The organism is Chlorogloeopsis sp. ULAP01, assembly GCF_030381805.1.
Lineage (GTDB): Bacteria > Cyanobacteriota > Cyanobacteriia > Cyanobacteriales > Nostocaceae > Chlorogloeopsis.
In genome coordinates, this window is sequence record NZ_JAUDRH010000011.1 from 230,685 (window position 1) to 280,812 (window position 50,128).

Below are 50,128 nucleotides of genomic sequence, written 5' to 3' on the forward strand. Positions count from 1 at the left end.
ATTTAGGCTTTGTTGTGGTGTTCAGACCGTTTGCCAACTTGATAGGAGGATATTAACGTGACTGATGAACAACATTCTCTGCTAAAAGCAGCAGACATTAATTCAATGGATGCGTTTGAGTTTCATCATCCGCTCAATCCCAATTCAGAAATTTATTTACGGTTCCTTGGGCGTGCTGTCGGTCTTAAACGCATTGGTGTGACGATTGCTCGTGTACCTCCGGGTAAGGAATCTTTCATTTATCACGCTCATCAAAATGAAGAAGAATGGGTTTATATATTGTCAGGTCGAGGTATTGCGGAAATTGGAGATAGGTCATACGAAGTTGAACCAGGAGACTTCATGGGATTTGGGCTACCCCAACAACCCCATCATCTTCGTAATCCATTTAATGAAGACCTTATATACTTGATAGGTGGAGAAGCAGGACGCTTAGATGTTGGCGTTTTTCCTCGGCTTGGCAAACGGGTGATTAGGGATAGTGAGTCAGCTTACATATTTGATGAGTCAGCACTTCAACTTTTTTGGAGCAGTAAGCAATCTGCTGAGGATTGATGCTTACTGGAGTTTTGTAGTTTTGTAGGGTGTGTTGTCGCGTAGTGCAACGCACCATCCTAGATTTTCGGTGCGTTAGGACTGAAAGGGCTAGGTAGGGTAAGTAGGCAGATGGCAGAAGACAGTTGCTACTAAATTGCTTAAAGTCAGCGCCTGTCCAAATCCTGAAACGGTATGTTAGGAGGAAAGGGAGCAATGGGGAAACTAGGAGGAGCTACTTTGATCAGGCGAGAAACGGTGATGTCAATTAGCTTGTCTTCATCGGACTTACTATGTACTTCTGGGTTTTGTCCAGGAGTACACAAATCATTTGTGTTGGGTACAAATGCCCAGTTAGCAGGAGAACAATTCGTCCAAAAGTGTCTGATCATTTGAACCCGCGCCGTTGCCACAAATTCTCCTAGATTGTAATAGGTGATGGGGCCACTGGAAATCAAGTATTGAGCAGAAGTTGGCGAAGGAGGATCATCCGTGACTCCTGCGTGTGCGAATTCTTTTGTGACTTGCTGTGGATTAAATGAGTCACCAGAGTTAAATGTAACTTTGTTATTTGTATAAATAGGTCTTGACGAACCAGGATATAGGAGTGGCCACATCTTACCTGCGCCGACATGAGGGACATATTTTACTCTTTTCTCTTGACCTTGTTCATCGGTGACAAGTAGTTCATAGGATGCAGGTAAAAAGTATTGAGGGCTAATAAAAAAGTAGACCGAGTCCCCTGGATAAATAACTAGTGGGTTGGGAGGAGAGGAATTTCCATTGTAGGAAGCTCTAAGTGCTGGCTCGATTAACAGTCTATCTTCTCTTGGGATGATGTTTAAAGCTTCGTAAACATCAATATCCAAACACCTTTTATTTGAATCAGCAGGACAAGCGCTAGTTTTTTGAGCTACAGCTATTGAAGTTTTTGTATGTACCCAAGAATCCCAAGTCACAACTGCTGCTGTGATACTGGCAATGGAAATACAAGCAATAATTGCTGTTGTAATAAATGCAAGAAACTTTTTCACCAGTTTCGACTCCAAGTCAAAAATTAAATGTAATTTTTGCTTCGTATATCACCAAAGCAAAAATTTCCAATCCCTATTGTTTTTCTGGTTTAGTTCCCAACTTTACGCAATTATTCATAAAAATTTATTTTTAGGTAGTTAACTTTACATCTTCTGGGCAACGGTTTTTGCCTACAAGTGCAAGATTCAGATAACTTCCTTATTACACCCAATCTCTAGCTGTGAGACGGCACTCATTCAGAAGTGCATGGAGTTCCCCTACAACTTGAAACGGATTTCTTCCTCGCATTACAGAAGCGATCGCAGCTTCATAGGGATTTCTGCCCGTTCTCCTCACAGCAGCGATCGCAGCTTTGTTAGACAATCCTCTACCACTAACCAACCAAGCAGCTAGCACGTGTCCAGTTCGTCCGATGCCACCAGAGCAATGTACAACAACTTTCTCACCTTGCTTATCTGCTGCTGCTAAAAAGGGAAGTATTTTCTGGGTGAGTGTTTCTCGATCACATAAATGGAAATCTTCAATCGGTGTCCAGCAAACATGATTGCTCCCGAATTCCTGTTGATATCTGCCTAGAAGATCCGAGTAACGAGCTAGTTGCTGCTCACTCAAAAGACAGCAAACTCTCTTGATGCCAGAGCGCTTCATGAATTCAATCCAATCATGTACCTCCGTGCTGGAATATCCGGGTTTGGCAGCACCAAATACAATTGGCTCATTTTCCCAAGCAGCGGCAAATTTGTACATAGCAGTACGATTTGTAAATAAAAAAGCTCTCTTGCTATTTACTCAACTTGATTGATGAGGGCATTACCTTTACTAACCAAGCCATCATAGTATTTAATGCCAGTTTTGCCGAAATCAGATAATGTAGTAATGTAGATTATTATTGTACTACATCAGGGAGGAAGAATGATGACTGAATTACTAGCCGTCCGGGTTCCCTTCAAAAAATTAACCAAAACAAGGCGCAGAGATTTTCGTTCAGTTCTCTATTTACAGGAATGATGCTCGAATTTACAGACACTAGAGAAATTCATCTACAAAAGTGTCCGCCTCTGTGCGCCTTGTTCATAACAAGCAGCACACATCGAGGAAATATCAATGAATTTGGATTTTTTAGGCTGGAGTGACTTTTTTACTCACAGTTTTGCACCCTATAGTCAACAAGGTTTTAGTGTTGGTAGGGTTGCGATTGAATACAGAAAAACTTACATCGTTTATAGCGAGCAGGGCGAACTAACAGCAGAAGTTACAGGTAAATTGCGACATCAAGCTACTCAACCGCAAGACTTTCCCGCTGTTGGGGACTGGGCGATCGTGCAGGCGCGAGAGTCAGAAGGACGCGCTACCATTCACGGAATTTTGCCGAGAAAAAGCAAGTTTTCACGAAAAACCGTTGGTAGTAAAACCGAAGAACAAATTGTTGCAGCTAACATTGACACCGTGTTCTTGGTTTGTGGACTTGATGGCGATTTTAGCCCCAGAAGAATTGAACGCTATCTGATTCTGGCTTGGGAAAGTGGCGCAAATCCAGTCATAGTTTTAAATAAAGCCGACCTGTGCAACTCTTTAGAAGAGAGTGTCTCAGAAGTTGAAGCCGTTGCCCTGGGAGTACCAATTCTAGTATTGAGTGCCACCAATCATCAAGGGCTGGATGCCTTGCAATCATACCTGCAACCAGGACAAACAGTTGCTTTATTAGGATCTTCTGGTGTGGGTAAATCTACAATTACCAACCAACTCAAAGGTGCATCAGTGCAAGCTGTGCAACCAGTACGTCGAGGTGACGATCAAGGTAGACACACGACTACAAATCGAGAATTGATATTACTGCCGACAGGCGGCTTAATTATCGATACTCCAGGAATGCGAGAAATTCAAATTTGGGCAGGTGATGAAAGCTTGCAAGGAACCTTTGCAGACATTGAAAGCTTAGCCGCAGAATGCCGTTTTCGTAATTGCCAGCACAACCATGAACCCGGTTGTGCAGTGCAACAAGCATTACTTGAGGGAGAACTTGATTTTTCAAGATTTCTCAGCTACCAAAAATTGCAAAAAGAACTTAACTATCTTGTTCGCAAACAAGACAAACGGGCGCAATTAGCCGAGAAAGAACGCTGGAAGAAAATCAATAAAGCTATGCGAAACCATCACAAATATTGATGACGTTGCGATAAATAACTGATTTTCTTGTGGGGCGGGGATATCACCCGTCCTTCTTTGCCCAATAGCGATCGCTCTTCGAGAAAAAGCGATCGCCCTACACAAACTCATGAAGTTAATTAACTTACAACCGCAACCGACTTTTTACGGCTAGGACGTTTGCGATCGGATTTTTTCTTAAGTCCAACTGCCTGGGCTTGATCGCTGTCCGATCCATATTGCCCGCGCACGACTTCTTTCATCGCTAATATAGCATTGTGAAATTCCCATTCTGCTAATCGAGCGGCATCAGCAGCAGCACGGTATAAAGCTAATTTCTCGGTTTCGGCTTGTTGCTGAGTTAACATAGCCTGATAAGCTACCTGTAAATTTGCTTCAGAAGCATCAGCACGAGTTGTGTTGTAGGTGCTGATAGTTTGTAAACCGTGGAACGAGTCAATATCTTGATTAATAATTTGAGGGCGCAAACGGTTTGTTGTATTTTGTAAAGGCATATATGTATACGTGTTAAGGTATATATTTAACGTACCCATTACAACAAAAAATTTATCAGTAAAGTAAAATAGTTAACTTGAATAAGGTCAGAGAGTCCAAGTTAATATTTGCAAGTCGATGTTTTGACATCACAGACCGATGTATCAATATCACAGATTGATGTATTAAGATGACAAACCACCGCATTAACATCACAGACTGATGTCATAAAATAGCATGGCAATGTAAAGGCAAAACAGCAAGACGACACTAATAATCAAGTAGGGCGTATAAACAAACGGCTAGAAAATATAGTGTAGGATGCGTTACGCTAGCGTAACGCATCCTACGACATCTGCTTGGTGAAGAAAACGTAGGGTGTGTTACTGCTATGTAAAGATTTGGGAGTTTGAGAGAGTGATAATTAGCCGTAAGCACCGCTTTAAGATTTCAATTTTGATTGAAAAACTGCAACAGTCTTTTAGAGAAAAGAATCCGCTTCTGTATAACTGAAGATAAAAACTGCTCAGATACAGAAGCAAAGCAAGGGATTGTTACTGGCACAATATGTAGAAAAGCCGGGAGAAATACAACCAAAAATTATCTGTTTTTTTAAAATATTTTCCACAGGTTCATATTAAGCTCACTATATAGCCCGCAACTGCAAGCTAGAAAATGCAATATTGGCAACCCAACCAAAGTCTAAAAAACGGTAGATTCACTATCCAAAAAATTCTTGGTGGTGGTGGCTATGGTGTCACCTACAGCGCCATAGATAACAACACAAGTAAAATAATTGCGATTAAAACTCTCAAACCCATCCAGCAAAACCAACCTGACTTTGAAGAACAACAAGAAAAATTTGTAAATGAAGCGTTGCGGTTGCGAGGCTGTAGTCATCCCCACATTGTTCAAGTTTACGAAATGATCCGAGAGGCTGGGTTGTGGGGGATGGTGATGGAATATATTGAAGGGCAAGATTTAGCCGTTTATGTGAGTAAACGCGGGCAGTTACCGGAAGATGAAGCCCTACGCTACATTAACCAAATTGGACAAGCTTTAGAATATGTCCATCAACAGGGGTTTTTACACCGGGATGTGAAGCCGAACAATATTATTTTGCGGCAAAGCACGCAATCAGTAGTATTAATTGATTTTGGTCTTACCCGCGAATTTATTATAGGAAGAACAGGAAGCATGACCAATGCGAAGACAGAAGGTTATGCACCTATTGAACAGTACGAACGACGCGGTAATTTTGCTCCCTGCACAGATGTTTATGCTTTAGCAGCAACACTGTATACTTTGCTAACTGCGGAAGTACCTATTCCTGCTAATTTTCGCAAGTACGCGCAGTTACCACCACCAAAACAATTTAACTCCCAGATTAGCGATCGGGTAAATGAGGCGATTCTCAAAGGGATGGCTTTGGAACCGCAAGATAGAGTGCAGACAGTGCGGGAGTGGTTAGGATTAGTGTTGCCCAGAAAGGTCAATACTCCAACTCCTCAAGCATCAATCCCTAATTCAAAATCAAAAATCCAAAATCAACCATCACAAAATATTGCAACCCCACCAAAATCTGATGATGGTATTAAGCTAAAAACCGCGAAGACGGACTATACTCGACTGCGTGACTTACTTGCCGCAGAAAAGTGGAGAGCCGCTGATGAAGAAACGACACGAGTCATGCTAGCAGTAGCAAGGAGAGAAAGGGAAGGCTGCCTTGATAATGAAAGCATTGATAACTTTCCCTGTGAAGACCTCCGCACAATTGACCAACTTTGGGTAAAATACAGCAATGGGCGCTTTGGCTTCTCTGTGCAGAAGCGCATTTATCAAAGTCTGGGTGGAACTAAAGAGTACAACCAAGAAATTTGGGAAGCTTTCGGCGACGCAATTGGTTGGAGAAAGAACGAAGGATGGATGCACTACACTGATATTACTTTTGACCTAAAAGCACCTCAGGGACATCTCCCGTCACCCCATGAGCGAATTTTGTGGACGTGGTTATTACGTTCTGTGCGTCTCTTCTCTCGCGTCGAGACTTGTAAAATGTAACATATTAAGACTTACGGATTTTAATTAAAATTTTGAAACGCTTCACTCTCCACTAAGTCTTGCGGGTTCTGGCTTTCCAATACCTGGCACTGCGAGTCAGGGTTTTTTGTCCCTTGAATGGTTTTGATTTTGTAGTACGACTCCTCGTTTCCAGGCTCCAGCTTGGGAACGAAACTGGGGTTGTAACAGTTAGCTAAAGATAAATGGTTCTGCTACTTTTTCGATTTCTTCCCGTAGGCTGCGTTACACTGCGCTTTAACGCACCGAGATCATATGGTGCGTTACGGCAAAAATATTTATTCTCGCCATCTTGAATTATCTTGTGCCGTAATATCAAGTTCAGTTAATTACTTATAAATCTTTATTACTTATAAATCTTTAAGCACCCCACCCACCTAACGGTACCCTCCCCTTGGTAAGGGGAGGGTTAGGGAGGGGTAACACCAAGATGGTAATCATAACTAATCATGCGAACTTGATATAACACACCCTACTTAATATTTTGTTTAGAAAATTATTTATTCAACTATTTTTGATTTATTGCCGACGAACCACTACCACTATTTTTCTGAAACTCTTCGATAACTAACTTAATCTCCTCTGCTGCAACATCTGCTTGTTCACTTGTGGAATAAATTAGCAGGAGGATCACCATTGTAGGTGATTCAAGCTGATAGATGAGGCGATAACCACCACTTTTACCTTTTTGGATATCACTATTACGAACTCGTACCTTGAAAACAGTGTTCCCTGATCCAGATATTTGATCGCCAACAAAGTCTCCTGCTTGCAGTTGTGCAATTATTGGTTGAATATCAGACCGAATGTGGCGATACTTTTTGGATAGAGTGCGTAGCCGACGCTGAAATTCATCTGTAAAATTAACTTGAACTGAGGTGGTTTACTCTGCATCAATTCCATCCCAGAGTTTTGAAACAGCTCTGGTTTTGCCAGCTTTTGCTTCTTGCAATGAAGTGCGGAGACTGTTGTTTAATACAGACTCTTTTGATTCATCATCTTCATCTATATCATCTTCCACAAACAGCACAATCACCAAAAGACGACGGGGAAGCCCGTTCCTTTAAGGGGCGCTCAGAATCGTCGTCCGTTGTCTTGGGGCAAGGGGCATTCATGCATTGGCCAATGCCCAATTCCCAATTCACTTCGGCCCGCGGAATCCCCCCGACTTCAGTCGGGGGATGAGCTTAACTTAACACGGCTATGCTTTTGCACTGTTAGCGGTTCATCCAAGCACAGTGTACCGTTTTCGTCAACGCTTCCCATGACTTCTTGCGCTCTCATTTTTTCTCACGATATCTGTAGGCTTATATTCTTATAATAAAATCCAGATCACCGATTTCTCTGAAGAAGTCGGGGATCTTGTTTCTCACGAATGATTTAGGAATGCTATAGGATAAGGCTAAAACTGACTACAATAAAAATTAATGCCGTAAAAACACATACAATTAAATACCAAATCAAATGCCTGCCAAAATCACCCTCACGATTACCGAAGGCAAATTACAAGGAAGACAATATATTTTTGACTCCCGCACTACTTGTATCATAGGCAGGTCAAAAGACTGCAATCCACAATTACCTGATGATGAAGATCATCGTACTATTTCACGCTATCACTGCTTATTAGATATCAACCCGCCAGCTATTCGCGTGCGGGATTTTGGTAGTAAAAATGGCACTTATGTTAACGGTCAAAAAATAGGGCAACGCCAACCCAACCAAACTCCAGCAGAAGTCGCAAAGTTACAATTTCCAGAATATGATTTGCAAGATGGAGATGAAATTAAACTTGGTAATACGGTGTTTGTAGTTGGAATTGAAGTTGAATTAGAATCACTCAAAATTCCTGATTTCTTTCCTGCTACAGTTGATGTTCATAATATTAATCAAAATCCAACGCAAGTACCTAATTTATTGCAATACGTTAAACACCTGTTGGGTTTAGCTGAGGGTGGAGACAAAAACCTAATAGCAATTCACGGTTATAGCATTATCCAGATATTAGGAAAAGGTGGTTTTGGAGAGGTTTATTTAGCACAGCATAATCAAACAGGAAAATTTGTTGCACTGAAGGTAATGTTACCTGCGGTGGCTGCAAATGATTGGGCTGTGCAAATATTTATGCGAGAGACAGAAAATACTAAAGCTTTGCGACATCCAAATGTTGTAAAGTTGCTGGATTATGGTTACTCTGAGAATATTTTCTTTTTTACAATGGAGTATTGCGAGGGTGGAACTGTTGGGGATTTAATGCAGCGACAGGGAGGACGATTATCACTAGATATTGCCATACCAATTATTCTCCAAGTTTTAGATGGCTTAGAATATGCCCACAACGCAGAAATTCCGAATGTTAAGCTGAGGAATGGTGGATTTGGTAAAGGTAGAGGTTTGGTTCACCGCGACTTGAAGCCAAGTAATATTTTCTTGTGCAATGTTGATGGTAAGCTAACAGCTAAAATCGGAGATTATGGTTTAGCAAAGGCATTTGATTTAGCAGGTTTAAGCGGTCAAACATTAACAGGTACTAAAGCAGGTACTCCCGTTTTGATGTGTCGCCAGCAGTTACTTAATTATAAATATGTCCAACCAGAAGTAGATGTGTGGGCTACTGCTGCATGTCTGTACAATATGCTAACCGGATATTTCCCGCGTAACTTCATAGGCGGCGATCCATTTTTAGCAGTGCTGCAAAATGATCCTGTACCTATCCGCCAGCGTAATGCAAGTATTCCGCAAAAACTAGCAGAGGTAATTGATTTAGCGTTGGTGGAGAAGCCAGAAATTTATTTTAAGAGTGCAATAGGGTTTAGGCAAGCGTTGTTAGGTGTGTTGTGATATTAAATTTGGTAGAAAAATATCAAGCGCGATCGCAGCAAGCAGTTGATGCATTGTGACGACATCTGTGTTCAGCTGCGTCAATTTAATGAAATAATGAGTTGCGTATAAAAGTTTTTGCCTGAGAATGAAAGTTAAGCGTCGTTAATTAGACCATTCGTAAATGTTTGGCTTGAAAGAGTGAAATGTCCGAGATTGGTACTTGTTCGAGTTGGTTCTTAATTGCTATGGGTGGCATCAGTGCTTTGTTTGCCAATTGCGCTTTTGCCCAAATTATTCCGGATGAGACGCTACCTAATAATTCTATAGTCACTCCTCAAGGTAGTACCAGTCTGATTGAGGGAGGAACTCAAGCTGGCAGCAACTTATTCCACAGCTTCAAAGAATTTTCGATTCCAAGTGGTAGTGCTGCTTTCTTCAATAATGGTGCAGATATTCAAAATATTATTAGTCGGGTAACGGGTGGTTCAATCTCTAACATTGATGGGTTAATCAAAGCTAATGGCAGCGCTAATCTGTTTCTAATTAACCCTTATGGGATTATTTTTGGTCAAAATGCGCGATTAGATATCGGTGGCTCGTTTATTGGTAGTACGGCGAGTAGCTTGAAATTTGCTGATGGTTTGGAGTTCAACACAACTAATCCCCAATTTACTTCTGTTTTGACTATCAGCGTTCCAATTGGTTTGCAATACGGAGCAAATCCCGGAAAAATTCAAGTACAAGGTGATAGTAAGGGAAGAAGAACGGCAAATTCTCCTGTTATCGATACTACAAATGCTCTACGAGTTCAGCCTAACCAAACTTTAGCATTGGTTGGCGGTGATATTAGCTTTGAGGGAGCAACACTCAAGACTGCTGGCGGACGTATAGAATTGGGCAGTGTATCAGGACAAGGTTTTGTTAGCCTGAGTGTGATCGCCAAAGGTTTTTCCTTGAGTTATGATGCTGTGCAAAACTTTGGCGATATTCAATTATTCCAAAAGGCAATAGTTGATGCCAGTGGTAAAGGTAGCGGCGATATACAAGTAACAGGCAGACGTGTCACCGTCACTAATGGTTCTCAAATCGAGACAAGCACTTTGGGAGCACAAGCAAGCGGTGCAATGGTTGTGAATGCTCGTGAGTTCATAGAGATTGTTGGTAGTTCCAATAGCGGGCAAGATACTGGTTTGTTTGCGATCGCTTACCCAGGTGCAACAGGGGAGGGGGGAAATCTCACAATTAATACTCGTGACTTGCTGGTTCGGAATGGAGCATTAATCAGTTCTGGCACATCTGGTTCGGGGAAAGGGGGAGATTTAATTGTTAATGCTAGTAATTCTGTGCAACTTGTTGGTAGCTTACCCAATTTTCGTTTCTACGGTTTGTTTGCTTCTAGTGCCACAGGTGCAACTGGTGCAGCAGGTGACATAACTATTAACACTAATAAGTTGGTTGTACGGGATGGGGCGCGGATTAGTGCTAGCACCTTTGGTTCGGGAAAGGGGGGAAATGTGACTGTGAATGCTACTGACTCTGTGCAAGTTATTGGCACCTCCTTTGATAATCAATCTAGCAGTGGTTTATTTACACGTTCTTTGCCAGGTGTAACAGGGGATGCAGGAGATTTAACGATTAACACTGGTAAATTGCTGGTGGCGGATAAAGGTATAGTAACTGTTCGCAGCGAAGGAAAAGGCAAAGCAGGCAACCTTAATATCAATGCTCGCTCTATCCGTTTGGATAATAAAGCTACCTTGAGCGCCGATACCCGAAGTATCAGCACTGACCCCAATAAAGAGCAGGCAACTATTATCATAGACTCTAGAGATTTAATATTACGTCGTGGCAGCCAAATCACCACTAACGCCTTTGGTACTAATGCCATCGGTGGCAACATCAAGATTGACACAGATGTCTTAGCAGCATTTGAAAATAGCGATATCAGCGCTAATTCTGCTAACTTCCGAGGAGGTAGGGTTGTGATTAACACGCAAGGAATCTTCGGCGCACAGTTCCAAAATGTGGCATCCGATCAAACAAGTGACATTACTGCTACAGGGGTAAGTTCTGAACTCAATGGTACGGTGCAAATCAACGAACTGGATATTGATCCTAAAAATGGATTATGGCAACTGCCCCTAAATCTGGTTGATGCTGCAAATCAAATTGACACAAGGTGTAGCTCTGGCAGCAGACAAAGACTTAGCTCATTAACTATTACCGCACGCGGCGGTTTACCACCCAATCCTTATGATATGTTCACACCTGACACGGTGTTAGTAAATTTAATTACTCTCAACGACGAGCAAGAAAATCGTCCTCATAAATCTATCAATACTAAACCAACTATTGTTATGCCAGAACCCATTATCGAAATTACTGGATGGGCGATCAATAAAACAGGTGAGGTGGAGCTGACAGCCAACACCACATCTGGTGGCTCTTGGCAATCTCTTGTGTCTTGCAGTACTTCTTCATCCAATGGCACAAGCCTCTGAACTGGATGGAATACTATTGAATATCTACCCTTTTGAAACCCAAAATCGTTTATGTTCTCTGCTACTCTCAAAACTAGACTCTCATCATCTCTAAAAATTGGCAATTTTGAGGTGAATAGTCGGGTTTTGCAGTCGCCTTTATCGGGGGTGACTGACTTAGTATTTCGTCGTCTGGTGCGTCGCTATGCATCTGAGTCCATGATGTATACAGAGATGGTGAATGCTACAGAGTTACACCACCTCAAGCAGATGCCGAAAATCATGGAAGTAGACTCTAACGAACAACCGATTAGTATTCAGTTGTTTGATTGTCGTCCCGATTTTTTAGCTGAAGCAGCACAAAAAGCGGTAGCAGAAGGTGCAGATACAATTGATATCAATATGGGCTGTCCGGTAAATAAAATTACCAACAAAGGTGGCGGTTCTTCACTGTTACGGCAACCAGAGGTAGCTGAGGCAATAGTGCGAGAAGTGGTACAAGCAACAGATGTGCCTGTAACTGTTAAAACTCGTATTGGTTGGGATGATGAGAAAATTAATATCCTCGATTTTGCCAAACGAATGCAAGATGCGGGAGCGCAAATGATTACAGTCCATGCCCGCACCCGCGCCCAAGGTTACAATGGTAATGCTCGCTGGGAATGGATTGGTCGTGTTAAAGAAGTGCTTTCGATTCCAGTAATTGCCAACGGTGATATTTTCTCGGTGGAATCGGCAGTGCAGTGTTTGGAGCAAACTGGTGCTGATGGTGTAATGTGTTCTCGTGGCACTTTGGGTTATCCGTATTTGGTGGGTGAAATTGACTACTTTCTCAAAACTGGGGAAAAGCTACCGCCACCAACACCAATTCAGCGCCTAGAATGTGCCAAAGAACACTTGCAGGCACTATGGGAATACAAAGGCGATCGCGGTATTCGTCAAGCTCGCAAACACATGGCTTGGTATGCTAAAGGCTTTGTGGGTGCGGCAGAGTTGCGGGGACAGTTGACTTTAGTGGAAACGGTACAGCAGGGTATAGATTTAATTGATCGAGGGATTGAGCAGATGGTGCATGGATAGGAATGCCAGTAATAATTTATAGCAGTAGCCCAAGTATAAAACTCACACACCAAAGAACTTTTAACCCTATCCCCTGTCACCGACTATACCTGTCTGATTGCCCTTGGCTGTAAAGTAAGCTAAAACACAAATGTTCTTTTGGAAGTGGCAGGAAAATTGAAAACACAAAAAGATTTTGGGCATTACCAGCAATCGTGGATGATCCGTTTTTGTATAACTATCCTGCTAGTAGGGCAAGTATGGCTGCATTTGCTTCAGGGAAAGACATGCCACCGCCAAATTCTCGAACATGCGATCGCAGTAGGACCAGCCTCTATCTTACCTGTACTATTGGTTAATGGTTTTGCAGGTATGATTTTTACCATTCAAACTGCCAGAGAATTAGTAAGATTTGACGCAGTCAGTACAGTGGGAGGGGCTTTTGCTTTAGCATTCTGCCGAGAATTAGCACCTATTTTGACCGCTAGTATTATTGCAGGGCAAGTCGGTTCTGCTTTCGCTGCCGAAATTGGTGAGATGCGCGTGACAGAGCAGATAGATGCACTGCATATGCTGAAAACTGATCCAATCGATTATTTGATTTTGCCAAGGGTAATTGCTTGTAGTTTAATGCTGCCAATCTTAACAATCATCGGTTTAGTAGTAGGTATTGCAGGTGGTGTTTTTGCAGCCCAACAGTTTTACCAAATACTTCCAGAGGTATTTTTAGAGTCAGTTAGAAATTTTTTAGTGATACCAGATGTGTTTATAGTTTTGTTCAAGGGACTAATTTTTGGCTTGATGATTGCTGTTGTTGGTTGTAGTTGGGGAATAACTACTATTGGTGGAGCAAAACAGGTAGGCGAATCAGCTACAGCAGCAGTTGTCACAACTTGGGTGCTAATTTTTATAGTTGATTTTTTTCTCTCTTTGCTGCTGTATGAAAAGCCAAGTTTCTAGAAATAGAAGGCAGAGATCAGAAGGGTGTCTCTACAAAATCAGGAATTACACACGAGTTATGAATAATAAACCGCTCCAGGCGCAGAGGAAACGGAGTCAAGAGGATTTAAGAGGGATTTTGCGTAAGTTCTAAAATTTATGTGTATCGTGATTAACTGTTACGTCTGGTGAGAGCAGCAATTGCCATCGCTAGTTCAGATGGATCGACAGGTTTTGTAAGATGTCTTTGAAAACCTGCCGAGATGACTTTTTGATAGTTAACTTCTCCTGCAAAGGCTGTAAGGGCGATCGCTGGTAATTTTCTTAGTGAGGCTGCTTCCAAAGCTCTAACTTGTCGAATCAGCATATAGCCATCGGTTTCAGGCATAGCAATATCACTTAACAGTAAGTCTGGCTGGATTTGGGCGATCGCTAATAGTGCTTCCCTCGCCGAAGCAACTCCATGAACTTCAACACCATACTGCTCAAGGATTAAGACTAGTAAATTCAGAGTATCAACATCATCATCCACAACTACTACCCGCAATCCTTGAAGATTGGCAGAAGTTTCGGGCAAAGAGTTATCTTCACTGGTTTGAGAGACATCGTTAATTAGGGGTAGTGTTACTGTAAAGGTTGCTCCTAGTCCTTCTCCTAAACTCGCTACTTGAATAGAGCCACCGTGGAGTTCGACAATATGGCGGACAATTGCTAGTCCTAATCCTAGTCCACCAAACTTTCTTGTTGTTGCCTCATCTGCTTGTCGAAAACGTTCAAATACGTAAGGCAGAAAGTCAGGACTAATGCCTTTGCCGGTATCAGTAACGGTGATTTGGGCATAGTTAGTGATCGGGGATTGGTGAGTCCAGCGCGTTGCGGAGGTTCCCTCCGTTGTAGCGACTGGCGAACCCGAAGGGGGATTGGTGATTGGGTACTGGATAATAGGTGCAGAATCGTAATTTACATCTTCTTCCCTTGTCTTTTTCTCAGTCCCTAGTCCCCAGTTCCCAGTCCCCAACCTTACCTCTACTTGCCCACCATTGGAAGTAAACTTAATTGCATTTGAAAGTAAATTCCAAACGACTTGCTGCAAGCGGTTCGGATCGCCCTCGACTTTGCCTACTCCAGAATCAAAGTGTGTATAAATTTGAATTGATTTGGCTTCAGCAGCCAGACGCACCGTTTCCAATGCTGCCTCAATTGTGGAAACTAAATCAACCGCACAGACATTTAAACTCAGCTTACCGCGTAGGATCCGCGAGACATCAAGTAAATCATCAATCAACCGTGTTTGTAATTTAGCATTACGCTCAATAGTTTCTAGCGCTTGAGTGGTTTTTGCTGCATCCAACTTCCGAGTAAGCAGGAGTTTCGACCAACCTAGAATAGGATTGAGTGGAGAGCGTAGTTCGTGGGAAACAATTGCGAGAAAATCATCTTTAATACGGTTGGCTGCTTCGGCTTCAGCACGAGCTGCCTGTTCCAATTGCAGCAAGCGATCGCGTTCAGCTTCTGCTTGTTTGCGAGCGGTGATATCGAGCACACAGGCAAAACCCTGTTCTGAAGTGTCCTCAAATAATGCAGCAGCAATAGCCACAAATACACGGCTGCCATCTTTGCGGAAAAATTCTTTTTCAAACGCTGTGCAAACCCCGTATAACTTCAGTTCTTCAACCGCTTGTTCAGTCTGCTCTATGTGTTCTGGTGGAGTCATTTCTTGCCAATCTAGCTTGCCTGCCAATAAATCCTCTTGGGCGTAACCAACCATCTGGAGAAAGGCATCATTGGCTTGTGTGATGTTGCCGCTCATGTCACAGAAAAACACACCAATAATATTAGAGTCAACAATCCGCCGAAATCGAGCTTCGCTAGCTTTTAAGGCTATTTCTGCCCGCTTGCGATCGGTGATATCAACATTAATGCCAAGCATCTTTAAGGGCTTGCCGTCGTCATCATAAAACACTCTCGCTCTACCATGCAGCCAATGAATGCTGCCATCTTTCCAAATGACGCGCCAGTCGGTGAAAAACTCGCCTGTTTGCAGCGCACTTCGCATATCTGCTTCTGCGTTGGCTAAATCATCGGGGTGTACCCATTTCGCCCACTCTTCGTAAGTACCACCAAATTCACCAGGCTCTAAACCGTAAATCGCTTCTAGCTCTTTCGACCAAGTATTAACATTGGTTTGAATATTCCACTCAAAACTGCCCACTTTTGCCGCCGCTTGAGCTAAATCGAGCCATTCTTGCTTTTGACGCAATGCTGCTTCTGTCTGTTTGCGTTCGGTTACATCAATGAATGCTCCGATCGCACCTCTGACGGCACCAGAATCATCCCGTAATGGCACAGCTTTGCCGTAAATTGATCGCACATCATCTTGACTGAAAACAAATTCAAATTCTCCTTCAATCTCTTTTCCGGTGCGAGCCGCCTGTTGCATCGGTAACTCAGTAAGTGGAATATCTTGACCATTTTTTTGGATCTTAAACTGAAAGGGATACTGTGCATCAGCAGGAGTAGCTGTTATGACTGAGTCTGGAGGTAAACGCATCAGTTTGTAGGCGGTGCGGTTTGCTGTCATGTGATGACATTGAGGATCACTTGCAATCCAAACAGCAGCTGGAACTGTTTCCATAAAAGTTTCAAGTTCTTCAGCCCGTGCTTTGGCGATCGCTTCACTCTGTCGCAATGCCTTTTCTGCTTGCTTGCGGTAAGTAATATCACTACAAACTCCAACCCACTCACGAATTTTGCCGTCTTCTGTCGCAACAGGCACACCCCTAGCAGAAAAATAACGATAAATACCGTCTGCACCACGAATTCGGTATTCATTTTCATAAATACTTTTTGTCTGAACTGCGTGAGTCCAAATCCGGGCGGTTCGTTCCCGATCATCTGGGTGCAATGCTTCTAACCAACCCCAACCTTTGACTTGTGCTTGAGTTTGCCCTGTATAAGCTCTCCAATCTGGCATATCAACTACCTGTCCATCAGGCTGAGTTGTCCATACCATTTGGGAAGTTGCAACTACTAAAGAGCGATACCGCTCTCCACTTTCTCGCAAAGCAACTTCTACTTGCTTATGTTTAGTGATATCAGTTAACATTGCGATCGCGCCTGAAAATTCACCTTGGGTATCTAGCACAGCGCTAGTAGAGAGAATTGTCCAAAGTTCAGACTTATCTTGGTGGCGCAAACGCAAGTCAAACTGCTGTTTAGCCTCTTGAACACTTTGCCTTTGTTGCTCTAGCCATTGCTCAACTTCAATTCGAGCTTGATGATCCATAAACTCGAAAATTGAACAGCCAAGCATTTGTTCAACACTGTAGCCAAGCATTTGGGCTAGCCGTTGGTTCACATATTCTGTCTTTCCCTCACTGTCAAATATCCAGATGCCTTCATTAGCTGTCTCAAACAGGCGACGATAGCTTACTTGTAATTTTGCTAGCTCTGCTTCTGATTTTTGCTTGGCGTTACGAAGTTGTGAAATTAACCAGCTAATTAATAATGCTACCAAGCTGAATATAACTAGCTGTAAGAGTTCATCTCCACTGTACAGTAACAGAGAGTAGAAAGGTGGTAAAAAAAAGTAGTTGTTGACGAAAACAGCTAATACCGTAGCTACCAAACTGGTAGCAAAGCCGCCATACCAGCTGCTAAAGGCAATGGCAGCACAAAAAAGTAGCGAAACTTCTAGCCGCAGCAGTTGTTCTAGCAACAAGCCCAGTAGCAGCGCTGATAAGACTGACAAAATAGAAAAACTGTAACGCTGCAACTGATAGAACTGGACCTTTAACATACTGCTTTGTATTCCTGGCAGTAACTTATGTCTAATTAAGACACAAATTCTTATTTTACAGTCAATTTAGGTTAAGTTATATGAAATTCTGTACTTTACATTTTGATGACTTTCAAAGCTCTAAAACTTTTATCTGCACAACCACTAATAAATCCACCCATAGTTTGAATTGTTTGCAGATATTCTAAAGCAAGTTGGCTAATAGCTTCTCCAGGCATTAATACAGGAATTCCTGGCGGATAAGGACAGACTATTTCTGCACAAATGCGCCCCGTAGTTTCTTGGATAGGTAATGTTTCTGTTTTGGCGAAGAAAGCTTCTCGTGGTGAAATATGCACAGTATTCCCCATATTAATAAAATCATCCCATAAAATGTAGGGCAAATTGAAGTCTGTCAAAGCTGTGTTCAAGCCGAGGGAGTTAGGAGGCAAACTCATTTGGGCAAGACTAGTAAATGCCTCAAGCAACTGCTCAATATCTTGTTGTGTATTGCCAAGGCTAATAATAAAAGTGAGATGTTTTTGGGAAGCAAATTCTGCCGTGACAGCGAAGTGTTGATCGAGAATTTCTTCGGCAGCAAAGCCAGTTAAACCTAAGCCAGAAACAGTGACTGTTAATCGCGTTTTGTCTAAAGCAAGAAAATTTGACCTTATCCCCAGCCCCTCTCCTTGAAAGGAGAGGGGTGCCGCAGGCGGGGTGAGGTTAAAAACTGATAATCCTGGTATTTGCTCAATCCGGCTTCTTGCTTCATCTGCTAGTTGCAATGTGTGAGACATGAATTGTTGACCGTACAGTGCCATTTGCTGACGTGCCGCATCGAGGGAAGCCAGGAGTAAATAACTAGGACTGGTAGACTGTACTAATTGCAATGCTTTACTAATGCGATCGCCCTCTATCCTCGTTCCTTGAAGATGTAGCATTGAGGTTTGGGTAAAAGCACCCAGGGTTTTGTGAATCGATTGTACGGCTAAGTCAGCACCTGCGGCTAAGGCTGGAGTGGGTAGTTCGCAATGAAAGGCGAAATGTGCGCCGTGGGCTTCGTCTACCAGTAACGGAATATTGTATTGGTGAGTAATATTCGCGATCGCGCTGATATCTCCACAAACGCCGTAATAGGTGGGATAAACCATCATCACAGCTTTGGCATCGGGATGTTGTTCTAGGGCGGCTGCTACAGCATCGGGAGTGATGCTGTGGGCAATATCTAAAACCAAGTCATATTCTGGATTAATAAAAATTGGCATCGCGCCAGAGAGAATTAATCCGGCGATCGCTGAAGAATGAACATTGCGCGGCAAGATAATTTTATCGCCAGCACCACAAGTCGCCAGAATTGCCGCCTCTACTCCACAGGTAGAACCATTGACTAAAAACCATGTCTGTTCTGCACCAAAGGCTTGCGCTGCCAGTTGTTGTGCTTGTTGGATCACACCACTAGCAGCAAACAGATTATCTAACTCTGTTAATTCCGGTAAATCGAGACGAAAGATAGATTTACCGAAAACATCAGCTATTTTTTGGGAAATGCCTTGTCCCCGCTTGTGTCCAGGAGTGTAAAAGGGTGCGTGAGGACGTTCGGCACAAGCTTTTAAAGTATCTAATAAAGGTGTTTGATTTTGATCGAGCATTTGGATGTAGCCATTTTGGGAGATGGCAACATAGTTGCCTGTCATTTAGGTTGGTAAAGTCGAATAATTTTACTACGCTGATCATGATTTATCCCACACCAGATCCTTTACCAAACGAGCCACAAATTCCCGATCCTGAACCAACTCTACCACGTCCTGAACCGACACCAGGGCCAACTAATCCCCCACAACCGATACCCAGTCCTGTTCCTGAACCCATACCAGGGCCTGTTCCTGAACCAGTTCCCGGTACTATTCCTCAAACAGTTCCAGCACCAATTCCCCAAACAATTCCCAATCCTGTGTGATATCCTCCCGGCGCTTATCCACTGCTGAACCCCCAAAAGCTAAAATGAATTTCGTCTAGTTTGCACTCAAAATCCAAAATTAAAAATGCTAAGAGCCGGGATTGTCGGACTTCCCAACGTTGGAAAATCTACGTTATTCAACGCCTTGGTTGCTAATGCTAAAGCAGAGGCTGCTAACTTTCCTTTTTGTACGATTGAACCGAATGTTGGCGTTGTTGCAGTGCCAGACGAGCGGTTAAATATTTTAGGCAAGATTTCCAATTCGGCACAAATTGTCCCGGCGCGTGTTGAGTTCGTGGATATTGCCGGGTTGGTTAAAGGCGCAAGCAAAGGAGAGGGACTGGGTAACCAATTTTTGTCTCATATCCGGGAAGTTGATGCGATCGTGCATGTAGTGCGTTGTTTTGAAAATGATGACATTATTCACGTCGCTGGTTCGGTCGAGCCAGCGCGTGATATTGAAATCATTAATTTGGAGCTTGTGTTAGCAGATTTAGCACAAGTAGAGCGGCGAATAGAACGCACCCGCAAGCAAGCTCGTGCTAGCAAAGAAGCACAATTTGAATTGACGGTACTGGAAAAATTAGCTGCGGCATTAAACGAAGGGCGATCGGTGCGGCAAGTTAGTCTACCAGAAGAAGAAGCTGCGGTGATTCAACCACTAGGATTGTTGACTTCTAAGCCCATAATTTATGCTGCTAATGTTTCTGAAGATGACTTGGCAACTGGTAATGAATATGTAGAACAAGTGCGGCAAATTGCAGGATCAGAAAATGCTCAAGTAGTTGTTGTTTCTGCCCAAGTAGAATCAGAATTAATTGAAATACCAGAGGAAGAAAGAGGTGAGTTTCTTGCTTCTTTGGGTGTAGAAGAAGGCGGTTTAAAATCTTTAATTCGTGCTACTTACACATTATTAGGATTGCGTACTTATTTCACCTCTGGAGAGAAAGAAACTCGTGCTTGGACAATTACAGCCGGGATGTTAGCACCACAGGCTGCGGGAGTGATTCACAGTGATTTTGAACGCGGATTTATTCGAGCAGAGACTGTAGCTTACGATGACTTAGTTACGGCTGGTTCGATGAATGCTGCGAAGGAAAAAGGATTAGTTCGCAGTGAAGGTAAAGATTACATTGTTAAGGAAGGCGATGTGATGTTATTCCGATTTAATGTGTAGAGCAACCGCAATTACACTAAATTTTTCAGCAATATATTTTTCTCGACACCTCTCAAAAAGGGGTGTTATTTTTGTAATAATATCCGCTTGTAATTTGAACAATACAAGGATACTTAAAAATGATGGGATGACTGTTTAGGGACTTGTTAAAGAATTTGAGCGTTCAGCAAAAAAGGTTTCACGGGATTTTATAAAAAGTAGTAGTGAAGAGATAAGTTTATTATTTGATACAAAACTTTATCCATTAGCTGACAAGCTCGATTATATAGCTCAACAACGTATTGATTACCAATTAGAAAACTAGCGATCGCTCAAATACCTCTAAAGCTGATGATTGTAATTTAGAGCGAAAGGAAATCAACACATGGATACCATCACGTTCTATCGAGAAATTGTCAAGCAGGTAATTAGTGATTATGCCAAACTGCGACCATCCCACGGCAACATACGCTTAGATGTCATCTTTGACGAAATGCGCGATCGCTCTGCTCTGGTGCAAGTTGGTTGGGATAGAAAGCGGCATGTGCATGGCAACCTGATTTATATGGTTATAGAGAACGGGAAAGTAATAATTGAGACGATGGCATGGAATATGGAATTACTCAGGACTTAGTTAAAAAAGGTATCCCTGAGAGTGACATTGTGCTAGCTTTTTTTTCGGATTCTCAGCCTGTTTCCATAGCTTAAAAATGGGAAGATATCGAAATATTAGTGTCCCTAGTCCAACTTGTTTTCTTCTGCCCTCTACCCGGTTGGTGAGCGTAGTCGAAGTGCTGCCCTCTTAATACTATTCCTCCCGACTCTAGTTTTCCCTCCCGAAAGGCTAGTTTCAAAATACTCTCATAGGTAGTAGAGCGGATATTTTTTGTTTGCGACCATATTTTCTAATTTAGATAAATAAATTTAGTTAAGTTGTTTATTTCCTAGCTTAGGTGAAATGCTACCTATGCTTAGGTTGCATTTTAAGATGAAAGACCAAGAGAAGACAAAAGACCAACTGATTGCTGAGTTAGTAGCATTACGCCAAGAGGTTGGTGTTCTTAAAGCTTTACAAATCCAAAATCAGCAGACTGAAAAAGCACTGCGAGAAAGTAATGATCGCTTTCGCTTATTAGTTGAGAACGTTCAGGACTATGCCATTTTTACACTAGACTCCAACGGCTACATAGATAGTTGGAATATTGGAGCCGAAAATATTTTAGGTTATCAGGAAGCGGAAATTATTGGTGGATGCGCTTCGTGTATTTTTACTCCTGAAGATAGAGAGCAAGGTGAAGACAACCAGGAACTACAAAAGGCTGTAGAAGAAGGTAAGGCAGTTGATGAACGCTGGCATCTACGTAAAGATGGTACACGTTTCTGGGCTTGTGGTATTCTCACCGCTTTAAGAGATGAGACTGGTTCTCTACGCGGCTTTGCAAAAATTATGCGCGATATGACCGATCGCAAGCGAGCCGAACAGCAGATTCAACAACAAGCCGCTCTACTCGATGTCACCACAGATGCTATTTTGGTTCAAGATTTAAGCGATCGCATTTTGTTTTGGAATAAAGGAGCCGAGTGCCTGTACGGCTTGCCAGCAGAGTCAGTGCTAGGTTTGAATGTCAACGAACTCCTATATGGGGCGACTCCACCACCACTCAGAAATATACACCAGTCCATAGTCGAGAAAGGCTCGTGGCAAGGAGAGTTACATCAAGTTTGCCACAATGGTCAAAAAATTATTGTATCCAGTCGCTGGACGTTAATATCCAATTTTGAAGGGCATTCTCAATCAATTCTAGTTGTTAATACCGACATAACTGAGAAAAAACAACTGGAAACACGGTTTCTGCAAGCCCAACGCTTAGAGAGCTTAGGAACGCTTGCCAGTGGCATGGCTCACGACCTGAATAACGTTCTTGCCCCGATTCTGATGGCAGTACAATTACTGATCATGAAACTTTCTGATGAGCAGAGCCAGCGCTTACTTCAGAGAGTGGAAAACAATGCCAAACGAGGAGCGGCTTTAGTTCGGCAAGTACTCTCTTTTGCTAGGGGTTTAGAAGGCGAGCATACAATCTTAGAAGTTAAGTCTCTGATTTTAGAAATTGAGCAGTTGGTTAAGCAGACATTCCCCAAAAACATTACAGTTTATACAAGTATTGCCGAGGATATCTGCCCAGTTTCTGGCAATGCGACTCAACTATATCAAGTGTTGATGAACCTAGTAGTTAATGCGCGTGATGCAATGCCCAACGGCGGCGTACTTAGCATTTGTGCCGAAAATTTGTTGCTGGATGAGGAATTTGCCCGGAGGCATATTGAGGCTTGTGTAGGTTCCTACGTCATGCTTTGTGTTTCAGACACAGGAACTGGTATGCCACCAGAAGTCCTAGAGAGAATTTTTGAGCCTTTTTTTACGACTAAAGAAGTTGGGCAAGGTACAGGACTTGGTTTGTCTACGGTGATGGGTATCATTAAAAGTCATGGCGGTTTTGTGGACGTTGAGAGTTCGGTAGGGCAGGGAACACAATTTAAGGTATACCTAAAAGCAGTAGAGGAAACCCAAACGCAACCCACACAAGACGTCAAACTGCCTAGTGGGCAAGGAGAATGGATTTTAGTTGTTGATGACGAAACGGCAATACTTGAAGTAACTCAAACAGCGCTGGAATTATACAATTACAAAGTCCTGACAACTTGTGATGGCAATAGAGCGATCGCACTGTATGCCGAACATCAAGATAAAATTAGTGTGGTATTAGTTGATATGACGATGCCGTGTATGGATGGTTCAACGATTATCCGCACGTTGCAAGCCATGAACTCACAAGTCAAAATTATTGCTATAAGTGGACTCTCATCAAATCGACACTTAGCTCAGACAATTAGTACTAACGTCAAAGCATTCTTGTCAAAGCCCTTCACGACAGATAAATTATTGAATACCATACATTCGGTTTTAGGCATGAATCAGTAATGGACACTAGATAACGAAAAAAAATTAAGCGATCGCTATGTATAATTGCTCCACTCTCAAAAGTGTAAAATTAATATAGAGCTAAAAATATTGAATATGTCATTCCCTACTGCTGCCTGTTGCGCCGTAATTCTCAACCAACAACAGGAGCAAAATTTCCACCATCAACAACAGTGTGCTAATACAACAGTCAACCACGGGCGAAGCGCGTCTTCTCAAAACTGTACTGTTGTTGAAAATGGTCGAGTTGTGATTAAACCAGTACAAACACCACAGTAGAAGGCAGGGGACAGAAGGAAATTGGGACACGGGGACACGGGGAATTGTGAATCAGGTTCTCTTCCCAAGTCTTGTTGTCTCCTAGTCTTCCTTTCCTCATTTCTCTTTGCGTCTTCTTCCCAGTCCCTAATTCCCAATCCCCAGTTCCTTTTACTGATGGCGAATCACATCAATAGCTGTCTTCAACCAATCAATGTAAGTTTGTTCTCTTCGTAGCACCAACTCTAGTACGAGTCGCTGCATAATCTGCTCACGACTTGCTGAGGAGTCATCGAGTGCTGGTAACTCAATCTTTTCACACTCACTCAGCTTTTCGACGCGTGCAACTAGGTGCTGCTCTAAAAGTTGAATGATGGCTTCATTCGGTAATTGGGCTGCAAAAAATAACTGAACTAGTAACGGTTCTCGTGGTGTTGATAAGGGCTGAGGATATTGAAGCCAGCGAACTAATTCGGCTTTGCCTGCTTCAGTTAGACTATAAACTTTGCGGTTAGGGCGATCGTGCTGAATCTCAATAGTGCAAGTAACCCAACCTTGCTCTACTAGTTTATCGAGCGTTCTATAAATCTGTGCCTGATCCGCAGTCCACAAATGAGCAATGCATCGATCAAAACAGTTTGTTTTCAAATCATAGCCCGTCCTCTCTTCTTGTTGAAGGAGACCAAGAATAGTATGTGTTAGCGACATAGACGGTTATCCGAAACTAAAGTAGTGGAAGCTGGATCGCTGCCTATATATTACTATGCTAATATATGAATAATCATATATAAGAAGAATTTACTAGAGTAATATAGACAATAGTGTGCTTCAACACAAAACGTAAGGACTTGGTTTTGAGTTAAATAAACTACCAGTTGCTTGCCACTCGGATTTGATAACCTGAACTATAAATACTTCCATGTCCCACAAGTACTGGTAAAGACTATCCGTTGTTTTTCGCTTGCTGAACAATCAAGCTGGCAACTAGGGCGCTAAGGAGGAAAATAATGAAGACTCACACACGAATGATTCGGACTATTGCAGGAATTATCAGCAGTGTTGAAACGCTGGAAGGAGAGGGTATGGTTGTTCGTCGTCCATTCCCCAAAAGCAGCTTTTCGGAGTTTGATCCGTTTCTCCTCCTTGATGAATTAGGCCCTGTTGATATTGAACCAGGTCAAGCGAAGGGAGCACCAGATCATCCCCACAGGGGTTTTGAAACAGTATCTTACATCCTTGAGGGATACATTGAGCACAAAGATTCACAAGGACATACGGGAAAATTTGGCCCTGGTGACGTGCAGTGGATGACGGCGGGAGCAGGTGTAATTCACTCGGAAATGCCAGAACGAGAATTTGCTCGCACAGGCGGGCGGCTTCATGCACTTCAACTCTGGGTAAACTTACCTAGTCGTGACAAGATGATGAAGCCTCGTTATCAGGAAGTTCCAGCCCAACGAATACCAACTGCTCAAACAAATGATGCAGGAGTGAGAGTGAAAGCGATCGCAGGGGAAGCACTAGGAGCTAAAGCTGTAATTGAAACGCAAACTCCAATTATTTATTTACATTTCACGCTCCAACCTGGTGCGACTGTATCTCAGCCTGTGCCAAAAGAATACAACGCTTTTGCATACGTGCTTGATGGAGAAGGTTTGTTTGGTACAGAAAAAGAGCGTGCAACTCAAGGGCAAATGGTGCTGTTTACCCAAGATGGTGACGAAGTAGCGATCGCCAATCCATTGGATGCAAAATCACCATTGGATGTGTTGCTAATTGCTGGCGTACCGCTCAACGAACCAGTTGTTCGCTATGGGCCGTTTGTGATGAATACCGAAGCAGAAATTATTCAAGCTATTGAAGACTATCGTAATGGGAGGATGGGTTCCATTGACTTCTAATATTCTTCTACAAAGAATCCGTCAACATCAATATCTGCGTGATTTGAGAAACAAATTGCTGCACCTTCACAAGATGTTGCTTGATGTAGAACGTATTACTTATGAAAAGGTGCGTGGACGAGTATCGAGTGAAGAACTCCTTCAACTTGTCATCGATCATGAACAATTTGCTTGGCTACATCGCATTTCTCAGTTGATTGTACACATTGATGAAATGCTCGAAGCCGATACACCCATATCGCAACAAGATGTCGAAAATTTAATTGCCAATACCCGCACGCTACTCACACCATCAGAGTTAGGCAATGGGTTTGCAAGAAAATACTACGTTGCTCTTCAGCGCGATCCAGGCGTTGTACTAGCACATGCAGAAGTAACAGAGGTTCTCGCATCTAAGTAAATCAGTTGAAGTTGAAGTTAATTGTATGCACCGCCAATCACCTCGCGGTGCATTTTTCATAAGCAAATTTTATCAATACTATCTACTCTTATTTGTCAATAGTGGTTGACTTATTGTAACAATATTGTTAAATTTATTTACATAAGTTAATAAGGCGAAGGAAAAGACTATGTATACCACTACAGATGAAAGAGGCATTTTAAATAACTACGCTAATGAACCCAAGGTTTACTATGCTGCTTATCCCTCAGTTGAACAGCAGCGCCGCTACACTATTCAGGCTGGAGTTGCGGCTTTCTTAGTCACTGCTCTGATTGTGGTTGCCTTTGTAGTTAGCTAAAAATTTTGACTGTTTTATCACTTGTATCAAAATCGTTATTCCAATTCTCCCATCAGCCTCAGCCATCAAGCTGAGGTTTTTTGTTGCTGATAGGTGCCTAGCTGGGCTTAACTTAAAATAAGGCAGCAAAGAGCAGAGGAGCACTCTTGCTCTAGTTCTCGTTACTAAGTTGAACCTGGTAACCAATTGTAACGAGGGTTTCAGGGCTACTGCCTCTGGGCGGTTCGCTAATTCAAAAAAAACCCACTATTGAAAGTGGGGCGCACTAAGTGAATGTATGTCCAATTTAGAAGTTATAAATAAGATTTTTGTAATGAAAATATAAGAGTAGCGATCGCAATGGTTCAGTCTGCAAAAATACGTGCAAAGAAAGCTATACTTTCAGACCAAGCAGAGGTAGCAGCAGCAGAATCGTAGCGATAACCGTCATCACGCATAAATGTATGCTCTGCTTCATAAGAGCAAATTTTGTGTGGTACACCAGCCTTCTCAAGAGCTTGGATGATAATTTGACGGTCATTTGTCGGTATGTGAGGATCGAGAGTACCAAAGACAATGAGCATTTCGCCTTTAATTTCACTTACCCGTTGGATTGTATCGGCTACCCCTTTACCTAATTTGCCACTGGGAATGCCAGTCGGATAGCAGCAGACTGCCGCCTTAATTTCACTTTGAAAAGCTGCCCGAAAAGCTAGATGCCCACCAATACAAAAGCCGAGAGTGCCGATTTTACCTGGAGCAACCGAACTGTCTGCTTTGAGAAACTCAATTACAGCAATGCGATCGCTATCATAATTAGCCACTAGAGTGCGACGAGCATCATCATTGCCCCGCATTCTACCGAGATCGTCTGGTTCAATAACCATGCCAATTGGTTCTATGCGATGAAAAATTTCTGGGGCTGCCACTACATAGCCAAATCCAGCTAAGTAGTTAGCAAGACGAATCATTGGATCACCTAACTGATAAATATCGCTGTAGAACAAAATACCTGGATAAAGCCCTGCTGCTTTTGGGGCGGCTACATAAACACGCATTAAACTGTCATCTACTCTCAATTCGATATTGCGTTTGGTGATTTGCACTTTTTGTCTCCATGTAATGCTTGTAAAATTAACTTCTACACAAGTGCATGAGGATTTAAAGCAGATTACTACTATCTTTAATTATTTCCTTTTATTCCAAATATTCAAGTTATATTTGTACAATTTTCTATATTTTTTTGTTGTATATATGAAGTTCTATCTTATTTGTAAACATTATTTTTTAAGAAACCAGCGAGATGCTAAGAGCGTGAAGTATATTAAGAAGAGAAAATTTTATGAGTATATTAGAATTGCTCTGGTCAAAAATATAAATTTTGATTTTAATAGGGCTTAATCGTTAACTGCATAAAAGCACATAAAAAGTGAAAAATTTCTGGAATTTCACTCTCCGCAAATGGAAAAATATCCTGAAAACCTAGAGAACGATAAAGTGATTGTGCTTCTTTGACAAAAGGTGGAACATCCAAACGAATTTTTGTATAACCTATTTGACAAGCTTCTTGAATAATAGCTTTCACTAAACTCCGAGCAATTCCTTTTCTACGAAATTCTGGTTTAACGTAAACCCTTTTTAGCTCTGCTGTTTCAGCATTAACTTTTCGCAAGCCAGCACATCCTGCTATTTTTCCATCGTATTCTGCTAAAAGTAGTCTTCCTTCTGGTGGCGCAAATTGATACAGTTTTGCCATATCTTGTTCTAAATATGAATTAACATCAAAACTAAAATTCAATTCACTGCTTGCTATCAAATTAGTCCAACTGAGATATTCAAAAAATAATTTTCGTACGTGAAATATATGTAAATCTGGTTCTAGTTTGAGAATATTCAATATTTTTGTCTCCTAGTTTACAATTGGCTTTGTAATATCCTCAACTTCTCTAAGATGTCGGGGATATGTGTTTGATTGCTGCTAACATAATTCCTTATGTTTAAAAGTCCATTACGCTATCCTGGTGGAAAACAAAAGGCGATTCCTCAAATTGCCCAATATATACCTCCTACATTTAAGAAATTTCGTGAACCTTTTGTGGGTGGAGGTTCTGTATTTTTTCATATCTTACAAAAATACCCCAACTTACCTTGCTGGATTAACGATCTCAACCAAGAACTTTATTATTTTTGGACTCAGGTAAAAATTAATTTGCCTGAGCTAGTTGAGGAAGTTTGGAAAATCAAGCAACAGACAACAGATGGACGTGCTTTATTTAAAGCTCTTGCAGTTGCAGATACTAGTGCAATGAGTTCTTTAGAGCGGGCTGTACGTTTTTTTGTTCTCAACCGAATTACTTTTTCAGGCACTATTGAGAGTGGTGGTTACTCTAGTGCTTCTTTCAAAGCCCGATTTACAAACTCTTCTATTGAACGACTAGCAGCCTTGAATGGTTGTTTTATTAATACTCGGATTACTAACTTCGACTACAGCGCCCTACTAAAAGAACCAGGGGACGACGTATTTATTTTTCTCGATCCACCTTATCTTAGTAAGAGTAAATCTAAACTTTATGGTAAAAAGGGTGATTTACATACTTGTTTCGATCATGCCCGTTTTGCCAAGCTAATGTCAGAATGTTCACACAAATGGTTGATTACTTATGACAACTGCGAAGAGATACGACATAACTTTTCCTTTGCCCACATTTATGAATGGGAATTACAATATGGCATGAACAATTATAAACAAAATCAAGCAGAGAAAGGTAAAGAATTGCTAATTACTAATTATCCTATTAAATTATAAAAAAGGTATAATTGCATTAGGTTTATCAATACTTATGAAGAAATAATAATTGTACCACTGTTTAAGTAAGCGTAAATCATCAATTACAATTTCGGCTTTAGATACAATCAAAACTATAGTGAAGATTTTAAAATGGTTAATATTCCAATTATTAATTTTTCTCTCTTTTGTAATAATAACTATATAGATAGACAAACTGTTGTCAAGCAAATAAATCAAGCTTGCCATGAAATTGGCTTTATGTATTTGCAAAATCATGGTATACCTACAGACCTAATCAAGCAGATATTTTCAAAAAGCAAAGTCTTTTTCAACTTACCCTTAGAACTAAAACAGCGATTAGCTTGGAGCGATGAATTTAGTAATCAAGGTTATGTTGGAATTGAGAGAGAACGACTTGATGCTAACAATCCTGGTGATTTGAAAGAGGCATTTAATGTGGGACAAAAAGACGCGGGGACACGGGGACATGATGACGCGGAGAATTTTTATGTGTCATGTCTAAGTTCTCCAGCAAAAGACTCTTCTATTCTCGATTTTTATCGAGCTTGCACAGAATTATCTAATAAAATATTACAAGCATTTGCTTTGGCTTTACAATTGCCAGAAGATTTTTTTACAACTAGACATACCGAACAAAATCACACTCTGCGACTACTGCATTATCCGCCAGTGCAAAAACCGCTCCAACCCAGACAAGTGCGTGCTGGCGAACACTCAGACTATGGCAGCATTACCCTACTGTTTCAAGACGAAATTGGAGGTTTAGAAATACAAACAACAGCTGGGCAGTGGATTGCTGCGCCAGCAATTCCTGATACTGTCATAGTTAATACTGGCGATTTGATGCAACGATGGACTAATCATGTATTTTGCTCAACCAGACATCGGGTGATGATTCCCACTGATGAGAGAGTAAAACAGTCTCGGTATTCTGTGGCATTTTTCTGCCATCCCAACAATAATACAGAAATTGCTTGTCTTGAGAGTTGCCAAAAAGAACATCCTCCCATTTATCCACCAATTCTGGCAGGAGAATATCTTTTGAGCCGTTTACGAGCAACTTACTAATTCATAATTTTAGATCCGCATCTAGTGATAGTTGATCCTATTTTGTCAGGTGATTGCTTAACTTCACCCACCATAATTACGTATTCTAATAATATAGTGATGCATACTCAAGTCATGAGCAGCCTTTTTGTGCATTTGCGAAGATTCTCGCTGACTGAACTTAAGGAGAGTAATCATGACAACATTTGTTATTAAGAAAAACTTATTGATCAATGCGTCGCCAAGTTTAGTGTTTGATGCGTTGACAAATTCAAACAATATCATCCAATAAGTTTACCAGATTGACGACTACTTTTTGGGTCAATGTAGGAGATGAGCAAGATGAATCCACTGACATCAAAAATAATTTTCATAATTGGGATGATATTGTGGCTGCTCGTGAGAATCCCTTATCAAAAAGAGCAGAAAAAGAATACGATTGTTGATGCTCGAACAACCATTCAGGAAAAATTAGTTCGCCTTCTTTTATTGATTGGGATACTATTTATCCCTTGGATTTATGTTCTATCTCCTTGGTTAAATTCTGTAAACTACCATCTACCAATCTGGGCTAATGTATTAGGTATTGCCGCTCTTATGCTCTCGCTTTGGTTGTTCTGGCGCAGCCATCATGACTTGGGCAAAAATTGGTCATCAACACTGCAAATCAGGGAAGGACACACATTAACAACTAATGGCGTTTATCAAAACATTCGTCATCCGATGTATGCCTCTGTGCTGTTACTTTGCGTTGCACAAGCCTTATTGCTGCCAAACTGGATTGCAGGTTTATCTGGATTCATTGGTTTTAGTATTGCGTATGCAACACGAGTTAACCAGGAGGAACAAATGCTGCTTGACAGATTCGGTGATGAGTATGAAGCCTACAGGCAAAGTACAAAGCGATTAGTTCCCTATCTGTTCTAAAGTATTACTTGTTGAGATGTAGTTGCAGGTTACACGGCATAATAATCCCAAATGTCTACAACAAGCCGTTACCCACAACGGAAAGACACTCTGCGTTTGTGCGGTGATTTGAACTTGACAAAATTTTGAGTAATAACGCACATCTTAGCTCGCCGCTACTGCGATTGCCCATCTGTGTTAAAAAACAGTCAGAATAGATGAATCCCCCAGCTGTTTGAGTACTCATTATGAGAACGCCAGCGCAAACGATCAAAGTAATTGATTACCGCCAAGAGAATGCATCAGATCCGTTTGTGCCTAAACCCGCTGTTCTCTCAAGCTCAAAATGGGACAGTATCCATTTTGAACTCCACCAACAGCCAAAGTTTGAGATAACTGAGCATCAACACACAATGCACGTGATTGCACAAGGAATTGCCAGTTTATCGCCTTCCGACTTATCAGGGGAACGATGGTTGGATGGAAAGCTTAAAAGAGAGACGCGCAATCATGGAGACATTGCAATTATTCCTGCGGGTATTTCCCATCGCTGCAATTGGAATACCTCAGTCCAGTTTATAATTTTGGCAATTGAGTCTGCACTCCTCAAACAAGTCGGTCAAGATTGGGTTGATTGCGATCGCATTGAACTTATCCCTCATTTTATGACTCGGCAAGATGTATTGCTTCAAGGTATCTTCTGTGCCTTACGAGAAGAATTAGAGTCTAAAAAAATTGGCGGTTATTTACTGATTGATAGTATCAAAACAACATTAGCTATTCATTTATTACGGAACTATTGCACCACGCAACCTAAGCTTTTTACCTATACAGATGGATTACCTACTCTGAAGTTGCAACAGGTGAAGGAGTATATTAACGAACATCTGGAGCAGGATGTAAAGTTAAGTGAGATTGCTGCGATCGCCCAAATGAGTCAATACCACTTTTTGCGTTTGTTCAAGCAAGGTATGGGTGTAACGCCCCACCAATACATTTTGCAATGTCGGATTGATAAAGCGAAATATTTATTACAGCACAGCGAACTTAGCATTGCAGACATTGCTGTCAGGGTAGGTTTTTGCGATCAAAGTCACTTGACTCGATATTTCAAACGGATTGTCGGCGTTACACCAAAACAACTCATGCAAGCGCGAACGCAATAATTTACTAAGATTCCGCAACTTTTTTCTAGAGTTCTAGGTAGCATTTTTTCTACAGTGGGATGACACTGAGTTCAGCCAAAACAAAGATGCTAAAAACACCAAATATTGAAATTAACACTACAAAAGTCAAAATCCCTAACAACGGCTTAGAAATTGATGCTTACTTAGCTCAACCAACACATCAGGGAATCTTTGGCACTGTTATAGTTTTTCAAGAAATTTTTGGAGTTAACAACCACATTCGAGAAGTCACCGAACTCATAGCCAAACATGGTTATGTAGCAGTAGCACCCGCGCTTTATCAACGTTTTGCTCCCGGTTTTGAGGTTGAATATAAATCAGAAAGTGTTGGCTATAGCCCAGAAGGCTATCGGCTTGGCTTGGAATACTATCAACAAGTCAAGTATCAAGAAATCTTCAGTGATATTCAAGCTACGATCGCTTACTTAAAAACTCTACCTAATATCAATGATAATGCGATCGGGGTGATTGGTTTCTGTTTTGGCGGTCATGTTGCTTACATGGCTGCAACCTTACCCGAAATTAAAGCAACGGCTTCATTTTACGGTGGTGGAATTACCACTTCTAGTTATGGTGAAGATACTCCAACCATTAATCGCACCTCTGAAATTAAAGGTACTATTTATGTGTTTTTTGGGACAAGGGATGAATTAGTTTCCCAGGAGGAAAACGAGCAAATTGAGGCGGAATTAAAGAAACATCAAATAAATCATCGCGTATTCCGATACGACGCAGGACACGGATTCTTTCACGGATTATTTGTAGAGAAGTACCCATTCATCGCCCAGCACCCAAGTTACAGCCCCGAAGCGGCTCCTGATGCTTGGCAACGCGTTCTAGAACTTTTTCAAAACAACTTGTGAAACTTGAAGCTAGCGATCGCATATCGCACACAATATAGTTCTGCCTAAAATCAAAAAAGGCGATCGCCCATTTTCTGTCCAAGGTGTCATCATCTCACTGATTCCTGCTCAAGTTGGTAGATCGCGAGTGCTAACAAACAGAAACTGTCCTATTTTTTAGTTGAGGTACAAGTTATGAATATCACACTCAAGCCAGAAATAGAGCAATTTATTCAAGCGCAAATAAGCAGCAGTAAAACTGGGTAAAGCGGCGCAACTTGGGGGTGCGATCGCTCTAGGAAAAGTTTAGGTTTAATCCTCCTCCTTCTCGTCAGCGGTAAAAGGCATTGGCTAAGGTTGTGCTTATGGGACTAATCCAAAAATTCCCATTAAAAAAGGGCTTCCAAGCCCTGAAGTTTAAGCTATTTCTTAAAGGCGGCACCCGGATTTGAACCGGGGAATGGAGGTTTTGCAGACCTCTGCCTTACCACTTGGCTATGCCGCCATACCCACAAAATATTATATTATCAGAATTTTATCTAAAATTGCATCCTCACATCTGTAAATTTTTCACACTCCCGTCGCCACGAGACACGGGAGTGGAAATCTTAAACTCTTACCTCATCGGCAAAAGTGTGCCAACGGACAAAGTGAAATGCGCCAGCGACAGAACCCCAAATATGCTCATCGGTTTCTGGATCGCGCCCGCGATCGCGACTGATAAATTTTTCTCCGTCGATTTCAAATTCACTATCTAGATAAGTTTTTTTGCCTTTGCGATAAACAAAACAGGATTTTCCTGGCTCCACCTTGCCTTTGAAGCCGGAGCCTGTCCACTCTAAAATCATGTTACAACCACAGGATTTTTCCAAATCATCGATTGTTAAAGTTTTAAGGCGTTCTAAATTGCGGGATGCTCCATAAAATCTTTGTTCATCCTTAACCTTGTAATTCTCTATTTGGATATGATCTCCTGCATCCACTAACTTTGCTACTGCTACACGATAAGGATCGTTCAGCATATAGTCATAAGCTTGTTCCACATAAAAACTCACTCCTGAGAGCAAGTCTACGGGAAGGGGACGCATACAAACACGAATATGGGCAAATAAGGGCGGATTTTCAAAAGCTTGTTCTTGATTGCTAAAATCTGCTGCCATCCACTGGGCTAAGGTGGCAAGATCTGTGGAATGAGTCATTACAGACAATACACCAGTTGCTTAAAAAGAATCTGGAAGTATTGTAAAACTTGTAGCTACCTGTTTGGCAGGAGAATTTTTTAGTTACTTGCGTCAAGGGTTAATGGCTAATGGAAGACTGGCAATTACCAATTCCCTAGTAGTACTGAGAGGTAAAATTCCGATGTTACGACGCTTAAGCAAGATTATTACTGCCACAACTACGTTTTTGCTGCTTTGCAATTCGGTGACACTGGCAGAGACTGACAAATCTCAATCACCAAATCAGTTCCCTCCATCACCACTAGAAATTAATACAGTCGATCCACTGCTTCCACTTAAACCTGAAAAACAGCCGTTATCTGCCCAAGAACAGCAACAGTTAGAAGCAGCGCTGGATAAATTGAATCAACAAGCTACGGCGAAATTGCAAGCAGGTGATACACAAGGAGCTTTTAATACCTGGAACCGAGAACTGCGGCTGCGTCGCTACTTGGGAGCGCTACAAGAAGTACAAGCACTAGGGCGAGTTGGCGCGATCGCCTATCAAAAAAACGAGCGCCTAGAAGTGCAATATATTACTGAGCGAATACAAAAGATTCAAAAACAGGCACAATCTCAAAAACCGCCCGATTTAGATCTGCTACAAGCACTAGGACAAGCTTATCAACAAGTGCGATCGCCTCAAAATGCTGTGGATGTTTATAACCAAGCTTTGGCAATGTTCCGCCAGCAACAAAATACAGCAAAAGAAGTAGAAACCCTCCAGACAATAGGAAATTTACATCTAGATTGGTTTGATTATCCTAAAGCTGCGGCAAGCTATGAAGAATTGTTAAAACTTGCTGTTGCGAGTGGCGATAGTACAAGTCAACTAACATACTTACAACAGCTAGCTTACATCTACGAGCAGGGAAAACAACTCCAGCAAGCGATCAAAATACGCAATCAATTAGTACAAATTTACGAAAATCAAAATAACCTTACCCAGTTACCAAATTTGAGGCTAGCGATCGGCTCAAATTATGAATCTTTAGCAAGAGAAAATCCCAATCTGCTGCAACAGGCTTTTGCCAACTATCAACAAGCTTATACAACCGCTTGGCAATTACAACAGTATGTACGTGCAGGAGAAGCTCTACAAAAGTTAATTGCGCTGTATCGTTCTCAAGGACAAATAGAGGAGGCATTACAAGCTAGCCAAATTCTGATACAGTCTCAACAACTAGCCTCAAACTTTTATGGTTTGATGAATGCTTACGATTTAATGGGGCAAATTTATTTAGAGCGTAAGAATTATCCTCAAGCACTAAGTGCTTTTCATAAAGGATTAGAGGTAGCTCAACAATTGAAATATGAAGAAAATCACTTTTCTGAGCAAATTAAAAAAGTTTATGGACAAATGCCTCAGTAAGTTGATAACTCGGTATAGTAGTTTTACTATACCGAAAAATTCTCCACTTTACCGATGAAATACTTTTTTCTATTTGCTAGTTTCAAAATTTAATGAATTTGTCAAAAAATATTGATAAATTTATTTAAATTTGCCTTATTTTTTGTCTGTGATATTGATAATAACAAATAAAATTTGAGTTTTATAGAAATAAAAGTTTTGTGTGTCACTGAAAAAGGGTGTGAAAATTAATGAGTTGTGGTTTAATTAAATTAAATTAGCAATTAATCCCTACAAGGATGCAGAAACAATACTGCATTCGATATTGAGTGTCAATTTTCTGGAAGTGGGCTAAGAGTATTTAGGGGAATTAAGCGTAATTAGACACTTGATATTTTTAATTGCACCTGTTCTCAAAATGCATGAGTAATGAACGATATAAAAGCTCTACTGATTTCTGTAGAGCTATAGCTGTCTTTAGGAATTTTGTAATTCCTCAGATTATTGATCTAATGACAGTCTGAACGAAAAAAGTGCAAATGGAAAGTACATAAGTTCACATCTTGCACCTCGCCCCTAAAATGCCTGGAAGATGCCCGTAGGGTACTGACTGAAAACTTTACCTATTCTACTTTAGTAGACTTTAGGTTTTAGCCCTTGAAATTGATTTCTTGGCAGAAAAGAGCGTGGATGCAAGAAATGAGTAAGCTTACTCCACTTTTAATTTTGTTGGAGTATGGTGACATTTTCTACTAACTAAAAACTCTACGGGCGGGTTTGAAAGCAATTTCTATTCAGATGATGACAATATCTATAATATTCCCGCCCCTGCTCCTAAAAAGCAACTACCAACAAAATCAAATTAGTCACAAGTAACGATGAAAAGTATAGCAGGTAAAACAGTGCTATTGACTGGTGCGTCCGGTGGTATCGGAGCATTTATTGCTCGTACGCTGGCAAAAGAAAAGGCAACAGTAATTGGTATTGCTCGTTCCCAAGAAAGGCTAGATCAAATACGTGCTGAGATCGAATTTGCAGGTGGTAAGGGTATAACTATTCCATTTGATATCAGTAAAGTAGAAGAATTACCATCTCTGGTGCAGCAGATTAACGAAGTTGTAGGGCCAATCGATATTTTGATTAATAATGCTGCCATCGAAAAATATCGACCATTCCAAAACTACTCCTTTAAAGATATCCAGTCAATATTAGTAACTAATTTAATGGCTGGGATGGAGTTAACCCGGTTAATTTTACCAGGTATGTTAGAGCGTAATAGCGGTCATATTGTCAATATTGCCTCTGGATCTGGGAAAAAAGGAGCACCTTATAACAGTATATATTCTGCTAGTAAAGCAGGTTTAATTATGTGGACAGATGCAGTGCGGCAAGAATTAATAAATACCAGTGTAGGAATTACAGTAGTTTGTCCAGGATACACAAAAGCAGGGATGTTTCTGAAGTTTGGCTTACCATCACCTAAATTAGCACGTGTTTCCGAACCAAAAGCTGTAGCGATCGCAGTTGTGGAAGCAATTAAGCAAAACAAAGCAGAAGTCATGCTGGATGGAGTTTTGACAAGGCTTTTATTTTCTAACATCCAACTTTTTCCAGAATTTGGAGACACTATTTATCGTTGGATTGGTTTAACCAACTTGAACCTAACTTGTGCAGAAAATCAAATGCGTGCTGAGAAGCGTTTGCCTAACTAAATTTTCTGCTACTCAACAAACGCCCGCAGGCTAGAAGTCTAGAGCTAGTCGTACAAAGCCCACCTCCGTGGGCTGAAATCCTTAGAGGCTGCGGAGGCAGCCTTTGTTTATGTAGCCCCACTCTTCGAGAGTGAGGGCATTTTGACGAGAACATAAATTTTAAAGGAAAATTAATCATTCTTCCATTTCAAACTGCAAACTTTATTACCGAAAACTCTAAAATTTTGCTTTTTGATTAATTTACTCCCATTTATAATTGCACTTGACTAATATCATTGACGGCTTATCAAGCTAAACCCATTTAAGCAGCTAGACGTAAATATATTAAAGTTCGTAGTCGCTGCGCTTTAGCGAAGACAGCGCCGACTATAAACGAAAAAATATTTTCAGTTTAACTATGTCTACTTACTTAGATGTTTTTACACAGTTTTTACACAGATGCAACTGATACTCTTCAGGGAGTTTTTCTATTAATTTTATTCATCAAAATCCTCAAATTTATTTCTTCTCTCCTTACACCTGGTGCATCACCAACAACTCAACAAACGGAGAAAAAATGATTGATAGTCATTATGATGTTATCATCATTGGCACAGGTGCAGGTGGTGGAACACTGGCATATAAATTAGCACCCAGTGGTAAAAAGATTTTAGTTCTAGAGCGAGGCAATTTCTTACCTAGAGAAAAAGCCAATTGGGATTCTCATCAAATATTTAAAAAAGAATGCTATCGCACAGCAGAAGTTTGGTACGACAAACACGGAAAAGCAATTCGTCCTCTCACACACTACTATGTCGGTGGTAACACAAAATTTTACGGTGGTGCGTTATTTAGATTTCGCGAAAATGATTTTAACAGAGTTATTCATAAAGAAGGCATCTCTCCTGAATGGCCATTAAAATATCAGGATTTTGCCCCTTACTACACCCAAGCAGAAAAACTTTACGAAGTACATGCTCAAAAAGGTTTAGATCCGACAGAACCTCAAATTATTGAAGCCTATCCGTTTCCTCCAATCAGCCACGAACCATACATTCAAGAAATTAATGATGCCTTAAAAGACAAAAACTTGCATCCATTCTATCTGCCACTTGGTATCAAACTGAATGAAGCTAATCGTTTTTTAAGTTCTTGTATTCGTTGTGAGACTTGCGATGGCTTTCCCTGTCTTCTTAATGCTAAATCTGACGCTGAAATTAACTGTATTCGTCCAGCTGTAACTTATAAAAATTTAACTTTAATCACTCAAGCAAAAGTTGTACGCCTTCACACAAATACATCCGGACAAGAAATCACAGGAGTAGAAACAGAAATTGCAGGTAAGCAGTATATTTTCTCTGGAAATATCGTTGTTCTTGCTTGTGGTGCAATCAACTCAGCTGTATTGTTACTCAAATCCGCTAACGACAAACACCCAAATGGTTTAGCTAATAGTTCTAACTTAGTAGGGCGAAATTATATGGCTCATAAATTTGGGGTAGTCATAGCTTTGTCAACAAAAGCTAATCCTACAGTTTTTCAAAAAACTATAGGTGTCAATGATTTTTATTGGGGAGAGAAAGATTTTCCTTATCCAATGGGCAGCATACAATTACTCGGCAATATTAATAAAGATAGAGTAGCTGCTAATGCACCACCTTTTACACCTAGTATAATAGCTGAGACAATCGCAAATCATTCTGTTTCTTGGTTATTGATTACTGAAGACTTACCAGATCCAAAAAATCGCGTGCGTGTTAAGGGTGAGCAAATTATTCTTGAATATACAAATAACAACCAACAGCCTTTTAATCGTTTCATCCAACGCTGGATTTCTGTTTTAAAATCAATAAAATTGCACTCTCAAAAAGGACATTTTTCTTTGTTTCTGCCTCAAAAAATGTCTTTGAAAGATGTTGGACATCAGTGCGGTACTTGTCGTTTTGGTAAAAATCCAGAAACATCAGTACTTGATATTAACTGCCGCACTCATGATGTGGATAATCTTTATGTTGTTGATGGTAGTTTTTTCCCGTCTAGTACTGCTTTAAATCCATCGTTAACGATTATGGCGAATGCTTTGCGAGTGGGAGAGCATCTGCTAGAAAGGATGAATTAGTAGTTTGTAGTAAGCGCTTTAGCGCTTAAACATTTAAGGACTAAAGTCCTTACTACGAACCTGAACCTATATCGTGTCACTACTTGCGTGACTCACCCTCATTACCAGGTTCAACCTGGTAACGAGAATTAGAGCCTCTGGCTCGTGTCACTACTGGTGTGGAAAAAACGGAAACCGCACCGACAACATCACCGATTGGGGATTAACACAATTCCAAAACCATTACAAAGATTCCACAATCACTAAACTAGATATTTTTCACTACACCTACGCCGTCTTAAACAACCCCGCTTATCGACAAAGATACGAACTCAATCTGAAACGAGAATTCCCCCCCCGCTTACCCCTCTACGATGACTTTCAGCAATGGGTTAGCTGGGGTAAACAGTTGATGGATTTACACATCAATTATGAAACTGTCGAACTCTATCCTTGAAAGCGAATTGATTTGCCTTTTGATGAATCCAGCAAAATAACTCCCAAGGCGAAACTCAAAGCTGATAAAACTAAGGGAACAATAATTTTAGATGAAGTTACTATTCTAGAAGGTGTCCCTAAAATTGCTTGGGAATATCACCTTGGCAACCGCTGCGCTTTAGAGTGGATTTTGGATCAATATAAGGAAAAGAAACCAAAAGATCCGACTATTGCTGAAAAATTCAATACCTACCGCTTTCAGATTACAAAGAACAGGTGATAAATTTACTGCAACGAGTCTGCACGGTGAGTGTAGAAACAATGCGGATTATTCAAGATATGGATAATTAAATTTTGTGTTTTGGTAATGGCGGTGCGTTACGCTGTCGCTAACGCACCCTACTAGTCATTCTTGTATTAGCTTTTCATTCCGCTAAGAAATAAATTTCTTGGCTAAGATATAAAGTCAGATAAATCTGACTAGAAAAGTCTTTAAGTCCGTTTAAAGGGACTTGTGCTATTAGCCAGAGAATTGATTCTCTGGCTTGTTAAGGGGTAGTGCAAGTTATCTATTAATTAAACAGTTGTTGCTGCCAATTTTTTTGGTTTTTTAACTATTTCGTATAGCTTCTCTTCAAATTTTTCCATACACATAGACCAATCATATTCAAGTATGGAGAAGCGAGCGTGCATAGACATTTCTTCTTTAAGCTCAGGATTTTCGAGAATTCTAATCACTTTGTCGGCGAAATCCCCAGAATCGTTGGGTTCGGCAAGGAAGCCGTTACTACTTGAGGATATCTGTTCTGAGGTTGAAGGTGCTTTGACTGCGACTACAGGAGTTCCAGAAGCTAAGGCTTCGTTGTTTGAGGTGCAAAAGTTTTCAGTAATGGATGGATTGATAAATACGTCTGCTCGTGCATACCAACCCAATAGTTCTGTGCCGTGAGATTCTCCCCACACAGTCACACCCGGCCCAAATTTAGCGGCACGCTGGCGTATTTCTTCCTGTAAAGGCCCACTGCCTATAATTACTAAATGCACGTCAGGAATTTTAGCAGCAACAAGTGGGTATATGTCTAGGAGTTGAGTAACATTTTTTTCTGGGGCAATACGTCCAACGAAGAGCAGGGTTGGTCGATTGTCGTTGGGGATGGGGTTATGACAGATATTATTAGGATTAAATTTTTGGCAATCTATGCCTTGATAAGCTAGGTATTCGCTGCGTTGGGATTGCAGATTTTTGTACTTTTCCAGCTGTTCTCGTGAAGGAAAGAAGTTATAGTCGTAAGCTTCGCTGAATTGCTTGATAAACATTGGCAGCATGGGACGAATAAAGCTGAAAAATTGGTTGCCCATGTAATATCGAATATAAGCAACGATATCGGTGTGGAATAGGGAGATAATTGGTGTGCCAGTGCGCCGAGCGTATTCTGAGCCGACGGGGCGTCCGTAACCTTGCAAGAAAATTGAATAAAATCCCCTCATTTGTGGCGCTTCTTCAACCACTATGATATCTGGCTGAAAACTCTCTAATACTTTGGAATCACTCCAATGGCGATAGCTTAATGGTTGGGGAAGAGATTTGTAGAATATTAGCGGCTGGGTAGGGAATGCATAAGAGGAAAAGTTGGGAAAAGACTGTAATTCTCGCAGCCCTGACATGGGGCGGTTACCAACCTCTTTGGGATACTGCTCGTTAATTTCTGGGTGAATGAGAAAGACTTCATGTCCTTGTTGTAGTAGCCAGCGCACCCGTTGATGCACTGCAACCGAAACCCCTGTTAAGAATGGCGCATACAATCCTGTAATTAGCGCAATGCGAAGAGGTTGTTTTTTCATAGCTGCAAGGAAGTGATTGTATTTATTGGGAGAAAAATTAAAGAGAAACTTTACTATCAACAGGTTGATCTAACAGTTGATAAGGGCGATATTCGATGAGCTTGATGTTCCAAGGGCCTTTAATTCGGTAGATGGCACCGCGCCAGTTGACTGTTGACATCCACAGGGAAGATAGGAGTGCAAACCCGTGAGTCCAATTTGTGAGGAGAATGCCGATTAGTATTTTTACGACTGTGGCAGGTGACAATTTGGCTGCCGGTTCACCATGTTTGCCAATTACTTGCTGTACTCCTTTCTCTAATGCGATCGCAAGCAAGAGTAATCCTAGAATATAGCCACTAAAAGTGGTTAAAGCCAAAATTGCAGCATCCCATTTTTGGGTGCATAACGCCACTAGAAATAACACTAAGAGTAGATTAGGAAGTATCACAGTTTGAATCGCGTCAGCAATTACAGCCCACCACTGAGGATGATACAGGCGCGAAGAAACTAGTTGGCGTTTCATCCACTCTAGTAATCGAGGTAAGTCTGTCTCTTCACGATTGAGAATTAGCAGTGAAGGTACAAACTTAACTTTTAACCCATGTTGTCCCAAGACTCTACGGATCATTGTATCTTCGCCGTAGGCTCTTGCCCATCTATCCAAAAGTCCTGTTTGGTGGATAACTTCTGTTTTCACAGCTAATGTGCCACCCCAAGGTATTCCGTAAAAGAACATCTGCACAACTGCGGAAGCATTCCACAAGTACCGCACCGTAGTTCCCCAATATTTGCCAGTGGGTAAGTACCAACGGTTACCTGTGGTTACCCCGACTTTTGGATCGTCTAGAGGCGTGACTAAGTCACGCAGCCAATTGGGATGAACTACTGCATCAGCATCTGCTAAGGCAACTACTTTGTAGGAGTCATCCAATTCTGAGACTGCTTGTACCAGTGAACTGCATTTGAGGCTACAGTTGTATCTCCTGATGCTTAATGGGCTGACTTGGACGTTAGTAGCTCCTAAAGAGGCGATCGCGTCGTTGGCAATTTTCCAAGCTGGATCTTCTTTACTATCGACGATTAGCTTGAGATCATATTGAGGGTAGTTCTGTTGTAGGAGCGATCGCAAACAATAGGGTAAAAAAGGATCTCCTCCCCGCAGACAAAGAATCACCGCTACTTTTGGCAATTCTTCGTCTGGTAAGGAATTTTTTTGAGGCGATTGCAAAAACAATAAAAATACCAGTGTTATAGATGCCTGAATCGCTAACCAACCCACTAAAAACCTAAATAGCAATAGTACCAATTCTGTCATCTATTTTTCTCTCCATGGCCCATTCTGTCTATGAAAATTGGTGAGAGAGCCAGAGGCTCTAGTTTTCACCTGCCAGGTTGAACCTGGTAACGAGGAAACGAGGGAATTACTGTTCCCTGTCCCCTATCACCTATCCCCTACCTTATGGATCGAGTCCATATTTCATGAAAATGTTGATTGTTTTATTTTTTTGCAATGAAAAACTGGCATCGCTAAACTTTGGCGTACCAGTTATGAGTGAAACAGTTGGATTTTTGGAAATACCAAATCCTTCTTTGGGAATACCTAAAAAGTCTCTGTCGAGTTTGTAATCTCCGTTTTGATCATCAACAACAGCAACTGCATAAGTTCCTGGTTTCAAACCAGTAAATTGTTTTTTCACATAATTCCCAGCAATTTGAGTACAGCCACTTTTTACTTCGCCGCTACTACCTAAAGGAAATCCTTTCTCACTTGAAAAAACTCGAATGCAAATCTGTCCTTTTTGATGTTTTATACCTTTTACTACTACAGTTAGTGTAGATGTTGGCTCTGCATTGACTTTGCAACCAAAACTCATGCTCAGTAAAGCAGGCAGTAACAAATAGGCAATCTTAGAGACTTTCAGTAACATATGTTTCTTGATAAGATTTTAGTGTCAGTTTCGTAGCGACCTTAAACACAGAGAGGAGGCAGCGCGTTCCCCGACTTGTGGCGACTGCGTACACGCGAAGCGGGTTCTCGTTAGAGTACCCGAAGGGGGGTGGGCCAAAGCCCCCCGTTGTAGCGACTGCCTTCGCGCAAAGTTAGCGCAGAGTAACGCAGAGTTTTTTGATGGGGAATTCGCTACGAATTAAAGGAATTTTTTACTAGGGCATCATTTTTTTGAGGTCAGTTTTCTTCAGCCACTCTTGAGTTAGCTGCATTCCTTCTTGTAAGTTAATTGTTGGTTGATAATTCAATATTTTCTGAGCTTTATCTATTGAATAAGCATAAGGACGAGTCATGAAGTCTACTACTTCTGGTAAAATATCGGCTTGTTTGCGAAATAGTTTTTGACCTTGATAGCGCAGTTTAAGGAATAATTTAAGTTCATCTTTTGGTAAAGAAAATGGTGCTGGTAAACCAGCTGTTTCTGCTAAATAAGTAAAATATTCCTTCCAGGAAGTTTCTTGCCCGTCAGTAATATTAAAAATTTCTCCGTAAGTTTCTTTTTCTAGAGCGAGAAATATAGCATCAATGAGATTGTCAATATATAGGTGATTGATTACTCCTTGCCCATCATTAGCATAAGCAAATAATTTTTGCCGCATTAACAATAATGGTCGAACAATCCAAGGAATACTTCCAGGGCCGTAAACATCACCTGGTCTAATGATAATAACGCCAAAATTGGATGGATCGTTAAGTTCTAAAAGAGCTTTTTCGGCTTCTATTTTTGTTTGACAGTAAGGATTATTTTCGCCTGAAAGTGGCCCGTCTTCTGTCACGCGATCGGGATAGTTAAAGCCATAGACTAAGGCACTTGAAATATAAATGAAGGTTTTAACACCACTACTCTTGGCTGCTTTAGCAATGTTAAGAGTTCCACCAACATTTACCTCACGAAATTCTTCTACTGAACCACCTTCTTTGGCAATTTCATCTGTATGTAAAACAATATCTATTCCTTGGCAGGCTGACTCAGTAATAGCAGGATTTGTGATACTACCAATTATCACTTTAGCACCCAAGTTCTGTGCTTTTTTCGCTTTATCTGCTGAACTTTGTAGCCCAGAGACTTTCATTCCTTGTGCGATAGCTCTTTCAGCAGCACGTAAGCCTACAAATTTGCCAATTCCAGTAATGAGAAGAGATTTATTTTTGAAGTTCATATCGAGATAGCAATGTAGAAAATTATGGTACTCAAAGATTAAGCTTTCTGCCTTCTGCTCTCAGCATAGCTGCCTTCCTAAAAAATATCGGCTGGGTCTGTAGAGCGAAGTTTGTTGATAGCAAGCGCTCCTGATGTCATACACATTAAAACTGCCGATATCAATACAATGACTGCATTATGAAGACTCATCATGATAGGTAATTTGGTTGCATCCATCGCAAAGTTATATAAGAATAAGGAAATAATAAATCCTGGAATATAGCCTAGTAATGACAGAATTAGAGCTTGTTGAAAGACTAAATGCAAGAAGTAATTATTTGCATAACCTATAGCTTTTAATGTTGCATAGGCTATTAATTGAGTAGAAATATTACTGTAGAGAATTTGATAGACAATCACTATACCAACAACAGAAGCCATTGTTAGCATAAGATTAAGGATAAAACCAATGGGTGTTCTAGTTGCCCAATATTTTTTCTCGAAATCTATGAATTCCTGGTAGGTGAAAACCTTCACGTCGTCGGGTAAATTAGTTTGTAATTCTCTCAAGACTTTCTTAGGATTAGTACCAGATTTAAGAGAAATTACACCTACATCTATCATTTCTGAAGGACGACTATTAGGAAATATCCTCAGGAAAGTTGTATCACTAACAATCAAATTACCATCTACGCCAAAAGAAGGCCCCAAACTGAACAATCCACCTACTCTAACTCTGTATCCTCTTAATGAATCAAAGGGAAAAATTTCAAGTATTTGTTCTGTTTGTTCTTGAGTAAACTTTTGAGCAACTGGCCCAAATTCTGGTCTAGAATTGCGGTCAAAAAGTACTACATCAGGAACTTTAATTCTGTCTATATTTTTCTCCACTTCTGGTATATTCATCACAGGTCTTCCTGGTTCAAATCCAATCACATAGATTGAATATTTCTCGCCGTTTTCAGGATTTTTAAATTTGGCAAATCCCAAATACATTGGGCTAACAGACTCTACACCATCAAACCCTAAAGCTTGATACAATCGAGACCGAAAGTAACTTTGAATTGCAGTTAAAGATTTATATTGAGAACTGACTAAAAATAAATCTCCTTGGAGATTGCGATGTACTTGGGTAGCGCTGGAGTAAAGAGCATCTTGAAATCCAAGTTGCATAAACATCAAAATCACAATAAAACCAATACCAGCTATAGCCACTAGAGAACGAATTTTGTTTCTGACTAGTTGTAGCCAAGCTACGGGAGTTGTAAACACCATGATTCAAGATAAATGCGATCGTGTGTGAGTAATTTAACAATGCCTGCTGCGGTTAAATTTGAATGGCGACATCTACCTGTAAGTTGGTTAAACCAGCGACTAGTTCACTATCTGCTGGATTATCGATGCGGATTTTTACCTGGATGACTCTACGATCTGTATCTGCTCCTGGGTTGATACTTAAGATGCTTTGTCTGTCGACTAACAAGCCAATCTTGCTGACAGTTCCTTGCAGTTTTTTGGGGAAGGCTGTGCTGGTAATTACGACTTTTTGCCCTGGGCGGACTTTCTGAATGTCAGTTTGATAAACTTCTGCAATCACGGACATTTGGGAAGTTTTGCCGATTTCAATAATTCCGGCTGTGGCGACTACTTCCCCTGATTTGGTGTGAGTCTTCAAAACTTTACCATCTATGGGAGCTTTAACGTAGGTGAGATCGTGTTCTGCTTTTGCTTGTTTAACAGCTGCAATCGCGCTTTTGAGTTCAGCTTGGGCGAGTTGCACATCTGTTGGGCGCACCTCTTTAATACTTCCCAGCTTGGCTCTTGCTTCGCTGAGTTGTTCTTCTAGAGTGTCTACTGTACGGTTGAGGGTTGCTTTAGCTTCAACAAGCTGCTGTTGTAAAGTTTGGTACTGTAGAGCTTTACTAGCGGCAGTAGAAGCGGAAACAGCACCTTCTTGGTATAGCTGCTGATATCGACTATTCTCTGTTTGGGCATTGTCAGCCTGAGCTTGTAAACTGGCGATCGCTGCTTTTTGTGCAGTAACTTCCCCTCGTAACTGCGATTCAATTCGGGCGATCGTTGCTTTTTGGGCATCAATATCTCCTGTTTTTGCCCCAGCTTTTACTTGTGCTAATTTAGCTTGAGCAACCTCAACGTTACTTTGAGCCTGCTGTACATTTGCTAAAGAGCGAGCATACCCTTCTAGTAATGCGATTACCTGCCCTGCCCTAATCTGTTCACCTTCTTTTACCAACAGCTTTTCTACTCGCACACCAGTTAGCGAACTGGGAGCAGACAACTGAGTCACTTCACCTTCAGGTACTATACGCCCCAAAGCAGTAACAGCAACTCTTGCGGGTGCAGCTTTAACGGGCTTCTGTGGTTGGGTTTGCACATTGGAACGAAATAGTAACAAACTAAAGAAAGATACTAACCCTGTAGTTAAAGCTATAAAAGCTGCCAAAAAAAGTGGCCACCTACCCGCAGGTTTTACAAACAGAAAACTTTTCTTGTCTGCTGACATATTTTCATCCTAATTTAGTATTAGTTTTTGGATGTTAATTGCTAATTACTAATAGCTAATAGCTAATAGTTAATTGTTCCTTGCTATTAGCGATTAACCATTAACAATTACAAGAGAAATACGTGATTTACCTATCTCTCTTTTGTCATTTTGATTGCAAAAAAATATTTCAGCTTTCAATTTTGTCATTGTGAAAATAGCAAATCTGACAAAAGTTTTGATTGCAATAAGTAATGGTAATTAACCTAATTCTACTTTTGCTTGCTTATAATGTTTCCATGGGTAGTTACACCCGTTCAAATACCTTTAAATATTGTAGCCACTGATTAGCAGATGGCAGTAGGGTAAATGCCTACTATATCTAGTTTTTGGGAATAAGCATTTTATGCTTAATTATGCCTATCTACTTGCCAATAATCCTAAATCCGATCTCAAGGTACCTCTTTTTTCAATTCTCACTCAAATTTAAATGTATTTATGTAACCGTAGACACGCGACTGGTTTTATCTAGTTTTCAACTCTAAAAGAGACGCTCAGACGGATTATGGTATGAGTAAACTTTCGGTAAATCAATAATGGCTTGATGGATACCAAAATCTCCTCAAATTTACTCTTGGTCTGCACCAATATATAATGGCTTCAATAATAAGGTAAAATAAAAAACTCTCTGTTCCGAAAAAACTTATCAGTAACGAAGCGACAACAGTTAATAAAATCAAAAAACCTGCCTTCCAGTATGGCAAAGAAGTGCGATGCTGTCAAGTTATTCACTAGAGGTTAGGGGCTAAAGCGCGTTTTCAAACCCCAAAAGCCTTCAGGCTAAAGCCTGAGGCTACACGTAGACGCACCATGCGCGGGTGTCGGCTAGTTTGAAAACAGGGACTAGAGGTTAGGGGCTAAGGACTAGGGGTTAGGAACTGGGGTTAGAACAGTAATTTAGTGAACAGTGCTTCAGCCATACGGTTCAACGAACAACTGACAACTGATACCCAACAATCAGTTTTCGTTATCATAACCCTAGTTCAGACAGGGAACTTTTTGATGGTGACTAACTTCATAGAGCTACTAAGCCAGTTAATGCTGCTCTCAATTGATAAACAGTTAATCATTGGCTGTAAGTGATAAGACATTCTCATCAAAGTTCTCACAAAATTTCCGTTTTTGAGAATACTGGTGCAATATATTAGGTTTATCGTCTTGCTGATGACTTCACTGACGACATAAAAAACAGTAATTATGCCTAGAATAGCTATAGACAAAATCAAAATAGGTGTGAATCGCCGTCCATTAAACGGCGAGAAAGTAAAGGAGTTGAAAGAATCTATTCAGGCAATGGGTTTATTGAACCCAATCACGATAGATGGAGATTATAAACTGATAGCTGGGCTGCACCGTTTGACAGCCTGTCAGATGCTGGGTTTAGAGGAAATAGAATGCAATGTCGTTAACTATGAAGATACTGAACAAGCTCGTTTAGCGGAGATTGATGAAAATTTGATCCGCAATGAGCTAGAACCTCTGGAGCGACATGAACTTTGGCTGGAACGGGAACAAATTCTGCAAAAGTTGGGACTAAGAGCACAACCAGGAGATAACCAACACACTCTCAAAGGTGGTGAAATGGTTGCACCTCCTCCTAAGACTACTAAGGAGATGGCTAAAAATGCTGGTTTTTCTGAACGTACTCTCCAGCAAGGTTTACAGATTGCTAAAGGTATTCATCCAGAAGTCAAACAGTTAATTAAAGGAACAGCGATCGCCAAAAGTACTACAGCCCAATTAGAGATAGCAAGAGCTGCTGCTCAAGAACGGGCTGTAGCAGAGCAAGCTGAAAAAGCTTCCGAGTTAGCTAAGGCGATGGGAAAGCAACAAGAAGCCGAAAAGCAAGCAAAATTAGCCGAACAAGCACGAAGTAAGCAAAAAGAGTTACAGATTGTAGCCTTCCAAAGTGCTATGGCTCAAAAACAAACAAAGTCGGCTCTCAAGAGAGTTACTACACAGACAGCAAAAACACCTGATAAAAGAGCGATCGCCCGAATCGAATCGCAAGTAAAATTGGGTGACGAATTGATGCTTGGTCGGCATTTAGTATATTGTGGCGATACTAGCAGCAAACAATTCAAGGAACTGCTACCCTCAAATGCAGCTTTGGCGATCGCGACAATTTCACCAACTTGGAATCATGACTACTTGATTGATGAAGCACGGGTTGTGGCGGTACTGCGTTCTGGGGGCAATATCTACGAATTTTGCACTCAAGTGCGGATGCCATTTCAATATGAATTTGTGATTGGCAACTTGTATGTAAGCATTTTTTCTCACCAGCCTAAAACCCAGCCCCAGATCCCAATTAATATTGAAGGTGTAGAAGGAATAATCAGTTACCTGATCAATTTGTATACAAGTCATCAAGATAATTTTGTCATTGCCCCTTTTATGGGAGATGCTGAAATCCTGATTAATTGCGAAAGGATGGGACGTATCTGTTTTATTGGAGACGATAATCCTGAATTTGTGAGTCATGGAATTACACGCTGGGAGAAATGGACAGGAAAGCAAGCAGAAAAAACCAACTCAACAAGTTATGTCAAATCGTTTTAAGAAGGCAGACCCAATGAAACAAGTTTCACAAGCCTTGCATGAAAAACCTCACCCCGTCCTGTCGGACACCCCTCTCCTTGCTAAGGAGAGGGGCAGGGGG

Annotated in this window: 40 protein-coding genes, 1 tRNA gene and 2 pseudogenes; 25 read left to right on the forward strand and 18 right to left on the reverse strand. The window is 41.1% G+C overall.

Translation table 11 applies throughout. From position 1 onward, the window contains the following. Positions 1 to 57: 57 nt before the first annotated feature. On the forward strand, positions 58 to 555 hold the full coding sequence (locus QUB80_RS22100) for a cupin domain-containing protein (RefSeq protein WP_289791665.1): 498 nt from the start codon (positions 58 to 60) through the stop codon (positions 553 to 555). A 146-nt stretch (positions 556 to 701) separates the two neighbouring features. Here QUB80_RS22100 and QUB80_RS22105 read toward each other — a convergent pair whose 3' ends face one another. Both QUB80_RS22105 and QUB80_RS22110 read right to left on the reverse strand, forming a co-directional pair. After that, positions 702 to 1,568 (reverse strand): hypothetical protein, encoded by an 867-nt coding sequence (locus QUB80_RS22105; RefSeq protein ID WP_289791666.1) that lies wholly within the window; start codon positions 1,566 to 1,568, stop codon positions 702 to 704. Between the two features lie 202 nt (positions 1,569 to 1,770). Continuing rightward, positions 1,771 to 2,316 (reverse strand): protein-tyrosine phosphatase family protein, encoded by a 546-nt coding sequence (locus tag QUB80_RS22110; RefSeq protein WP_289791667.1) that lies wholly within the window; start codon positions 2,314 to 2,316, stop codon positions 1,771 to 1,773. 357 nt (positions 2,317 to 2,673) lie between these two features. Between QUB80_RS22110 and rsgA the strand changes: the two genes are divergently transcribed. Continuing rightward, a complete protein-coding gene (gene rsgA, locus QUB80_RS22115) occupies positions 2,674 to 3,735 on the forward strand; it encodes a ribosome small subunit-dependent GTPase A (protein WP_289791668.1) in 1,062 nt (353 codons plus the stop codon). Positions 3,736 to 3,854: 119 nt separating this feature from the next. Here the strand turns inward: rsgA and QUB80_RS22120 are convergent, their stop codons facing one another. Continuing rightward, positions 3,855 to 4,229 carry a hypothetical protein gene (locus tag QUB80_RS22120; protein ID WP_289791669.1) on the reverse strand — a complete coding sequence of 125 codons (375 nt, stop codon included), beginning with the start codon at positions 4,227 to 4,229 and terminating at the stop codon, positions 3,855 to 3,857. A 655-nt stretch (positions 4,230 to 4,884) separates the two neighbouring features. Here QUB80_RS22120 and QUB80_RS22125 point away from each other — a divergent pair. Then, complete coding sequence (locus QUB80_RS22125; protein WP_289791670.1) at positions 4,885 to 6,270, forward strand: serine/threonine-protein kinase; 1,386 nt, start codon at positions 4,885 to 4,887, stop codon at positions 6,268 to 6,270. 526 nt (positions 6,271 to 6,796) lie between these two features. Here the strand turns inward: QUB80_RS22125 and QUB80_RS34925 are convergent. Together QUB80_RS34925 and QUB80_RS34930 are read right to left on the reverse strand one after the other, a co-directional pair. After that, complete coding sequence (locus tag QUB80_RS34925; protein WP_336622334.1) at positions 6,797 to 6,925, reverse strand: hypothetical protein; 129 nt, start codon at positions 6,923 to 6,925, stop codon at positions 6,797 to 6,799. A gap of 246 nt (positions 6,926 to 7,171) precedes the next feature. After that, complete coding sequence (locus tag QUB80_RS34930) at positions 7,172 to 7,327, reverse strand: hypothetical protein (protein WP_336622335.1); 156 nt, start codon at positions 7,325 to 7,327, stop codon at positions 7,172 to 7,174. 425 nt (positions 7,328 to 7,752) lie between these two features. On the opposite strand from QUB80_RS34930, the gene QUB80_RS22135 reads away from it, so the two are divergent. From QUB80_RS22135 to QUB80_RS22150, 4 genes are all read left to right on the forward strand, one after another. Then, a complete protein-coding gene (locus tag QUB80_RS22135; protein WP_289791671.1) occupies positions 7,753 to 9,129 on the forward strand; it encodes a protein kinase domain-containing protein in 1,377 nt (458 codons plus the stop codon). A gap of 185 nt (positions 9,130 to 9,314) precedes the next feature. Continuing rightward, entirely contained in the window at positions 9,315 to 11,612 is a 2,298-nt protein-coding gene (locus tag QUB80_RS22140; RefSeq protein WP_289791672.1) for a two-partner secretion domain-containing protein, read from the forward strand. Between the two features lie 51 nt (positions 11,613 to 11,663). Then, the gene (dusB, locus tag QUB80_RS22145) at positions 11,664 to 12,671 is read left to right on the forward strand and encodes a tRNA dihydrouridine synthase DusB (protein WP_289791673.1); all 1,008 of its coding nucleotides are present in this window, start codon (positions 11,664 to 11,666) and stop codon (positions 12,669 to 12,671) included. Positions 12,672 to 12,869: 198 nt separating this feature from the next. Beyond that, a complete protein-coding gene (locus QUB80_RS22150; RefSeq protein ID WP_289791704.1) occupies positions 12,870 to 13,610 on the forward strand; it encodes an MlaE family lipid ABC transporter permease subunit in 741 nt (246 codons plus the stop codon). Positions 13,611 to 13,761: 151 nt separating this feature from the next. Here the strand turns inward: QUB80_RS22150 and QUB80_RS22155 are convergent, their stop codons facing one another. Both QUB80_RS22155 and QUB80_RS22160 read right to left on the reverse strand, forming a co-directional pair. Next, complete coding sequence (locus QUB80_RS22155; RefSeq protein ID WP_289791674.1) at positions 13,762 to 17,388, reverse strand: PAS domain S-box protein; 3,627 nt, start codon at positions 17,386 to 17,388, stop codon at positions 13,762 to 13,764. A 95-nt stretch (positions 17,389 to 17,483) separates the two neighbouring features. Next, positions 17,484 to 19,016, reverse strand: coding sequence for an aminotransferase class I/II-fold pyridoxal phosphate-dependent enzyme (locus QUB80_RS22160; RefSeq protein WP_289791705.1), 1,533 nt, complete (start codon positions 19,014 to 19,016; stop codon positions 17,484 to 17,486). A gap of 83 nt (positions 19,017 to 19,099) precedes the next feature. Between QUB80_RS22160 and QUB80_RS22165 the strand changes: the two genes are divergently transcribed. The 5 genes and pseudogenes from QUB80_RS22165 (at position 19,100) to QUB80_RS22185 (ending at position 23,742) form a co-directional block, all read left to right on the forward strand. Beyond that, complete coding sequence (locus tag QUB80_RS22165; RefSeq protein ID WP_289791675.1) at positions 19,100 to 19,324, forward strand: gamma-aminobutyric acid A receptor, epsilon-like protein; 225 nt, start codon at positions 19,100 to 19,102, stop codon at positions 19,322 to 19,324. Positions 19,325 to 19,409: 85 nt separating this feature from the next. Beyond that, positions 19,410 to 20,501 carry a redox-regulated ATPase YchF gene (gene ychF, locus QUB80_RS22170; protein ID WP_289791676.1) on the forward strand — a complete coding sequence of 364 codons (1,092 nt, stop codon included), beginning with the start codon at positions 19,410 to 19,412 and terminating at the stop codon, positions 20,499 to 20,501. 364 nt (positions 20,502 to 20,865) lie between these two features. Beyond that, positions 20,866 to 21,188 (forward strand): annotated as a pseudogene (locus QUB80_RS22175) (XisI protein). A 280-nt stretch (positions 21,189 to 21,468) separates the two neighbouring features. Further along, positions 21,469 to 23,463: a PAS domain-containing hybrid sensor histidine kinase/response regulator gene (locus QUB80_RS22180; protein ID WP_289791677.1), complete on the forward strand. Its 1,995-nt coding sequence runs from the start codon at positions 21,469 to 21,471 to the stop codon at positions 23,461 to 23,463. Positions 23,464 to 23,559: 96 nt separating this feature from the next. Further along, complete coding sequence (locus tag QUB80_RS22185) at positions 23,560 to 23,742, forward strand: hypothetical protein (protein ID WP_289791678.1); 183 nt, start codon at positions 23,560 to 23,562, stop codon at positions 23,740 to 23,742. 150 nt (positions 23,743 to 23,892) lie between these two features. On the opposite strand, the gene QUB80_RS22190 is transcribed toward QUB80_RS22185, so the two are convergent. Continuing rightward, entirely contained in the window at positions 23,893 to 24,429 is a 537-nt protein-coding gene (locus QUB80_RS22190; protein ID WP_289791679.1) for a PadR family transcriptional regulator, read from the reverse strand. 299 nt (positions 24,430 to 24,728) lie between these two features. Here QUB80_RS22190 and QUB80_RS22195 point away from each other — a divergent pair, with 299 nt between their 5' ends. From QUB80_RS22195 to psb34, 3 genes are all read left to right on the forward strand, one after another. Continuing rightward, the gene (locus QUB80_RS22195) at positions 24,729 to 25,622 is read left to right on the forward strand and encodes a pirin family protein (protein ID WP_289791680.1); all 894 of its coding nucleotides are present in this window, start codon (positions 24,729 to 24,731) and stop codon (positions 25,620 to 25,622) included. After that, positions 25,612 to 26,022 carry a hypothetical protein gene (locus QUB80_RS22200; protein ID WP_336622336.1) on the forward strand — a complete coding sequence of 137 codons (411 nt, stop codon included), beginning with the start codon at positions 25,612 to 25,614 and terminating at the stop codon, positions 26,020 to 26,022. Before QUB80_RS22195 ends, QUB80_RS22200 begins: the two co-directional genes overlap by 11 nt. Before the next feature lie 169 nt (positions 26,023 to 26,191). Further along, positions 26,192 to 26,362: a photosystem II assembly protein Psb34 gene (gene psb34 / locus QUB80_RS22205; RefSeq protein WP_289791682.1), complete on the forward strand. Its 171-nt coding sequence runs from the start codon at positions 26,192 to 26,194 to the stop codon at positions 26,360 to 26,362. Between the two features lie 344 nt (positions 26,363 to 26,706). On the opposite strand, the gene QUB80_RS22210 is transcribed toward psb34, so the two are convergent. Continuing rightward, positions 26,707 to 27,447, reverse strand: coding sequence for a dienelactone hydrolase family protein (locus QUB80_RS22210; protein ID WP_289791683.1), 741 nt, complete (start codon positions 27,445 to 27,447; stop codon positions 26,707 to 26,709). A 281-nt stretch (positions 27,448 to 27,728) separates the two neighbouring features. Next, the gene (locus QUB80_RS22215) at positions 27,729 to 28,238 is read right to left on the reverse strand and encodes a GNAT family N-acetyltransferase (protein ID WP_289791684.1); all 510 of its coding nucleotides are present in this window, start codon (positions 28,236 to 28,238) and stop codon (positions 27,729 to 27,731) included. A 96-nt stretch (positions 28,239 to 28,334) separates the two neighbouring features. On the opposite strand from QUB80_RS22215, the gene QUB80_RS22220 reads away from it, so the two are divergent. The 5 genes from QUB80_RS22220 to QUB80_RS22240 all read left to right on the forward strand — a co-directional run bounded on the left by QUB80_RS22220 (position 28,335) and on the right by QUB80_RS22240 (position 33,153). Further along, complete coding sequence (locus QUB80_RS22220; RefSeq protein WP_289791685.1) at positions 28,335 to 29,147, forward strand: DNA adenine methylase; 813 nt, start codon at positions 28,335 to 28,337, stop codon at positions 29,145 to 29,147. Positions 29,148 to 29,279: 132 nt separating this feature from the next. Then, positions 29,280 to 30,218: an isopenicillin N synthase family dioxygenase gene (locus QUB80_RS22225; RefSeq protein ID WP_289791686.1), complete on the forward strand. Its 939-nt coding sequence runs from the start codon at positions 29,280 to 29,282 to the stop codon at positions 30,216 to 30,218. Positions 30,219 to 30,539: 321 nt separating this feature from the next. Then, on the forward strand, positions 30,540 to 31,124 hold the full coding sequence (locus QUB80_RS22230) for a protein-S-isoprenylcysteine O-methyltransferase (RefSeq protein WP_289791687.1): 585 nt from the start codon (positions 30,540 to 30,542) through the stop codon (positions 31,122 to 31,124). A gap of 227 nt (positions 31,125 to 31,351) precedes the next feature. Further along, on the forward strand, positions 31,352 to 32,269 hold the full coding sequence (locus QUB80_RS22235) for an AraC family transcriptional regulator (RefSeq protein WP_289791688.1): 918 nt from the start codon (positions 31,352 to 31,354) through the stop codon (positions 32,267 to 32,269). A gap of 86 nt (positions 32,270 to 32,355) precedes the next feature. Continuing rightward, positions 32,356 to 33,153: a dienelactone hydrolase family protein gene (locus QUB80_RS22240; protein ID WP_289791689.1), complete on the forward strand. Its 798-nt coding sequence runs from the start codon at positions 32,356 to 32,358 to the stop codon at positions 33,151 to 33,153. 412 nt (positions 33,154 to 33,565) lie between these two features. Here QUB80_RS22240 and QUB80_RS22245 read toward each other — a convergent pair. Together QUB80_RS22245 and QUB80_RS22250 are read right to left on the reverse strand one after the other, a co-directional pair. Next, positions 33,566 to 33,637 (reverse strand) — tRNA-Cys (locus QUB80_RS22245). Positions 33,638 to 33,740: 103 nt separating this feature from the next. Continuing rightward, positions 33,741 to 34,331: a chromophore lyase CpcT/CpeT gene (locus QUB80_RS22250; protein ID WP_289791690.1), complete on the reverse strand. Its 591-nt coding sequence runs from the start codon at positions 34,329 to 34,331 to the stop codon at positions 33,741 to 33,743. Positions 34,332 to 34,494: 163 nt separating this feature from the next. On the opposite strand from QUB80_RS22250, the gene QUB80_RS22255 reads away from it, so the two are divergent. The 4 genes and pseudogenes from QUB80_RS22255 (at position 34,495) to QUB80_RS22270 (ending at position 40,210) form a co-directional block, all read left to right on the forward strand. Then, positions 34,495 to 35,724: a tetratricopeptide repeat protein gene (locus tag QUB80_RS22255; RefSeq protein ID WP_289791706.1), complete on the forward strand. Its 1,230-nt coding sequence runs from the start codon at positions 34,495 to 34,497 to the stop codon at positions 35,722 to 35,724. Positions 35,725 to 36,581: 857 nt separating this feature from the next. Continuing rightward, a complete protein-coding gene (locus QUB80_RS22260; protein WP_289791691.1) occupies positions 36,582 to 37,415 on the forward strand; it encodes an SDR family NAD(P)-dependent oxidoreductase in 834 nt (277 codons plus the stop codon). Positions 37,416 to 37,971: 556 nt separating this feature from the next. After that, complete coding sequence (locus QUB80_RS22265) at positions 37,972 to 39,513, forward strand: GMC oxidoreductase (protein ID WP_289791692.1); 1,542 nt, start codon at positions 37,972 to 37,974, stop codon at positions 39,511 to 39,513. A 187-nt stretch (positions 39,514 to 39,700) separates the two neighbouring features. Next, positions 39,701 to 40,210, forward strand: a pseudogene (locus QUB80_RS22270) (type ISP restriction/modification enzyme). A gap of 296 nt (positions 40,211 to 40,506) precedes the next feature. Here the strand turns inward: QUB80_RS22270 and QUB80_RS22275 are convergent. The 6 genes from QUB80_RS22275 to QUB80_RS22300 form a co-directional block, all read right to left on the reverse strand. Next, positions 40,507 to 41,772 carry a glycosyltransferase gene (locus QUB80_RS22275; RefSeq protein ID WP_289791693.1) on the reverse strand — a complete coding sequence of 422 codons (1,266 nt, stop codon included), beginning with the start codon at positions 41,770 to 41,772 and terminating at the stop codon, positions 40,507 to 40,509. 37 nt (positions 41,773 to 41,809) lie between these two features. After that, the gene (locus QUB80_RS22280) at positions 41,810 to 43,069 is read right to left on the reverse strand and encodes a glycosyltransferase family 2 protein (RefSeq protein WP_289791694.1); all 1,260 of its coding nucleotides are present in this window, start codon (positions 43,067 to 43,069) and stop codon (positions 41,810 to 41,812) included. Between the two features lie 142 nt (positions 43,070 to 43,211). Beyond that, positions 43,212 to 43,682 (reverse strand): DUF2141 domain-containing protein, encoded by a 471-nt coding sequence (locus QUB80_RS22285; RefSeq protein WP_289791695.1) that lies wholly within the window; start codon positions 43,680 to 43,682, stop codon positions 43,212 to 43,214. Positions 43,683 to 43,917: 235 nt separating this feature from the next. Continuing rightward, positions 43,918 to 44,922 carry an NAD-dependent epimerase/dehydratase family protein gene (locus QUB80_RS22290; RefSeq protein WP_289791696.1) on the reverse strand — a complete coding sequence of 335 codons (1,005 nt, stop codon included), beginning with the start codon at positions 44,920 to 44,922 and terminating at the stop codon, positions 43,918 to 43,920. 77 nt (positions 44,923 to 44,999) lie between these two features. Then, positions 45,000 to 46,178: an ABC transporter permease DevC gene (devC, locus tag QUB80_RS22295; protein WP_289791697.1), complete on the reverse strand. Its 1,179-nt coding sequence runs from the start codon at positions 46,176 to 46,178 to the stop codon at positions 45,000 to 45,002. Positions 46,179 to 46,230: 52 nt separating this feature from the next. Beyond that, positions 46,231 to 47,427, reverse strand: a complete 1,197-nt coding sequence (locus tag QUB80_RS22300) for an ABC exporter membrane fusion protein (protein ID WP_289791698.1) — start codon at positions 47,425 to 47,427, stop codon at positions 46,231 to 46,233. Between the two features lie 1,236 nt (positions 47,428 to 48,663). On the opposite strand from QUB80_RS22300, the gene QUB80_RS22305 reads away from it, so the two are divergent. Continuing rightward, positions 48,664 to 50,028: a ParB N-terminal domain-containing protein gene (locus tag QUB80_RS22305; RefSeq protein WP_289791699.1), complete on the forward strand. Its 1,365-nt coding sequence runs from the start codon at positions 48,664 to 48,666 to the stop codon at positions 50,026 to 50,028. Positions 50,029 to 50,128: the final 100 nt, after the last annotated feature.

Coding starts and splice junctions, on each gene's coding strand:
- QUB80_RS22165 (WP_289791675.1), top strand. CDS start 19,100: ATGATTTATCCCACACCAGATCCTTTACCAAACGAGCCACAAATTCCC.
- QUB80_RS22195 (WP_289791680.1), top strand. CDS start 24,729: ATGAAGACTCACACACGAATGATTCGGACTATTGCAGGAATTATCAGC.
- QUB80_RS22140 (WP_289791672.1), top strand. CDS start 9,315: ATGTCCGAGATTGGTACTTGTTCGAGTTGGTTCTTAATTGCTATGGGT.
- QUB80_RS22300 (WP_289791698.1), bottom strand. CDS start 47,427: ATGTCAGCAGACAAGAAAAGTTTTCTGTTTGTAAAACCTGCGGGTAGG.
- QUB80_RS22275 (WP_289791693.1), bottom strand. CDS start 41,772: ATGAAAAAACAACCTCTTCGCATTGCGCTAATTACAGGATTGTATGCG.
- QUB80_RS34925 (WP_336622334.1), bottom strand. CDS start 6,925: ATGGTGATCCTCCTGCTAATTTATTCCACAAGTGAACAAGCAGATGTT.
- QUB80_RS22120 (WP_289791669.1), bottom strand. CDS start 4,229: ATGCCTTTACAAAATACAACAAACCGTTTGCGCCCTCAAATTATTAAT.
- psb34 (WP_289791682.1), top strand. CDS start 26,192: ATGTATACCACTACAGATGAAAGAGGCATTTTAAATAACTACGCTAAT.
- QUB80_RS22305 (WP_289791699.1), top strand. CDS start 48,664: ATGCCTAGAATAGCTATAGACAAAATCAAAATAGGTGTGAATCGCCGT.
- QUB80_RS22235 (WP_289791688.1), top strand. CDS start 31,352: ATGAGAACGCCAGCGCAAACGATCAAAGTAATTGATTACCGCCAAGAG.
- QUB80_RS22185 (WP_289791678.1), top strand. CDS start 23,560: ATGTCATTCCCTACTGCTGCCTGTTGCGCCGTAATTCTCAACCAACAA.
- QUB80_RS22110 (WP_289791667.1), bottom strand. CDS start 2,316: ATGTACAAATTTGCCGCTGCTTGGGAAAATGAGCCAATTGTATTTGGT.
- QUB80_RS22180 (WP_289791677.1), top strand. CDS start 21,469: ATGAAAGACCAAGAGAAGACAAAAGACCAACTGATTGCTGAGTTAGTA.
- ychF (WP_289791676.1), top strand. CDS start 19,410: ATGCTAAGAGCCGGGATTGTCGGACTTCCCAACGTTGGAAAATCTACG.
- devC (WP_289791697.1), bottom strand. CDS start 46,178: ATGGTGTTTACAACTCCCGTAGCTTGGCTACAACTAGTCAGAAACAAA.
- QUB80_RS22220 (WP_289791685.1), top strand. CDS start 28,335: ATGTTTAAAAGTCCATTACGCTATCCTGGTGGAAAACAAAAGGCGATT.
- QUB80_RS22265 (WP_289791692.1), top strand. CDS start 37,972: ATGATTGATAGTCATTATGATGTTATCATCATTGGCACAGGTGCAGGT.
- QUB80_RS22160 (WP_289791705.1), bottom strand. CDS start 19,016: ATGCTCGATCAAAATCAAACACCTTTATTAGATACTTTAAAAGCTTGT.
- dusB (WP_289791673.1), top strand. CDS start 11,664: ATGTTCTCTGCTACTCTCAAAACTAGACTCTCATCATCTCTAAAAATT.
- QUB80_RS22230 (WP_289791687.1), top strand. CDS start 30,540: ATGAATCCACTGACATCAAAAATAATTTTCATAATTGGGATGATATTG.
- QUB80_RS22285 (WP_289791695.1), bottom strand. CDS start 43,682: ATGTTACTGAAAGTCTCTAAGATTGCCTATTTGTTACTGCCTGCTTTA.
- QUB80_RS22280 (WP_289791694.1), bottom strand. CDS start 43,069: ATGACAGAATTGGTACTATTGCTATTTAGGTTTTTAGTGGGTTGGTTA.
- QUB80_RS22240 (WP_289791689.1), top strand. CDS start 32,356: ATGCTAAAAACACCAAATATTGAAATTAACACTACAAAAGTCAAAATC.
- QUB80_RS22290 (WP_289791696.1), bottom strand. CDS start 44,922: ATGAACTTCAAAAATAAATCTCTTCTCATTACTGGAATTGGCAAATTT.
- QUB80_RS22255 (WP_289791706.1), top strand. CDS start 34,495: ATGTTACGACGCTTAAGCAAGATTATTACTGCCACAACTACGTTTTTG.
- QUB80_RS22155 (WP_289791674.1), bottom strand. CDS start 17,388: ATGTTAAAGGTCCAGTTCTATCAGTTGCAGCGTTACAGTTTTTCTATT.
- QUB80_RS22260 (WP_289791691.1), top strand. CDS start 36,582: ATGAAAAGTATAGCAGGTAAAACAGTGCTATTGACTGGTGCGTCCGGT.
- rsgA (WP_289791668.1), top strand. CDS start 2,674: ATGAATTTGGATTTTTTAGGCTGGAGTGACTTTTTTACTCACAGTTTT.
- QUB80_RS22225 (WP_289791686.1), top strand. CDS start 29,280: ATGGTTAATATTCCAATTATTAATTTTTCTCTCTTTTGTAATAATAAC.
- QUB80_RS22135 (WP_289791671.1), top strand. CDS start 7,753: ATGCCTGCCAAAATCACCCTCACGATTACCGAAGGCAAATTACAAGGA.
- QUB80_RS22150 (WP_289791704.1), top strand. CDS start 12,870: ATGATCCGTTTTTGTATAACTATCCTGCTAGTAGGGCAAGTATGGCTG.
- QUB80_RS22250 (WP_289791690.1), bottom strand. CDS start 34,331: ATGACTCATTCCACAGATCTTGCCACCTTAGCCCAGTGGATGGCAGCA.
- QUB80_RS22125 (WP_289791670.1), top strand. CDS start 4,885: ATGCAATATTGGCAACCCAACCAAAGTCTAAAAAACGGTAGATTCACT.
- QUB80_RS22190 (WP_289791679.1), bottom strand. CDS start 24,429: ATGTCGCTAACACATACTATTCTTGGTCTCCTTCAACAAGAAGAGAGG.